This is a genomic window from Actinomyces oris (genome assembly GCF_001553935.1).
In the GTDB taxonomy this organism is placed as follows: domain Bacteria; phylum Actinomycetota; class Actinomycetes; order Actinomycetales; family Actinomycetaceae; genus Actinomyces; species Actinomyces oris_A.
Window position 1 is genome coordinate 57,672 of sequence record NZ_CP014232.1, and the last position, 57,671, is coordinate 115,342.

General features: G+C 69.3%; 47 protein-coding genes and 4 tRNA genes (1 of these 51 only partly in view). 12 read left to right on the plus strand and 39 right to left on the minus strand.

What is annotated here, in order from left to right; translation table 11 throughout:
- A protein-coding gene (leuC, locus tag AXE84_RS00240; protein WP_060956442.1) for a 3-isopropylmalate dehydratase large subunit crosses the window boundary here: on the minus strand, nt 1-1,473 show its 5' portion. The gene continues 21 nt to the left of window position 1, outside the view; 1,473 of the gene's 1,494 nt are visible here — the first part of the coding sequence; the start codon lies at nt 1,471-1,473; its stop codon lies off the left edge, out of view.
- 202 nt (nt 1,474-1,675) lie between these two features.
- On the opposite strand from leuC, the gene AXE84_RS00245 reads away from it, so the two are divergent.
- Nucleotides 1,676-2,425 (plus strand): IclR family transcriptional regulator, encoded by a 750-nt coding sequence (locus tag AXE84_RS00245; protein WP_010614927.1) that lies wholly within the window; start codon nt 1,676-1,678, stop codon nt 2,423-2,425.
- 53 nt (nt 2,426-2,478) lie between these two features.
- Here the strand turns inward: AXE84_RS00245 and AXE84_RS00250 are convergent, their stop codons facing one another.
- The 3 genes from AXE84_RS00250 to AXE84_RS00260 form a co-directional block, all read right to left on the minus strand.
- Nucleotides 2,479-3,621, minus strand: a complete 1,143-nt coding sequence (locus tag AXE84_RS00250; protein WP_060956443.1) for a glycosyltransferase family 4 protein — start codon at nt 3,619-3,621, stop codon at nt 2,479-2,481.
- A gap of 82 nt (nt 3,622-3,703) precedes the next feature.
- The gene (nrdR, locus tag AXE84_RS00255) at nt 3,704-4,159 is read right to left on the minus strand and encodes a transcriptional regulator NrdR (protein ID WP_010614925.1); all 456 of its coding nucleotides are present in this window, start codon (nt 4,157-4,159) and stop codon (nt 3,704-3,706) included.
- Between the two features lie 107 nt (nt 4,160-4,266).
- Entirely contained in the window at nt 4,267-5,016 is a 750-nt protein-coding gene (locus AXE84_RS00260) for a LysM peptidoglycan-binding domain-containing protein (protein ID WP_060956444.1), read from the minus strand.
- A 213-nt stretch (nt 5,017-5,229) separates the two neighbouring features.
- Here AXE84_RS00260 and lexA point away from each other — a divergent pair, with 213 nt between their 5' ends.
- Nucleotides 5,230-6,018 (plus strand): transcriptional repressor LexA, encoded by a 789-nt coding sequence (gene lexA / locus AXE84_RS00265; RefSeq protein ID WP_060956445.1) that lies wholly within the window; start codon nt 5,230-5,232, stop codon nt 6,016-6,018.
- Between the two features lie 73 nt (nt 6,019-6,091).
- Here the strand turns inward: lexA and AXE84_RS00270 are convergent, their stop codons facing one another.
- The 4 genes from AXE84_RS00270 to AXE84_RS00285 all read right to left on the minus strand — a co-directional run bounded on the left by AXE84_RS00270 (nt 6,092) and on the right by AXE84_RS00285 (nt 12,442).
- Nucleotides 6,092-7,093 carry an L-lactate dehydrogenase gene (locus AXE84_RS00270; protein ID WP_004565208.1) on the minus strand — a complete coding sequence of 334 codons (1,002 nt, stop codon included), beginning with the start codon at nt 7,091-7,093 and terminating at the stop codon, nt 6,092-6,094.
- Nucleotides 7,094-7,211: 118 nt separating this feature from the next.
- The gene (locus tag AXE84_RS00275; protein ID WP_060956446.1) at nt 7,212-9,272 is read right to left on the minus strand and encodes an ATP-dependent DNA helicase; all 2,061 of its coding nucleotides are present in this window, start codon (nt 9,270-9,272) and stop codon (nt 7,212-7,214) included.
- A gap of 8 nt (nt 9,273-9,280) precedes the next feature.
- Nucleotides 9,281-10,921, minus strand: coding sequence for a GTPase HflX (hflX, locus tag AXE84_RS00280; RefSeq protein ID WP_420480484.1), 1,641 nt, complete (start codon nt 10,919-10,921; stop codon nt 9,281-9,283).
- 147 nt (nt 10,922-11,068) lie between these two features.
- Nucleotides 11,069-12,442: an MFS transporter gene (locus AXE84_RS00285; RefSeq protein WP_060956447.1), complete on the minus strand. Its 1,374-nt coding sequence runs from the start codon at nt 12,440-12,442 to the stop codon at nt 11,069-11,071.
- 32 nt (nt 12,443-12,474) lie between these two features.
- Between AXE84_RS00285 and AXE84_RS00290 the strand changes: the two genes are divergently transcribed.
- A complete protein-coding gene (locus tag AXE84_RS00290) occupies nt 12,475-13,092 on the plus strand; it encodes a class I SAM-dependent methyltransferase (protein WP_060956448.1) in 618 nt (205 codons plus the stop codon).
- Nucleotides 13,093-13,129: 37 nt separating this feature from the next.
- Here AXE84_RS00290 and AXE84_RS00295 read toward each other — a convergent pair whose 3' ends face one another.
- The 9 genes from AXE84_RS00295 to miaB all read right to left on the minus strand — a co-directional run bounded on the left by AXE84_RS00295 (nt 13,130) and on the right by miaB (nt 23,081).
- Nucleotides 13,130-14,641, minus strand: a complete 1,512-nt coding sequence (locus AXE84_RS00295; protein WP_060956449.1) for an MFS transporter — start codon at nt 14,639-14,641, stop codon at nt 13,130-13,132.
- 47 nt (nt 14,642-14,688) lie between these two features.
- Nucleotides 14,689-16,092 carry a branched-chain amino acid transport system II carrier protein gene (brnQ, locus tag AXE84_RS00300; RefSeq protein ID WP_060956450.1) on the minus strand — a complete coding sequence of 468 codons (1,404 nt, stop codon included), beginning with the start codon at nt 16,090-16,092 and terminating at the stop codon, nt 14,689-14,691.
- An 82-nt stretch (nt 16,093-16,174) separates the two neighbouring features.
- On the minus strand, nt 16,175-17,125 hold the full coding sequence (locus AXE84_RS00305) for a diaminopimelate epimerase (RefSeq protein ID WP_060956451.1): 951 nt from the start codon (nt 17,123-17,125) through the stop codon (nt 16,175-16,177).
- A gap of 10 nt (nt 17,126-17,135) precedes the next feature.
- On the minus strand, nt 17,136-18,131 hold the full coding sequence (gene miaA, locus AXE84_RS00310) for a tRNA (adenosine(37)-N6)-dimethylallyltransferase MiaA (protein ID WP_060956452.1): 996 nt from the start codon (nt 18,129-18,131) through the stop codon (nt 17,136-17,138).
- A 5-nt stretch (nt 18,132-18,136) separates the two neighbouring features.
- Complete coding sequence (locus AXE84_RS00315) at nt 18,137-18,925, minus strand: YbjN domain-containing protein (RefSeq protein ID WP_060956453.1); 789 nt, start codon at nt 18,923-18,925, stop codon at nt 18,137-18,139.
- Nucleotides 18,925-19,395: a YbjN domain-containing protein gene (locus AXE84_RS00320; protein ID WP_004565218.1), complete on the minus strand. Its 471-nt coding sequence runs from the start codon at nt 19,393-19,395 to the stop codon at nt 18,925-18,927. Before AXE84_RS00320 ends, AXE84_RS00315 begins: the two co-directional genes overlap by 1 nt.
- A gap of 199 nt (nt 19,396-19,594) precedes the next feature.
- Nucleotides 19,595-20,599 (minus strand): type I glyceraldehyde-3-phosphate dehydrogenase, encoded by a 1,005-nt coding sequence (gene gap / locus AXE84_RS00325; protein ID WP_060956454.1) that lies wholly within the window; start codon nt 20,597-20,599, stop codon nt 19,595-19,597.
- A gap of 58 nt (nt 20,600-20,657) precedes the next feature.
- Nucleotides 20,658-21,278: a TetR/AcrR family transcriptional regulator gene (locus AXE84_RS00330; protein WP_060956455.1), complete on the minus strand. Its 621-nt coding sequence runs from the start codon at nt 21,276-21,278 to the stop codon at nt 20,658-20,660.
- Between the two features lie 141 nt (nt 21,279-21,419).
- The gene (gene miaB / locus AXE84_RS00335) at nt 21,420-23,081 is read right to left on the minus strand and encodes a tRNA (N6-isopentenyl adenosine(37)-C2)-methylthiotransferase MiaB (RefSeq protein WP_060956456.1); all 1,662 of its coding nucleotides are present in this window, start codon (nt 23,079-23,081) and stop codon (nt 21,420-21,422) included.
- A 175-nt stretch (nt 23,082-23,256) separates the two neighbouring features.
- Between miaB and gcvP the strand changes: the two genes are divergently transcribed.
- From gcvP to gcvH, 4 genes are read left to right on the plus strand one after another with little or no spacing between them, the layout of a single operon-like run.
- On the plus strand, nt 23,257-26,178 hold the full coding sequence (gene gcvP, locus AXE84_RS00340; RefSeq protein ID WP_060956457.1) for an aminomethyl-transferring glycine dehydrogenase: 2,922 nt from the start codon (nt 23,257-23,259) through the stop codon (nt 26,176-26,178).
- Nucleotides 26,179-26,208: 30 nt separating this feature from the next.
- Entirely contained in the window at nt 26,209-26,496 is a 288-nt protein-coding gene (locus AXE84_RS13360) for a hypothetical protein (protein WP_250636957.1), read from the plus strand.
- Nucleotides 26,466-27,473 (plus strand): glycine cleavage T C-terminal barrel domain-containing protein, encoded by a 1,008-nt coding sequence (locus AXE84_RS13365; RefSeq protein ID WP_250636958.1) that lies wholly within the window; start codon nt 26,466-26,468, stop codon nt 27,471-27,473. The genes AXE84_RS13360 and AXE84_RS13365 overlap by 31 nt, the downstream gene beginning before the upstream one ends.
- A 45-nt stretch (nt 27,474-27,518) precedes the next feature.
- The gene (gcvH, locus tag AXE84_RS00350) at nt 27,519-27,905 is read left to right on the plus strand and encodes a glycine cleavage system protein GcvH (RefSeq protein WP_060956458.1); all 387 of its coding nucleotides are present in this window, start codon (nt 27,519-27,521) and stop codon (nt 27,903-27,905) included.
- 4 nt (nt 27,906-27,909) lie between these two features.
- On the opposite strand, the gene AXE84_RS00355 is transcribed toward gcvH, so the two are convergent.
- The 8 genes from AXE84_RS00355 to pgsA form a co-directional block, all read right to left on the minus strand.
- On the minus strand, nt 27,910-29,433 hold the full coding sequence (locus tag AXE84_RS00355) for an NAD(P)/FAD-dependent oxidoreductase (protein WP_060956459.1): 1,524 nt from the start codon (nt 29,431-29,433) through the stop codon (nt 27,910-27,912).
- A gap of 98 nt (nt 29,434-29,531) precedes the next feature.
- A complete protein-coding gene (locus AXE84_RS00360) occupies nt 29,532-31,259 on the minus strand; it encodes a formate--tetrahydrofolate ligase (protein WP_060956460.1) in 1,728 nt (575 codons plus the stop codon).
- 65 nt (nt 31,260-31,324) lie between these two features.
- Entirely contained in the window at nt 31,325-31,822 is a 498-nt protein-coding gene (locus tag AXE84_RS00365; RefSeq protein ID WP_060956461.1) for a regulatory protein RecX, read from the minus strand.
- Complete coding sequence (gene recA / locus AXE84_RS00370) at nt 31,822-33,063, minus strand: recombinase RecA (protein WP_060956462.1); 1,242 nt, start codon at nt 33,061-33,063, stop codon at nt 31,822-31,824. Before recA ends, AXE84_RS00365 begins: the two co-directional genes overlap by 1 nt.
- A 267-nt stretch (nt 33,064-33,330) precedes the next feature.
- Nucleotides 33,331-33,549: a DUF3046 domain-containing protein gene (locus tag AXE84_RS00375; RefSeq protein WP_010614898.1), complete on the minus strand. Its 219-nt coding sequence runs from the start codon at nt 33,547-33,549 to the stop codon at nt 33,331-33,333.
- A gap of 129 nt (nt 33,550-33,678) precedes the next feature.
- On the minus strand, nt 33,679-34,089 hold the full coding sequence (locus AXE84_RS00380) for a helix-turn-helix domain-containing protein (protein ID WP_004565236.1): 411 nt from the start codon (nt 34,087-34,089) through the stop codon (nt 33,679-33,681).
- Nucleotides 34,090-34,250: 161 nt separating this feature from the next.
- The gene (locus AXE84_RS00385; protein ID WP_060956463.1) at nt 34,251-34,772 is read right to left on the minus strand and encodes a CinA family protein; all 522 of its coding nucleotides are present in this window, start codon (nt 34,770-34,772) and stop codon (nt 34,251-34,253) included.
- A gap of 22 nt (nt 34,773-34,794) precedes the next feature.
- Nucleotides 34,795-35,418, minus strand: a complete 624-nt coding sequence (pgsA, locus tag AXE84_RS00390; protein WP_150116228.1) for a CDP-diacylglycerol--glycerol-3-phosphate 3-phosphatidyltransferase — start codon at nt 35,416-35,418, stop codon at nt 34,795-34,797.
- A 240-nt stretch (nt 35,419-35,658) separates the two neighbouring features.
- On the opposite strand from pgsA, the gene AXE84_RS00395 reads away from it, so the two are divergent.
- Nucleotides 35,659-37,002 (plus strand): CapA family protein, encoded by a 1,344-nt coding sequence (locus tag AXE84_RS00395; protein WP_060956464.1) that lies wholly within the window; start codon nt 35,659-35,661, stop codon nt 37,000-37,002.
- Here AXE84_RS00395 and AXE84_RS00400 read toward each other — a convergent pair.
- The 3 genes from AXE84_RS00400 to AXE84_RS00410 all read right to left on the minus strand — a co-directional run bounded on the left by AXE84_RS00400 (nt 36,991) and on the right by AXE84_RS00410 (nt 42,652).
- Nucleotides 36,991-39,906 (minus strand): FtsK/SpoIIIE family DNA translocase, encoded by a 2,916-nt coding sequence (locus AXE84_RS00400; protein ID WP_060956465.1) that lies wholly within the window; start codon nt 39,904-39,906, stop codon nt 36,991-36,993. The genes AXE84_RS00395 and AXE84_RS00400 overlap by 12 nt on opposite strands.
- A 157-nt stretch (nt 39,907-40,063) precedes the next feature.
- The gene (locus tag AXE84_RS00405; RefSeq protein ID WP_060956466.1) at nt 40,064-40,999 is read right to left on the minus strand and encodes a PfkB family carbohydrate kinase; all 936 of its coding nucleotides are present in this window, start codon (nt 40,997-40,999) and stop codon (nt 40,064-40,066) included.
- Between the two features lie 18 nt (nt 41,000-41,017).
- Entirely contained in the window at nt 41,018-42,652 is a 1,635-nt protein-coding gene (locus tag AXE84_RS00410) for a ribonuclease J (protein ID WP_060958087.1), read from the minus strand.
- 431 nt (nt 42,653-43,083) lie between these two features.
- Between AXE84_RS00410 and AXE84_RS00415 the strand changes: the two genes are divergently transcribed.
- Nucleotides 43,084-43,668 (plus strand): polysaccharide deacetylase family protein, encoded by a 585-nt coding sequence (locus AXE84_RS00415; protein WP_236750075.1) that lies wholly within the window; start codon nt 43,084-43,086, stop codon nt 43,666-43,668.
- 139 nt (nt 43,669-43,807) lie between these two features.
- Here AXE84_RS00415 and AXE84_RS00420 read toward each other — a convergent pair.
- From AXE84_RS00420 to AXE84_RS00435, 4 genes are all read right to left on the minus strand, one after another.
- Nucleotides 43,808-43,880: transfer RNA gene (locus tag AXE84_RS00420), tRNA-Glu, on the minus strand.
- A gap of 48 nt (nt 43,881-43,928) precedes the next feature.
- Nucleotides 43,929-44,001 (minus strand) — tRNA-Glu (locus AXE84_RS00425).
- A 41-nt stretch (nt 44,002-44,042) separates the two neighbouring features.
- A tRNA-Glu gene (locus AXE84_RS00430) sits at nt 44,043-44,115 on the minus strand.
- 18 nt (nt 44,116-44,133) lie between these two features.
- A tRNA-Gln gene (locus AXE84_RS00435) sits at nt 44,134-44,205 on the minus strand.
- A gap of 270 nt (nt 44,206-44,475) precedes the next feature.
- On the opposite strand from AXE84_RS00435, the gene AXE84_RS00440 reads away from it, so the two are divergent.
- Both AXE84_RS00440 and AXE84_RS00445 read left to right on the plus strand, forming a co-directional pair.
- Entirely contained in the window at nt 44,476-45,231 is a 756-nt protein-coding gene (locus AXE84_RS00440) for a hypothetical protein (RefSeq protein ID WP_060956468.1), read from the plus strand.
- A 93-nt stretch (nt 45,232-45,324) separates the two neighbouring features.
- The gene (locus AXE84_RS00445; protein ID WP_010614889.1) at nt 45,325-46,071 is read left to right on the plus strand and encodes a hypothetical protein; all 747 of its coding nucleotides are present in this window, start codon (nt 45,325-45,327) and stop codon (nt 46,069-46,071) included.
- A gap of 100 nt (nt 46,072-46,171) precedes the next feature.
- Here AXE84_RS00445 and gltX read toward each other — a convergent pair whose 3' ends face one another.
- Entirely contained in the window at nt 46,172-47,788 is a 1,617-nt protein-coding gene (gltX, locus tag AXE84_RS00450; RefSeq protein WP_060956469.1) for a glutamate--tRNA ligase, read from the minus strand.
- 401 nt (nt 47,789-48,189) lie between these two features.
- Between gltX and AXE84_RS00455 the strand changes: the two genes are divergently transcribed.
- On the plus strand, nt 48,190-49,032 hold the full coding sequence (locus AXE84_RS00455) for a hypothetical protein (protein ID WP_236750076.1): 843 nt from the start codon (nt 48,190-48,192) through the stop codon (nt 49,030-49,032).
- 142 nt (nt 49,033-49,174) lie between these two features.
- Here the strand turns inward: AXE84_RS00455 and AXE84_RS00460 are convergent, their stop codons facing one another.
- From AXE84_RS00460 to AXE84_RS00485, 6 genes are all read right to left on the minus strand, one after another.
- Complete coding sequence (locus AXE84_RS00460; protein ID WP_060956470.1) at nt 49,175-49,999, minus strand: fumarylacetoacetate hydrolase family protein; 825 nt, start codon at nt 49,997-49,999, stop codon at nt 49,175-49,177.
- A gap of 25 nt (nt 50,000-50,024) precedes the next feature.
- Nucleotides 50,025-51,620 (minus strand): alanine/glycine:cation symporter family protein, encoded by a 1,596-nt coding sequence (locus AXE84_RS00465; RefSeq protein ID WP_060956471.1) that lies wholly within the window; start codon nt 51,618-51,620, stop codon nt 50,025-50,027.
- Between the two features lie 234 nt (nt 51,621-51,854).
- Nucleotides 51,855-53,330 carry an alanine/glycine:cation symporter family protein gene (locus tag AXE84_RS00470; protein WP_081093003.1) on the minus strand — a complete coding sequence of 492 codons (1,476 nt, stop codon included), beginning with the start codon at nt 53,328-53,330 and terminating at the stop codon, nt 51,855-51,857.
- Between the two features lie 5 nt (nt 53,331-53,335).
- Complete coding sequence (locus AXE84_RS00475) at nt 53,336-54,790, minus strand: alanine/glycine:cation symporter family protein (protein WP_060956472.1); 1,455 nt, start codon at nt 54,788-54,790, stop codon at nt 53,336-53,338.
- Complete coding sequence (locus AXE84_RS00480) at nt 54,787-56,334, minus strand: alanine/glycine:cation symporter family protein (RefSeq protein ID WP_060956473.1); 1,548 nt, start codon at nt 56,332-56,334, stop codon at nt 54,787-54,789. The genes AXE84_RS00475 and AXE84_RS00480 overlap by 4 nt, the downstream gene beginning before the upstream one ends.
- 123 nt (nt 56,335-56,457) lie before the next feature.
- A complete protein-coding gene (locus tag AXE84_RS00485) occupies nt 56,458-57,654 on the minus strand; it encodes a hypothetical protein (RefSeq protein WP_060956474.1) in 1,197 nt (398 codons plus the stop codon).
- Nucleotides 57,655-57,671 lie beyond the last annotated feature (17 nt).

Here is a 57,671-nt window from a genome sequence, read left to right on the forward strand (position 1 = left end):
CGCGGCGGAGACCGGCGCAATCGCCGGGACCGTCGGGATATCACCCGAGTTCTGCGCGGCCTCCGGACGCGGCGGCAGGTCCCCCGGGGCCGACAGTGCCCCGCGCACGGCGGTGGCCGCGGCGACGACGGGCGAGACGAGGTGGGTCCGTCCGCCCTTTCCTTGACGCCCCTCGAAGTTGCGGTTGGAGGTGGAGGCCGCACGCTCCCCGGAGGAGAGCTTGTCGGGGTTCATGGCCAGGCACATGGAGCAGCCGGCGTTGCGCCACTCGGCACCGAAGCTCGTGAAGACCCGGTCCAGGCCCTCAGCCTCGGCCTGCAAACGCACTCGGGCCGAGGCCGGCACCACGAGCATGCGCAGCCCCTCAGCCTTCTTGCGCCCACGCACCACCTCGGCGGCGGCCCGCAGGTCCTCGATACGGCCGTTGGTGCACGAACCGATGAAGACGGTGTCGACCTTGATGTCGCGCAGGGGCGTTCCCGGTACGAGGTCCATGTACTCCAGGGCCCGTTCGGCGGCCAGCCGCTCGGTGGCGTCGGCGATGTCCTCGGGGTCGGGGACCCGCGCGGACAGCGGCAGGCCCTGCCCGGGATTGGTGCCCCAGGTGACGAAGGGCTCGATGTCCTCGGCCTGGAGAACCACCTCGGTGTCGAAGACGGCGTCGGGATCGGTGCGCAGGCTGGACCAGTACTCCACGGCGGCGTCCCAGTCCTCGCCGGCGGGGGCGTGAGGACGGCCCTTGAGGTAGTCGAAGGTGGTCTGGTCCGGGGCGATCATGCCGGCCCGGGCCCCGCCCTCGATGCTCATATTGCAGATCGTCATTCGGGCCTCCATCGAGAGCTGCTCGATGGCCCGTCCACGGTACTCGATGACGTGCCCCTGGGCCCCGTTGGTGCCGATCTTGGCGATGATGGCCAGGATGATGTCCTTGGCCCCGCTGCCCGAGGGCAGGTCCCCGTCAATGGTGACGCTCATCGTCTTGAAGGGGGCGATGGGCAGGGTCTGGGTGGCCAGGACGTGCTCGACCTGGGAGGTGCCAATACCGAAGGCGAGGGCCCCGAAGGCGCCGTGAGTGGAGGTGTGGGAGTCGCCGCAGACCACCGTCATGCCGGGCTGGGTCAGCCCCAGCTGCGGACCGACGGCGTGGACGATCCCCTGGTCGGCGTCGCCCAGGGAGTGCAGCCGCACCCCGAACTCGGCGCAGTTGGCACGCAGGGTCTCGATCTGAGCGCGGCTGGTGACATCGGCGATCGGCAGGTCGATGTCCACAGTGGGCGTGTTGTGGTCCTCGGTGGCGATCGTCAGGTCGGGGCGACGCACCGGGCGTCCGGCCAGACGCAGCCCCTCGAAGGCCTGGGGGCTGGTGACCTCGTGGACCAGGTGAAGGTCGATGTACAGCAGGTCGGGGGCGCCGTCGCTACCCTTGGACACCACATGATCGCGCCAGACCTTCTCGGCGAGAGTCATTCCCATCGACTTCATCCTCTCAGCAACAGTGTTCCCGATCCGCCCGCGCTCAGCAGCACCCGACGACGCCACTGACCCGCGCAGACCGCACGAGGCGGCCGCGCCACATCCGAGGCCATAGCCTTGACCTGAAGGATGCTGACACTGCGCCGCCTCCCTGGCGGACCCTAACTTGAAATCTCATACCTTGAAATGCCAGTATCAGATTATGGACAGCCCCTCAGAGAACTCCCCGGAGAACGACAGCAGCGGCGTCGGCGTCATCGACAAGGCCGCCCTGGTGATGAGTGCACTGGAGTCGGGGCCGGCAACCCTGGCCCAGCTCGTGTCCACCACGCACCTGGCCCGCCCCACGGCTCACCGCATCGCGGTCGCCCTGGAGTTCCACCGCCTGGTCACCCGTGACTCCCAGGGACGCTTCATCCTGGGCCCCAGGCTCACCGAGCTGGCCAGCGCCGCGGGCGAGGACCATCTCCTGTCCGCCGCCGGGCCGGTGCTGGCGGCCCTGCGCGACAAAACCCACGAGTCGGCGCAGCTCTACCGCCGCCAGGGGGACGTGCGCATCTGCGTGGCCAATGCCGAGCGCCCGATCGGGCTGCGTGACTCCATTCCCGTGGGCGCCACGATGTCCATGCAGGGCGGGTCGGCCGCCCAGGTGCTTCTCGCCTGGGAGGAGCCCGACCGTCTGCACCGCGGCCTGGTGGGGGCCCGTTTCACCGCCACCATGCTCTCGGCGGTCCGACGTCGGGGGTGGGCTCAGTCAGTTGGGGAGCGCGAGCCCGGGGTCGCCTCCGTGTCGGCGCCGGTACGCGGCCCCGGGGGCAAGGTCGTGGCCGCCATCTCGATCTCCGGTCCTATTGAGCGCATGGGTCGTCAGCCCGGTCGGGTTCACGGGCACGTGGTCATGGCTGCGGCGCGTCGGCTCTCCGAGGTGCTCACCGACATCACCACCGCCTGACGGAATCCGATAACGCCCTCACCTCCGCAACGACTCGCATATCCAGACGCTCCTCAGGCACCCGCCAGGTCGATGGCACGCCGGTAGGTATCGACGTGCATCTGCACCACAGTGCCCCACTCGGGCAAGGGGGCGTTCTCATAGTTGTGGGTCTTGATGCGCTCAAGGAGCTCGTCGTCCCCCAGGAGAGTGGCGAGCTTGCGACCCAGACCGGCGTCGTCGTCAGCGAGGAGGCCATCGACACCGTCGGTGATGAAGTCGCGCACTCCGCTGGAGCGCAGAGCGACGACGGCCAGCCCGGCGCTGCGGGCCTCCAGGGTGGAGATACCGAAGGACTCGGCGGGCGAGGTCTGCAGGTAGATGTCTGCGTGCGTGAAGGCCTGAGCGAGCTCAGTGCGTTCGACACGACCCACGAGCTCGATGCGGTCGGCCAGGCCGGACTCGGCAACCTCCCGGGTGAGTCGCTCACGCAGCGGACCATCCCCATAGATCTTGAGGAGCGCATCGGTGCCGGGAACGCTCCTGACGGCCTCAGCGAAGGCGCGCACGACCTGCAGGGGCCGCTTGCGCTCAACCCATCGCAGGGAGGCCACGACCGTGACCGGCCGGTGAGGCCGTCGCTCCTGGGGACCAGGGCGCTCCAGACGCCAGTTCTCAACGGTGATGCCGTTGGGCAGAACGGTGACAGGGTCGTCAGCCCCGGCACGATGAACGTCGGCAGCGAGCATGGAAGACACGGCCGTCAGGTCGGCGCCGCCGCGCTGCCACATCCGCACAGGACTGCCCGGCCCCAGTGCTCCGGCCACACGCGCCCAGGGTCCCAGGACGCAGTGGAAGGTGACGGCCAGCGGGAGCCGCGCTCGCCGGGCGGCAGCAATGCCGGACCAGGCGAAGGGTGAGACGACGCCGACGTGAGCGTGAACGACGTCGGGACGCAGGCGGGACAGGAGGTCATCGAGCTCGCGGCCGGCTCGAGGATGAACGGGCAGCTCACTGGGCAGATGCGCGGTGGTGCGGTAGACGGGGAAACCATCGACCCTTTCGACGCTGCGGCCACGACCGTCACCGACCGGCGTGGCGGTGACGACGGCGGGCTCGTGGCCGGCCAGCCTCAGGTTGCGGGCGAGATCCCGCACCTGAGTCTCGATGCCGCCCAGCCTGGGCGCATAGCAGTCGGAGACGATGAGGACGCGCATTGCCCCAGTCTGCCACGTCCTGCTTGGGCGCATGCCCCTGACAGAACCCTCACACCGCGCAGACCCTCGTCGGCTGGTGACGTCAGCAGGCCGCCTCGGCGCTGCGCAGCCCGGCGATGGCCTTCTCGAAGTCCTCCAGGGAGTCGAAGGAGGAGTAGACCGAGGCGAAGCGCAGATAGGCGATCTGATCCAGCTCACGCAGGGGGCCCAGGATCGCCAGCCCGACATCGTGGGAGTCGACGAGCGCCTGGCCTCCGGCGCGGATGGCCTCCTCAACCTGGTGCGCCAGAAGCGCGAGCTGATCGTCAGAGACGGGACGTCCCTGGCAGGCGCGCCTAACCCCGACCACGACCTTGTCCCGGCTGAAGGGCTCGACGACGCCGGAGCGCTTGCGGACCGACAGGCTGGCGGTCTCCAATGTGGTGAACCGACGCCCGCACTGCTGACACTCACGACGACGACGGATGGAGGTGCCGTCCTCAGCGGTCCGGGAGTCGACAACGCGCGAGCCGTCATGACGGCAGAAGGGGCAGTGCACGCCTACAACCTCCGAACTCACTGGACTACGTATCAGTCCATCGGAGAGTAAACGCCCGGCGGGCCGCCCCGCAAGCCCGCCTCAAGGTGCGATCCGTGCACGAGTTCTCACGCCGCAGGGATCTCCAGCGTCTGCCCGGCACGGATGGTCGTTCCCTTCAGGTCGTTGAGCTCGGCGATCCGGGCCACCATCCCCGGGACGTCCGCGGTCCCGCTCGCCTCGGCGATGTCCCACAGGGACTGACCGGGACGAACCACCGCGGTGGTGGTATCCGCCTGCACCTGCGCAACCGCCGTAGCGGGGGCCGCCCAGGCCATGCCCGCCAGGGCCCCGATGGCCAGTCCGCTGCATGCGAGCACGAGGGCCGCAGCGATGACCGCAAGACCGCCACGAAGAAGCCGCAGTCCACCTGGGGAGCGCACCTCCGTCCCCACCGCCTTCCGCGGGCGGGACGGGACGGACTCCCCCTGGCCGGGACGCTGAGCGGCGCCACCTCTCCGGCCCTCCTCCTGCAGGGCGCCACGTCGCAGCCCAGCGGCCCGCACCGCCGGGTGCTGCGGGGCCAGCCTCTCCAACTCCGAGCGACGGCCCCGCAGTGCAGCGGGCGCCGCGGGGCGACGCATTGGCGGCGCTGCCGGCAGCGCTGGGACACGACCGGATGCGACCCCGGGGTGCTGCGCGCCCTCGACACTACGCCGAACAGGAGCCTCGGGGACGAAGTCGTCAGTGACCAGCCTCAACCGAGGCCGACGGGAGGACTGCCCGCCAGCCCGGCCACTGGCCGGCCCGACGACGGGCTCATCACTCCGAGCCCGAGAAGCCTGACGGGACGGGAGCGGGATGGCGATGGCACTCACGGCAACCTCCTGAACACATGTTCGACGAACGCTTGTTCGATACATTAGCGCCTGAGAGGCAACACGTCCAGCACATCTTCGAACATGTGTTTGAATCGTGGTCGCGTCGCCGGTAGGCTGGTCATGTCCAAGACGATCACGGACCACCGACATCTATTCCGTGCCCTTGACGCCCCCGGGCCTGAGGGCCGTCCGGCAGGGAGGGCCAGGACTATGAGCACCACAGCACGCCAGGGCGACTCATCGACCCCGATGCCGCACGGCGGAGCCGGCGGTGCTGAGCAGATCAGCGCAGCAGCGGTCGCGGAGGTCATCAACGACCTCGACAAGCGCGCCCGCGCGGTCTATGAGGCCGTCCGCGCGGCCATCGCCACCCACGGCTACCCGCCCTCACTGCGTGAGATCGGCGAGCAGGTGGGCCTGACCAGCCCCTCCTCCGTCAAGCACCAGCTGGACAAGCTCGAGCGCCTGGGCCTGGTGCGCCGAGACCCGAATCGTCCTCGGGCGATGGAGGTCGTCTGCGCCGACAGCGCACCGAGCGGCCGCGCGGCCACCCCCGGCAGCGCTCACGTCTCCTCTCTTGACTCCCCCAGCGTCCCCGGCGTCGAGGACGGGGAGGCGGTCGCCGTTCCGCTGGTGGGACGCATCGCCGCCGGGGCCCCGATCCTGGCCGAGCAGGAGGTCACCGATGTCATGGCCCTGCCCCGCCGCCTGACCGGCGAGGGCGAGCTCTTCATGCTGGAGGTGCACGGGGACTCGATGATCGAAGCCGCCATCTGTGACGGCGACTGGGTGGTGGTGCGCTCCCAGCCCGACGCGGCCAACGGCGAGATCGTGGCGGCCATGATCGAGGACGTCGACGGCGCCTCGGCCACGGTCAAGGTGCTCTCGCGACGCGACGGCCACCAGTGGCTGCTTCCCCGCAACTCCAGCTACGCCCCGATCGACGGAGACCGGGCCACGATCATGGGCAAGGTGGTCACGGTGCTGCGCGCCCTGTAGGCACGCCAGGCCCGCATGACGGAAGGACCGCCCCGTTGACCGGGGCGGTCCTTCCGTGTTTCAGACCGGTGGCTCAGTAGCCCAGGCCGCGTGCGACCTCGCGCAGGTGGTCGGCTGAGGCGGTCAGGCGCTCCTTCTCCTCGGGGGTCAGGGGCAGCTCGAGGCGGCGCCCGGCGCCCTCACGTCCCACGATCGTGGGGACGGCCATGCACACGTCGGAGATGCCGTGCCAGTTGTCCAGCAGCGGGGAGATGGTGAGCACCCGCTGCTCGTCGTTGAGGACGGCGCCGATAATGCGCTGCACGGCCAGGCCGACGGCGTAGTTGGTGGCGCCCTTGCCCTCGATGATGCGGTAGGCGGAGCGGACGACGTCGTGGGCGATGCGCTCACGCTTGGACTCGTCGAACACGCCGCCGTCGAGGGTGGTACCCCACTGGGTGATCGGCACACCGCCGATCTCGGTGGAGGACCACAGGGGCACCTCGGAGTCGCCGTGCTCACCGGCGATGTAGCCGTGGATGTTCTGGACGGCCGTGCCGGTCTCCAGGGAGATGAGGTACCGCATCCGGGCGGTGTCCAGCACCGTGCCGGAGCCGAAGACCTGGTTCTCGGGCAGACCGGTGATCTTCTTGGCGCAGTAGGTCACCACGTCCACCGGGTTGGCCACGAGGACGAAGATGGCGTTGGGAGCGACCTCGACCAGCTTGGGGAGGATCTTCTCCATGATGCCGACGGTGGCGCCGGCCAGCTCGAGGCGGGACTGGCCGGGCTTCTGCTTGGCGCCGGCGGTGATGGCGATGACGTCCGCGTCGCGGCAGATCTCGGGGTCGTCGGAGCCGGAGACGGAGCCGGCGGAGGTGAACTGGATTCCCTGGGCGATGTCGAGGGCCTCGGCCTCGACCTTCTCCTTGACGATGTCCTGCAGCACGACCTCGCGGGCAACGCCCTTGGTCACGCAGGCGTAGGCGAGGGTGGAGCCGACGGCCCCGGCACCGATGACAGCGACTTTGGAGGGGCGGCCGGAACGGTTGGTGGGGTAGGAGCCTTCAGCGGTAGTGGTGATGTGGTCTGACACGTTCTTCTCCTCGATGGGATCTGCTGGGCAGGACCGCAGGGGCGCGAGCACCCGCTCGCGCCAAGCCTACGTGCATATCCTCCCGAGGGGCACATACCCAAAGGCCCAGCCGACGGGTTCACTCCTCCCCCGGGGCATCGGAACGGAGAGCAAGACGCCTCAGAGCGGCACGGACCACATCGGGCTTCGTCGTCGGCCACAGGGCGGGCATGGAGCGGGTGAGAAATCCCCCGTAGCGTGCCGTGCGCAGACGCGAGTCCAGGACGGCGACGACGCCGCGGTCCTGGCTGCGGCGGATGAGGCGCCCCGCCCCCTGGGCCAGGAGCAGGGCCGCGTGGGTGGCCGATACGCTCATGAAGCCATTGCCGCCGGAGGCCACGACGGCGTCGGTGCGGGCCTGGGCGACCGGGTCGTCAGGCCGGGGGAAGGGGATGCGGTCGATGACGACGAGGCGGCAGGTGCGCCCGGGCACGTCCACGCCCTGCCACAGCGAGAGGGTGCCCACCAGGCAGGCCGCCTCGTCCTCGGCGAAGGCCCGTACCAGGGTGGGCAGCTGGTCGTCGCCCTGGGCGTAGATGGGCAGGTCGGTGGCTCCGCGCAGCACCTCGGCGGCCTCCTGGGCCGCGCGCCGAGAGGAGAACAGGCCCAGCATGCCGCCCTCGGAGGCCTCGACCAGGGCGAGCATCTCATCCAGGGCGGCCTCGGAGATGCCGGCACCGGGGCGGGGCAGGTGGGCGGCCACGTAGAGGATGCCCTGACGGGGGTAGTCGAAGGGGGAGCCGACGTCGAGACCTCTCCAGGGCTGCTCGGCCAGGGTCAGTCCCAGGGAGCGGGCCATAGGGTCGAAGCTGTCCCCCAGGGCGAGGGTCGCCGACGTCATGACGCTGGCGCGGCCGTTGAGCAGGTGGCCGGCCACCGATCCGGCGACCTCGATGGGGGCCAGTAGGAGGCGCGGGGGCTCGGCACCCATGCGGGGGCGCTCGATCCAGGCCACGTCGCGTCCCTGGGCCACCGAGTCCGAGGTCATGCGGTCCAGGGCGTCGACCAGGTCCGCGACAGCGGTGCGGGCGACCGCCAAGCCCCCGGCGGCCTCGCTGGAACGGTCGCGCCCCAGGGCGCGGGCCTGGTCGCGCACGTCGGAGGCGACCTGGCGGGCGGCGCCGTCCAGGAGCACGAGCGCATCGTGCAGGGCGGTGGGCAGGGGCGCCTCCAGGCGGCCGTCGGGCAGCTCGGCCAGCGCGAGCTGGAGGGTCTGGCCCGCGGACTCCAGCTCGCTGACCAGCACGGAGGCGTGCTTGCGGGCGGTGGCTGCGGTGCGCGCCACGGCGGCCGCCGACAGGGCGATGGTGCCCTGGGAACGGATGCGGTCGGCCAGCTCGTGGGCCTCGTCGACAATGAGGACCTGGTGGTCGGGCAGGACCCCGGGGTTACCGGCCACGACCACGCCGAGCATGGCGTGGTTGGTCACCACGAGATCGGCCCGGGAGGCGGCGGCGCGCGCCAACTCGGGGAAGCACTCGGACTTCAGGGGGCAGGACTGCCCCAGGCACTCGGCCCGGGAGACGGAGACCTGGGCCCAGGCGCGCTGGGAGACGCCGGGGACAAGGTCATCGCGGTCACCGGTGTCCGTCCTGGCCGCCCACTCGCGCAGGCGGACCACCTGCTCGCCCAGGCTCGCGTCGCTCCCGTGCCCGGCGGCCGGCTGGGCGATGGCGTCCCCGACGCCGAAGAGCGCGGCCTCGTCCTCCTCCGGCGGGTAGCCGCCGTCCAGGCGGTGGCGGCACAGGTAGTTCTGCCAGCCCTTGAGCAGGGCAACTTCGGGGCGGGTGCCGGTGACCTGCTCGACGGCGTCGGCGGCCAGAGGCGCGTCCTTGGTGAGGATCTGCCGTTGCAGGGCCAGGGTGGCGGTGGAGACCACGACCCGGGCACCGGCCTGCACGGCGTGGACCATGGCGGGCACCAGGTAGCCCAATGACTTCCCCGTCCCGGTGCCGGCCTGCACCAGGAGGTGGGTGCCGTCGGCCAGGGTCTGGGCGACCTCCCGGGCCATGGTGGTCTGCCCCTGGCGGGGGCTGCCGCCCATGGTGCGCACCGCGGTATCCAGGACGTCCAGGACCCTGCGGTCGCCGGCGCCGTCAGTGTCAGGCCGGTCCGTGCGGCTCGGCTCGCTCGGGGTCACGGCGCCTCTCAGTCGACGGTGACGCCTGCGGCGGCGCCCTCGATCTCCGCCGCCAGGGCGGCACCGACGCGCGCGACGACGTGAGTGCCCGCCTCGACGTAGTCGACCGTGTCGATCTCCCCCTCGGCGTGGACCCGGGAGACGAGATCCCCACGGGAGTAGGGCACCACGACGTCGATGCTCACCTGCGGGTGGGGCAGCATCTGCTCGATGCGGGCGCGCAGCTCCTCGATCCCCTCCCCGGTGCGGGCCGAGACCGCGACCGCCCCGGGCAGGCCGGTGCGCAGCGCAGCCAGGGTGACGGCATCGGCGAGGTCGGTCTTGTTCAGGACGATGAGCTCGGGCACGTCCAGGGCGCCGGGGATCTCGGACAGGACGGTGCGCACGGCGGCCACCTGGCTGAGGGGATCGGGGTGGGCAGCATCGACGACGTGCAGCACGAGGTCGGCCCCGGCCACCTCCTCCAGGGTGGAGCGGAAGGCCTCAATGAGCTCGTGGGGCAGGTTGCGCACGAAACCGACGGTGTCAGTGAGGGTGTAGGTGCGTCCTTCGGAGGTCTCGGCCCGCCGGACGGTGGGGTCGAGGGTGGCGAACAGGGCGTCCTCAACCATGATGCCGGCCTCGGTGAGGCGGTTCATGAGGGAGGACTTGCCGGCGTTGGTGTAGCCGGCAATCGCCACCGAGGGGATGGCCCCGCGTCGGCGCGAGCCCCGTTTGGTCTCGCGTGAGGGCGCCATGGCCTGGATCTCGCGGCGCAGGCGGGCCATACGCTGGCGGATGCGGCGCCGGTCGAGCTCGATCTTGGTCTCTCCGGGGCCGCGTGAGCCGATGCCCTGACCGGCGGCCACGCGGCCTCCGGCCTGTCGGGACATGGACTCGCCCCATCCGCGCAGGCGCGGCAGGAGGTACTCGAGCTGGGCGAGCTCGACCTGGGCCTTGCCCTCTCGGGACTTGGCGTGCTGGGCGAAGATGTCCAGGATGAGGGCGGTGCGGTCGACGACCTTGACGCCGACGACGTCCTCCAGGGCTCGGCGCTGGGAGGGGGCGAGCTCGCCGTCGACGATGACCGTGTCGGCGCCGGCCGCGGCCACGACGTCGGCCAGTTCACGCGCCTTGCCGCTGCCCAGGTAGGTGGCGGGATCGGGGTGGTCGCGCTTCTGGATGAGGGCGTCGAGGACCTCGCTGCCGGCGGTCTGGGCCAGGGCGGCCAGCTCGCGCAGGGAGGTGTTGGCGTCCTGGGTGTCGCGCACCTGGCCGCTTACGCCCGGTGCGCCGGTGGCCGGGCCGTGGGGCCGGGGCAGCTCCAGGCCGACCAGGACGACCTTCTCCAGGCGGACCTGGCGGTACTCGACCTCGCTGACGTCCTCCAGCTCGGTGGACAGTCCGGCCACACGGCGGCGGGCGGCGCGGGCCTCCCGCTCCAGGGCGCCGTCGTCGAGGCCGTCGGCGTAGCCATCGGCGTGCTCGTGCTGGGCGGCGGTGGAGGCCAGGGCGGTTCCGGTTCGGGACAGGACCCGGGCCACAACGTCATGGACATCGTGAACGTCCTGAACGTCACGGACGTCGCGGTCCTCATGAGCGTGACGGATGTCTGCTGCGTCCTCAGGGGTGGAGGGGATGCTGGGGGTCGTGGAGTGGTGATGGGTCACAAATTGTCCTTCGTCGTATGCCTGCGCCCCTCCGATGGGGCGCGTTGGTTCTGGCGGGGAGCGGCGCCGGCCGCCGTTTCAGCGCATACGAAGGATCCACATGGGGGCGATGGTACTGCCCGCGGGCGCGTGGGGCCACCTGCGCGCTCAAGCGGCGCGTCGGGCCAGCAGCGGGGTGAGGAGGAGCCCCACGGCGAGCATGACGAGCGTCGGCCACAGCCGGTCCGTCTCGACACCGGCTGCCGTGGGGGCAACGAAGGCCGCGGCGGCCGTCCCCAGGACGGCACCGCCGGCCGCACCGGCGATCGTCACGGCGGTGGCGGCCTGGGCGTGGGTGATGCCGTCGGGCCGGGCGGGATCGGTGACGATTCGGTTCATGGTGTCCAGGTGGGTCAGGCCCATGCCGATGCTGGCCACGCCGTATCCCACGGGCAGCCCCCACCAGTGCGGTCGGCCCAGGACCGTGATCACCATGAGCGTGGCTCCGACCACGAAGAAGACCGCGGCCAGCGTGGTGCGGCGTCGGTAGGCCTCCGGTTCTCGCGCCGGGCGGGCCCCGCAGGCGATCGCGACGACCGACCAGCCGACGCCGCCGGCGGTCAGCGCCCAGCCGGTCTGGGTCGGGGTCATGCCCAGGACGTCGTGGGCGCTGGGGGCCACCAGGAAGTCCAGGGTCAGGAAGAAGGCGCACACCCACAGCAAGGTGGCGATGCCCGCGCGCCGGCCGGGTACCAGGCGCAGGGTCCCGGCCGGCAGGACGCGTGAGCAGGACCAGAGCACCAGGGCGGTGCCGATGGCGACGCCGGGCCAGAACCAGGGGTTGGAGGCGCGCAGCGCACCGATGAGCGCCACGCCCGCGGCCATAGCCAGGGCGGGCAGCCATGGCACCGCCTCGTCGCGCCCCGTCTCCTCATCCAGGCTGAGGTCGCGGATCTGGGTGGCCATGACGGCCCGGGCCGCGACGAGCACGGGCAGGTAGGCCACGAGGGCCCAGCGCCAGCCCCAGGAGGCGCTGACGCCGGAGGCGTAGACGGGGCCGGCCAGGGCCGCCACGACCCACATGCCCGAGCCCGCCGCCAGGCACAGTCGTCTCCAGGCGTCGGGCAGGCCGGCAACCATGACCCCCATGGTCGCGGTCGCCAGGGCCCCGGCTGCCAGCCCCCGCAGGATCTCCCCGAGGACGTACACCCCCACGTTCGGGGCGAGGGCTCCGACGACGGCGCCGACCACCAGCAGGACGGTGAGCGCGGTCATGAGGCGGGCCGGCCGCCACCGGGTGAGCATGGCCCCGCCCAGCGGCATCGTGAGGAAGGCGGGGACCTGGGCCGCGGCGGTCACCAGACCGTAGGTGTTGCGGGCGCCCATCTCGGTGGCCAGCAGCGGCAGAACCGTCTGGTTGAGGTAGACCTGCATGCCCGCCAGCAGCTCGACGACGAGCACCGCCATCGCCAGGTGCCCCACCCGCGAGCCCAGGAGCGCCCCGATCGACGGACTGCTCGAGGAGCTGGGCGGGGCGGTCATGCCCGTCAGAGTACGCGGGTAGCCTGGCGGGTGTGAGCGAGCACTACTTCACCGCCTCCCCCGCCGTCGAGCCCGAGGAGCGCACCCACCGCTTCTCGATCCGCGGCGTCGAGCACACGGTGGTCACGGCCTCGGGCGTCTTCAGCGCCGACCGCCTCGACAAGGGCACCCAGGTCCTCCTCGACCACGTCCCCGATCCGGCCCAGACCGGCACGTTCCTCGACCTGGGCTGCGGATGGGGGCCGATCACGCTGGCCCTGGCCGGCGCCGCTCCGCAGGCGCGGGTCCTGGCCACCGATGTCAACGAGCGCTCCCTGGCCCTGACCGCACGCAACGCCACTGCCGCAGGCCTGGACAACGTGCGGACCGCCCCGGCCGACGCACTGCTGGCCGAGCTGCGCCAGAGCTCGACGCCGGTGGATCTCATCTGGTCCAACCCTCCGGTGCGCATCGGCAAGGAGGCCCTGCACACCCTGCTACTGGACTGGCTGGCGCTGCTGTCCGACGACGGCGAGGCCTGGCTGGTGGTGCTCAAGAACCTGGGAGCCGACTCCCTGGCGACCTGGCTGAGTAACCAGGGCTGGGACGTGAATCGAATGGCCTCCTCGAAGGGCTTCAGAGTCCTGCGAGTGCGCCGCCGGCACGGCTGACACGCCGCCGGGCCGTGCCCGGACGGGGCCCGCCCGACTACCGGCGTCGTCGCCTCGCCAGGCGCAGGTCGATGACGGCGACCCCGGCGGCAACGGCGATGGTGGCCACGACAGCCAGCAGGCCGGCTTGGGCGGCGGCCTCCCAGCCCGAGGAGTGCGAGACGCGGAAGGTCAGGCCCGTGATGACGGCGATGCCGATGGAGGCGCCGATGCGCTCACCGGTCTGGAGGATGCCGCCCGCGGCCCCGGCGTACTCCAGGGGGACGTCGGCCAGGGAGAGGGTCTGGTTCGGGGAGACCACGAGACCCTGCCCCACTCCGAGCACCAGCAGCGTGAGGGTCAGCCACCAGGGGCTCCAGCCCGCGCGCGCGTGCATGTGCATGATGCCGATGCTCCCCAGCAGCCCGACCATGCCCAGCACCATGCCACCGAGCACCATGGCCCGCCCCACCCGGATCACCCGGCGGCCGGCGACGGCGGCGGCGATCGATCCCGCCAGGGCGGCCGGGACTCCGATGAGGCCGCTGACCAGCGCGGTGGATCCCAAGCCGGCCTGGACGTACTGGGCCACGATGATCCACACGCTGGTGTAGCCCAGGAAGTACACGGCGATGGCCAGGCTGCCGTAGGCGAAGGAGGGGATGGCCAGCAGGCTGAGGTCGACCATGGGGGCGCCGCCCCTGGCCCGGTAGCGCTTCTCCCAGGCCACCCAGGCGCCGATGACGCCGATGCCGGCGGCCTCCAGGCCCCAGATCCAGGCGCCGGCCGAGGCCTCCATGAAGGGGATCATGATGAGCAGCGTGCCGACGGCGAGCATCCCCATCCCCACCGGGTCGAGATCGACCCCGCCGCGGTGGGCGGCCCCGGCGGCGCCGGCACTCCCAGCGGCGTCGCTGTCGGGGCTGTCCGCCTGTTCCGTCTGAGGCGTGTCGCTGCCCCGGCGCCAGGCGGAGGCCGGCAGGTAGCGGCGCGCGGCCCACACGCCGACCAGGGTGAGGGGGACGTTGACGAGGAAGGAGGCGCGCCAGCCCCAGTCGTCCCCGAGCCAGCCGATGAACCCGCCGCTGAGCACGGGCCCCAGCGCCACCGAGACCCCGATGACGGCGCCGAAGAGCCCGAAGGCGCGTCCTCGGGCCTCACCGGAGTAGTACTGCTGGATCATGCCGGTCACCTGCGGGTTGAGCAGCCCTGAGCCGATTCCCATGACGACTCGGGCCAGGTTGAGGGTGACGACGTCAGGGGCGAGCCCGGAGGCCAATGAGCCGACCCCGAACAGGATCATGCCGATGACGAAGATCCGGCCTCTGCCCATGACATCACCGGCGCGACCGGCCGGGACGAGGACGACGCCGAAGACGAGGGAGTAGCCGGAGACGACGAGCTGCAGCCCGGCGGTGCCCGCACTCAGGTCCTGGGAGACGGCCGGGAGGATGACGTTGACCGAGGAGACGGCCAGCAGTGTGACGAAGGCGGGGATGAGCAGTGTCGGCAGGAGCCGCTGGTGCTCGGGCGCAGTCACATCGCGGGCCGGGGGTGGTGAGCTGGGCACCCTCAGAGGCTACCGCGCGCAGTGTCGCTCAGAGCCGCACAGGCCCCTCAGAGCTGTGAGGCCGCCGCGTGCTCGACGTCGTGCTGGACCTGGCTGGGCGGTTCCCCAGGCACAGGCGTGGACCACGCGCCTGAGCGCACGTCGAGGGCGATTCCGATGCCCAGGGCGATGAGCGCCGGCAGGATCCAGCCGGTGGAGTCGCTCCACAGGCCGGTGCGCGCGAGCAGCCTGCTGGGGCCGTCCCAACCGGCGGCGGTGATCGCGGAGACGGATCCGAAGATCCCGGCCGTGATGACGCACCACTGGTAGGCGGCCCGGAGCCGCCCGGGGGCCAGAGCGTCGACGAGCGTGACGGCGACCAGGGCGATGGCGAAGGGATAGAGCAGGTTCAGCAGCGGCCCCGCGATCTTGAGGATGGCGCTCAGTCCCAGGTTGGCCAGGGTGAAGGAGACGATGGCGCAGGCGGCGAGCTGCCGGTTGAAGGAGACCGCCGGCCAGGCGGTGTAGGCGTAGCCGGCCCAGGAGGCCAGCAGGCCCACCGCGGTGGTCAGGCAGGCCAGGATGACGATGGCGGCGAAGATGACGACGCCGGAGGTCCCCAGAGTCGAGGCGGCCGCGTTGCGCAGCAGCTCGGTACCGTCCTTGGTGTCGGTGGTGATCTGCCCGCGGGTGCGGGTGCCCAGCACGGCCAGGCCGATGTAGACCAGCCCCAGCAGCGCCGCGGCGATGCCTCCGGACAGGATGGTGCCGCGTACCAGTCTCCTGGGCGAGGTCAGGCCACGTTCGCGCAGGGAGGTGATGACCACGATGCCGAAGACGCTGGCCGCCAGGACGTCCATGGTGAGGTAGCCCTGGGTCAGCCCGGTGGTCAGGGGCGCACTCGCGTAGGGCTCGATGGCCTCCCGCTCCACCCCGGGGGCCATCACCAGGGTGACCCCGCACAGCAGGGCCAGCAGGGCCAGCAGGGCGGGAGTGAGCCAGCGCCCGACGCGGTCGGCCAGGCGGCTCGGGCTGAGGGCGATGCTGAAGGACACCCCCATGAACACCGTCACGTGCACCAGCAGGGCCAGGCGGGAGTCCTGAATCCCCAGCAGCTCGAGCACCGGGCGGGTCGCCAGCTCGTAGGCGACCGTGGTCACGCGGGCGATGGCGTACAGCGGGCCGATCGCCAGGTAGACCGCCAGCGGCATGACGGTGCCGAATCGGGGTCCCACTCTGCGAGCCAGGCCCAGGATCCCCTCACCGGAGGTGGAGACGGCGACAACGGTGATGAGCGGCATGAGCACACCGGTGGCGAGGAAGCCCACCATGACCGGAATGAAGGACCTGCCCGAGGCGGCGCCCAGCAGGGGCGGGAAGATGAGGTTGCCTGCCCCGAAGAACAGGGCGAAGAGCATCAGGCCGGTCGGCAGGACGGCGCCGACGGCGGAGCGTGTGGATGGCTGGCTCATAGTGGTGGTCGGTTTCTCTTCTCGGATGTGGCGTCGGTGCGACGTCCGGGAGCAGTGCGGATGGCGGCGGGGCTGAAGGTCCTCAGGCGACGGTGATCCGCCCGGTGATCGTCGCCGGGCCGGTCAGCAGCACGCTGCTGTCCGCACCCAGGGGGTCGGAGCCCACGTGGACCCCGATCTCTCCGCCGGGAACGAGCAGTCGGTAGTCCTCGGGAGCGCCCGGACCGGTCCAGGCGTGCAGGGCGACGGCGACGGCGCAGCACCCCGCTCCGTAGGAGAGGGACTCCCCCACGCCGCGCTCCAGGACACGCATACGGGCGACACCCACCGATGACTGGGTGTCGGGGTCGGTCTCCTCCCCCAGCGGCACGACGAGCTCGAGGTTGGTGCCGACCTCGGGGGCGGGCTCGTAGGCGACCGGGTCCGCGGAGTCGGTGAGCCCGGCGAAGGCAGCCGCCTCGAGCTCGCCCTCCTCCCCCAGGGCGACGACGGTGTGGGGGCCGGCGATCTCCACGCTCAGGGCGGCCCGCGGCCCGTCCAGGCCGGGGACGACGACGGCCGTGTCCCAGCCCTCGTCCTCGGCCTCCTCGGGGCTGGCCAGGCGGGCCGGCCCCATGTCCACGGTCCACAGCTCCCCCAGGCGGGTGATGGTGCGGGCCCCGCCGCGTGTGCCGATGGTGACGGACTCGCCGTCGGCGATGGGGCACAGGCCCTCACGGTCCAGGACGTGGGCGAACAGGCGTGCGGCGTTGCCGCACATCTCGGCCACGGTTCCGTCGGCGCGGTAGTAGTCCATGAACCACTCGGCCTCGGGCACGGAGGCGGCGAAGGCTCCGCCGCCGGGCAGGGCAGTGGTCCGTACGACGCGCACAAAGCCGTCGGCGCCGATGCCGCGGTGGCGGTCGCAGACCGCTGCGATGTCGGCGCCGCTGATGGCGACCTCGCAGCCGGGGTCGACCAGCATGAGGAAGTCGTTGAGGGTCGCGTGGCCCTTGATGAGCTCACGACCGCGAAGGCCTGTCGAGTGCGGCATGGCCCCTAGCCTAAGCGACGCCGCGATGCTCGCTGACGAACTCCCATGCCCGCCGGGTGAGCCGGGAGCGCTCGGAGTCGGTGCACTGCCCGGTCTCGGTGAGGGCGACGTCGATCCAGTGCAGCCGTGGGTCACGCCGGAACCACTTGATCTGGCGGGAGGCGAGCTGGCGGGTGGCCAGAGCGGTGGAGTCGACCGCCTCGGGCACGCTCATGGTCCCGTCGATGACCGCGAGCGCCTGGGCGTAGCCGATGGCGCGCGGGGCGGTCTCCCCCTCCCGGAAGCCCTGGTCGATGAGGGCCTCCACCTCCTCGACCAGGCCGCCGTCGAACATGGCGCGGGCCCGCTCGTTGATGCGCTTGTCCAGGAGCCGGCGCTCGCAGCGCAGGGCGATGTGGACGGTGGGGGCGATGTCCTCGTAGCGGGGCAGGGAGGCGGAGAAGGGACGGCCGGTGATCTCGATGACCTCGAGGGCCCGCACGATCCTGCGGGTGTTGGAGGCCTCCACGCGCTCGGCGGCGACCGGGTCGAGGCGGGCCAGCTCGGCGTGGAGGGCGGCGGCTCCCTCCCGCTCGGCGCGCTCGCTCAGGCGGCTGCGCACGGCCGGGTCGGTGCCGGGGAAGTCGAGGTCGTCGGTCAGGGCCCGCACGTACAGGCCGGAGCCTCCGGCGATGATCGGCAGGTGGCCCCGTGACTCGACGGCGTCGATGTCGCCGCGGGCGCTGCGCTGGAAGGCTGCCACGGATGCCCTGTCCCTGACGGTGAGGACGTCGATCTGGTGGTGGGGGACGCGGGCCCGCTCGGCGGGGCTGGGTTTGGCGGTGCCGATGTCCATGCCGCGGTAGAGCAGGGAGGCGTCGGCGTTGATGATCTCGGCGCGGATCGCCGGCTCGTCGGTCTGTATCTTCTCGGCGAGGTCGAGGGCGAGGGCGGACTTGCCGGTGGCCGTGGGGCCTACGACGACGACTCTGGGCAGACGGGGGGCGCGCGGGGACCCTGGGCTCATGGGGCTCAGATCTCCGGCAGGAGGGGGCCCACGAGGCTGAGCGCCTGGGTGCAGGCGGACAGCGCCGTGTCGAGGTGGAGGCGCAGCTGGGCGTCGGTGGCCCCGGCGGACAGGTCGGTGAGGTAGGTGGCGCGCACCAGCGGACCGATGGGGGTGTCGACGACGCCGACGGTGGGGAAGAACTTGTCCCGGTTCCAGTCGTTGACGCTGGCGGCGATCTCGTCCCTCTGGGAGGCGGGGGCGGCCTCCTCCCAGTCCCCCGAGACCAGGAGCCAACCCTCATGCCCCTCAGGAATCTCGATGACGAAGGGGAAGGAGTCCCAGGTGCCCAGGAGGCAGGGGTGCTCGCGGTCCTCGGTCAGCTGGACGTTGTACTCCATGGGGCCGGTGAGCATGGACTCGATCCGGGCCAGGGTCAGCTCCTGGGGCTCCTCGTCGGCCGGCTCCAGGTCCGACGAGTGATTGGTGCCCCGTCCTTCCACTGCCGGCTCCTCCTCCGGTCGGCCCGATGTGCTCGACCAGCTGCGTGAGGCGTCCAGGGTCTGCGCCGAGGCGGTTGTCCTGGCCGGCTCCGATGGACCGCTGGAGTCGGTCGGAGTGGTTGAGTCGGCTGATTCCCCTGAGGCTGAGGGTTCCACGTGACCTGTGACGTACGGCGAGATGGTCGGGGGCTCGTCGGATCGGCTCTGGGAGTCAACCGGCCCGCTGCTGCGCCGGTGGTCCAGCGCCCGCACATCCCACTCCTTGCCCAGGAGACGTGCGATGAAGTCGGTGAGGCGTTGCAGTCTGGGCATCACGGCTCCAGGCTTCCGCGCAGCTCGTCGGGGAACTGCTCCTCGGCCTCGTGCATGAGGGCGACGATGAGCCGGCAACCGCCGAAGACGAAGTCCTCGAGCTGTCGGTCCGTCATTCCCGCCTCGAGGGGGTAGGTGTACTCACCGTGAAGACGCACGACTCCGCCGTCGGCGACGGTGAGGTAGGCCTTGGGGCCGATGCGGGTGGTGTTCCAGTCCTCGACCAGGGCGCGCAGCTGGGTCAGGTGCTCGGTGTCGGCGATGCGGTGCCAGATTCCGCGCATCTGGACGGCCCTGGTGTCCTGGAAGATGGCGTGGACGGTGACGTAGCGCCAGGGGATGCCGATGTCGCCCTCGTCGTCGATGAAGTAGCGCAGTCCCAGTCGTTTGACGCACTCGTGGATACGGTCGACGTCCACGGGCCTGGGGACCGTGGCGGCGGCAGCAGAGCTGGCGTCGAAGCTGGGCATGCCTCCCAGCCTAGCGGGGCCTGCGGGCTGCTCCCCAGCCCAGCCCGGCCCGCTCCACCGTCAGCGCAAAACAGACGGAATTCTCAGGCGGCTCCCCGTCCCGTTTCCCATCGCTCGCCGTCGGACGCGGAGGGTGCGGGCTGTGCGACCGGAATCGGCACTGAGCCCGCACCGCACCGCATCCAAGGCGCAGCACGAGTCAGAGCTGTTCACCGATCCTCTGGGAGAACTCCACGAGGCGGTTGGAGAAGCCCCACTCGTTGTCGTACCACCCGAAGACCTTGACCTGACCGTCGATCACCTCGGTAAGAGGCGCATCGAAGATCGAGGAGTGCGGGTTGCCAACGATGTCGTGGGAGACAATCGGCGCCTGGGAGTACTGCAGGTATCCGGCCAGTGGTCCGTGATCGGCAGCCTCACGGAAGGCCGCGTTGACGTCCTCGACCGTTACCGGGCGGGAGGTGACCACGGTGAGGTCGGTGATCGAGCCGACCGGGACCGGAACCCTCAGGGAAGCACCGGTCAGACGCCCGTCGAGCTCGGGGATGACCAGACCGATAGCCCGAGCGGCCCCTGAGGAGGTGGGAACGATGGAGGCGGCGGCAGCGCGCGCCCGACGCAGGTCCTTGTGAGGCGCGTCGTGAAGCCGCTGGTCCCCGGTGTAGGCGTGGATCGTCGTCATGAGACCGCTCTCGATCCCGAAGGCGTCGTGGAGGACCCTGGCAAGCGGGGCCAGGGAGTTGGTGGTGCACGATCCGTTGGAGAACACGTCGGCGGCGGAGACATCCAGCTGACTGTCGTTGACCCCCAGGACGAAGGTGGGGACGTCGCCCTTGGCTGGTGCGGAGATGATGACCTTCTTGGCGCCTCCCTTGAGGTGCTGGGCGGCCTTGTCCCGGTCGACGAAGAATCCGGTGGACTCGATGACGACGTCGGCCCCGACCTCACCCCAGGGAATCTTGGCCGGGTCCGGTTCGGAGAAGACCTTGATGATCCGCCCTGCGACTTCGAGGTCCTCGCCGTCGGCGGCAACGCCGTCGAGGTGCCCGGCCACTGAGTCCCACTCCAAGAGCGTGGCCAGCGTGCCTGCGTCGGTCAAGTCGTTGACGGCAACGACCTCGACGTCCGCTGCGCCGGCCAGCGCAGCACGCAGGTAGGTGCGTCCGATACGTCCGAAGCCGTTGATACCGATACGAATAGTCATGATCCTTCTCCTTCGGTGAATGGTGGCGCCGGCGGACACCGACGCCGACTTGTCAGGATCAGGAGGAGGCGGACCCGTCGCCGCCAGGGGCCGCGCCGATGGTCCCGGCCGCTACGCGGAGCAGCTCGAGGGCACCTTGACAGGCCGCGTCATACGGGGCCCTGTCCTGCTCGGCCATGGCCAGGACGTAACCGCCCTGAACGACGGCGACCATCGTGCGAGCCAGGTGGTCCGGCTCAAGGTCTGCCGGCAGACGCCCCTGCGACCTGGCCATGCGAATGACAGCGGCCAGCATCTCGCGAAGCCGGGCGAAGGCCTCGGCGACCGGCTGACGAAGACCGTCATCAGCCACTACCGCCTTGTCCTGCGCCATCCGACCGACTCGGCAGCCTTTGAGCGGATCACGCGGGAGGGTGAGGTAGGCAGTGAGGATCTCGAGCGGGTCCTCAAGATCCTTGAGCGCGGCCTTCCAGGAATCCAGCTGGATCTGGCAGTTGTGATTCAGAGCTGCCAGCCCGAGATCCCGCTTGGTCGGGAAGTAGTGATACATGCTCCCCTGACCGACGCCGGAGAGCTCGCGAACCGCTCGCGGGCTCGTGGCGCTGTAACCACGCTCCCACATCAGCTCTGCCATCGCCTCAACCAGCTTCTCTCTCGAGTCCACGCCAGAACTGTACATACCTCACCATGACATACCCCCGGGAGGCACGGCGGCCACCCGAGTCTGCTCCCTCCTGAAAATGACACCAGAACTGTACATACCTCTAGGTACAGAATACAAGGGCAGTCATCCACTGAGAATTGCTCACGCGAGTTTCAGTCAGACCGGTGCGCCCACGCGCAGGGTGGGCAGACCCAGGCTCACCGGAGCGGTGTCGGGCTCGGGAGTGGCGCAGGCCTCAGCCTGGCGGCGTTCCCAGGCGTCCCCGGCTCGGGTGCGTCGCACCTGGAACAGGGCGGGGCCGTCGTCGAGCCAGAGGCGGTCACCGGGCTTGAGGGCCTCGTTGGCGGCCGCGGCGCGCGGGTCCAGCTCGCGCCCGCAGCGGGCGGAGTCGGCGATGAGGTTGTGGGGGGCGCCGTGGGTGACGCGCACGGCGACCATGTCGCCGGGGCGCGGGGCCCCGCCGGCGTAGTCGTCCTCGGCCAGGCCCTCGGGCAGGGCGACGTGGACGAGGCGGTTGTCGGCGGCGCGCCCGGAGATGCGGGCGGTGACCGAGTCGCGGCGCCCCTCGCCCTCGGCGACGAGCACCTCCACGACGCGTCCCTCCTGGCGCTCGTTCTCCTCGTGGGCGATGCGGCGCACGAGCGCGTCGAGCCGCCGGTAGCGGTCCTTGACGACCTCGGTGGGGACCTGGTCGTCGCGGTCGGCGGCGGGGGTGCCCGGGCGCGGAGAGTACTCGAAGGTGTAGGCCGAGGCGAAGCGGGCCTGCTCGACGACGTCGAGGGTAGCCTGGAAGTCCTCCTCGGTCTCGCCGGGGAAGCCGACGATGATGTCGGTGGTGATGGCGGCCTCGGGCATGACGTCGCGGACCTTGTCCAGGATGCCCAGGAAGCGCTGAGTGCGGTAGGAGCGGCGCATGGCGCGCAGCACCCGGTCGGACCCGGACTGCAGGGGCATGTGCAGGCTGGGCATGACGGCCTCGGTGGTGGCCATGGCCTCGATGACGTCGTCGGTGAAGGCGGCGGGGTGGGGGCTGGTGAAGCGCACGCGCTCGATGCCCTCGACTGAGCCGGTCGCCCGCAGCAGCTTGGCGAAGGCGCCGCGGTCCCCGAAGCCGACCCCGTAGGAGTTAACGTTCTGCCCCAGGAGGGTCACCTCGATGGCGCCCTGCGCGGCGACGGCCTCGACCTCGGCCAGGACGTCACCGGGGCGGCGGTCGCGCTGCTTGCCGCGCAGGGAGGGCACGATGCAGAAGGTGCAGGTGTTGTTGCAGCCCACGGCGATGGAGACCCAGGCGGCGTAGGAGGACTCGCGGCGGGTGGGCAGGGTGGAGGGGAAGACCTTGAGGGACTCCTCGAGCTCGACGGCGGCCGCGGAGTTGTGCCGGGCGCGCTCGAGCAGGGCGGGCAGGACGTCGAGGTTGTGGGTGCCGAAGACGACGTCGACCCAGGGGGCCCGCTCGACGATCCCCTCCCCCATCTGCTGGGCCAGGCAGCCGGCCACGGCGATCTGCATGCCGGGGCGCTCACGCTTGACGGCGGCGAGCTGGCCCAGGTTTCCGAAGAGCCGGGTGGCGGCGTTCTCACGCACCGAGCAGGTGTTGATGATGACGACATCGGCCCCGCCGTCGCCGGCGTCGGTGGCGCGGGCGGCGGCCTCGGGCACGTCCTCGACGCGCAGGTAGCCGGCTCTCTCCAGCAGTCCCGCCATGTGCTCGGAGTCGTGGACGTTCATCTGGCAGCCGAGCGTGCGCACGTGGTAGGTGCGCGGCAGGCCGCCTCGGGCGTCGAGAACGGGGGCGGAGGTGGTCAGCGTGGTCATCGCCGAGCAGTGTAGGTGGCGGCGGGGCCCCGCCCCAGCCCTGGCGCAGCGTCGTGACCAGATGCACGGCTGATGGTCCTCGACCTGGGCCTCACGGAGCGCCGCTTCCATTCTGCTGCGCGGATGCGGGCTCCTTCACTAGGATGTGACGCGCCACACGATGAGAGGGAGGGTTATGACGGCGCCCCACACACCTACGCGCTTCCTGGACCGGCACCTGGGCACGACGGGAGCGGACCTGGACACGGTCCTGACCAGCATCGGTGCTCGGAGCCTGGAGGACCTGGCCGTCCGGGTGGTCCCCACCACCCTGCCCGTCCTGGATCCCCCGCAGCAGCCCGAGCGCCCCGATGCCGTCGTCGGCGGGCTGAGCGAGGACGAGGCCGTCAGCGCGCTCAGGTCCCTGGCCGCCCTCAACGACCCACACACCGAGATGATCGGGTGCGGTTACCACCCCACCATCACCCCCGCCATCATCGTGCGCGACGTCCTGTCCAATCCCGCTTGGACCACCGCCTACACCCCCTACCAGGCGGAGATCAGCCAGGGGCGACTGGAGGCCCAGCTGCTGTTCCAGACCGTCGTGGCCGATCTCACCGGCCTGCCGGTGGCCTGCACCTCCCTGCTGGATGAGGCCACGGCCGTGGCCGAGGCCGTCCTGCTCATGACGCGCGCGCACCGCGGCCCCGGCGCCCCCGTGCTCCTCGACTCCGGCCTGCACCCCCAGCTCATCGAGGTGGCCTCGGCCCGGGCCGAGGCCCTGGGCATCGACGTCGAGGTCGTCTGCATCTCCACGATCACCGAAGACGGCGCTCCCCTGACCGGGGCGGTCCTCGCCCACACCACCAGCCGCGGACTCGTCCAGGACCTCGCCGGTGCCGTCGCGGCCGTCCACGCCCGCGGCGGCCTGGTGGCAGTCGATGCCGACCCGCTGGCCCTGACGCTGCTGACCGAGCCGGGCGCCGTCGGCGCGGATATCGCCGTCGGCACCGCACAGCGCCTGGGGGTGCCCCTGTTCTTCGGCGGCCCCCACCCGGGCTTCATGTCCGTCACCGAGGCGCTGCGGCGCCAGCTGCCGGGACGCGTGGTCGGCGTCTCCCGGGACACCGAGGGCCGTGAGGCCTACCGCCTGGCCCTGCAGACCCGCGAGCAGCACATTCGCCGGGAGAAGGCTACCTCGAATATCTGCACCGCGCAGGCCCTGCTGGCGGTCGTCGCGGCCTTCTACGCGGTCTACCACGGTCCCGAGGGCCTGGTGTCCATCGCCGAGCACGTGCACCGCCGGGCCGAGCACCTGGCCGTCGGCGCCTGCGCGCTCGGGCTCGCCCTCGAGCACGAGGAGTTCTTCGACACGGTGAGCGTGCGGCTGCCCGGCGCCGCCCGCCGGGCCATCGAGCGCGCTGAGGCGCTGGGCTACAACCTGCGCCTGCTCGATGCCGACCACGTGGGCGTGAGCGTCAACGAGACCACCACCGATGACGACGTCACCACGGTCCTGCGAGCGCTCGCCGACTCCAACCCCCACGCCGCGCAGGATCCCGCCCCGGGCACCGACGGCGTCACCCGGTTCCCCCTGCCCACCTCGCTGGCGCGCACGAGCACCTTCCTGACCCACCCGAGCTTCCACCGCCACCGCAGCGAGACCGCCCTCGTGCGCTACATCCGGCGGCTGGCGGACCGCGACCTCGCCCTCGACCGGACGATGATCCCGCTGGGCTCGTGCACCCTCAAGCTCAACGCGGCCGCGCAGTCAGCCGTGTGGCTCAGCCCAGGGCTCGCCGGCATCCACCCCTACGCCCCCGCGACCCAGACGCGCGGCTGGCGCCTGCTGCTGGACGGTCTCGCCGACCGGCTGGCGCAGCTGACCGGCTACGACCGGTGCAGCCTGCAGCCGGCCTCCGGCGCCCAGGGCGAGCTCGCCGGCCTGCTGGCGGTGCGCGGCTACCTCCGGGCCACCGGGCAGCAGCAACGCGACCTCGTCCTGGTACCCGCCAGCGCCCACGGCACGAACGCCGCCTCGGCCGCCGGCGCCGGCTTCAGCGTCACGGTGGTCGCCACCGCCGAGGACGGCTCCATCGACGTCGACCACCTGCGCGAGCTCCTGGCCGAGTACGGTCAGCGCGTCGCGGCCATCATGCTCACGTACCCCTCCACCCACGGCGTCTTCGAGCCGCAGGTCACTGAGGTCACCGCCCTCGTCCACGACGCCGGCGGCCAGGTCTACATCGACGGCGCCAACCTCAACGCCCTCACGGGGCTGCTGCGCCCGGGTGACCTCGGTGGCGATGTGTCCCACCTCAACCTGCACAAGACCTTCGCCGTCCCTCACGGCGGCGGCGGTCCGGGCGTGGGGCCCGTCGTCGTCAAGGAGCACCTGGCCCCCTACCTTCCGGCCGGCCCCGCCGGATCGGCCCTCCCGACGGACGAGGACCACGACCGGGGCTTCGGCGGAGCAGCGGCCATGGGGGCCCGCTTCGGCTCGGCGGGGGTCATGCCGCTGGCCTGGACGTACCTGGCCACGCTCACCGACGCCGATCTGCGCCGGGTCACCCTCACGGCGCTGGCCCACGCGAGCTATCTCTCGCAGGCGCTCGCCGACGTCTTCCCCACCCTGTACACCCATCGCGGGCACGTGGCACACGAGTGCGTCCTCGACCTGCGTGCACTCACCGCCGCCACCGGCGTGACCGCCGAGGACGTGGCCAAGAGGCTCATCGACTACGGGTTCCACGCGCCGACCCTCTCCTTCCCGGTGGCCGGCACGCTCATGGTCGAGCCCACCGAGTCCGAGCCCCTGGCCGAGCTGGATCGCTTCATCGCGGCCATGCGCTCGATCCGTGCCGAGATCGACGAGGTCGCCTCGGGGGCCGTGGCGCTGGAGGACTCGGTGCTGCGCCGCTCGCCGCACACGCTGGCGGCCGTCACGGCCGAGCCCTGGAAGCGGCCCTACTCGCGCGCCACCGCGGCCTTCCCGCTGGCGGGCATGGAGACGGACAAGTACTTCCCCCCGGTCTCGCGGGTGGACAACGCGTGGGGCGACCGCCACCTGATGTGCACCTGCCCGCCACCCGATGCCTTCGAGGCGCACGAGGCCTGAGCCGAGACCACGTCTGACGAGGAGACAGCGATGAGCGAGCACACCGAGACCGGCGCAGCCGTCCTGCGCACCACGCCCCTGCACCGCGTGCACACGGCCCTGGGCGCGTCCTTCACCGACTTCGGCGGCTGGCAGATGCCGTTGCGCTACACCTCTGACCTGGCCGAGCACCACGCGGTGCGCCGAAGCGCGGGGATCTTCGACCTGTCCCACATGGGTGAGGTCAAGGTCGCCGGCCCCGAGGCGGGCGCCGCCCTGGACCACGCGCTCGTGGGGCCCTGTCGGCCGTGGCGGTGGGGCGCGCCCGCTACACGATGATCGTCTCGCCCTCCGGCGGGGTCATCGACGACCTCATCGTCTACCACGTGGGCGACGAGGAGTACCTCGTGGTGCCCAACGCCGGCAACCGCGAGCGCGTCGCCGCCGAGCTGGTCGCCCGTTGCGCGGGCTTCGACTGCACGGTCGAGGACATCTCTCTGCGCACCTGCCTCATCGCCGTCCAGGGGCCGCGGGCGCAGGAGGTGCTCGTCGGCGTCGTCGAGTCCGGTGCCGCCATGCCCGGCGCCCTCAGGCCCCTTGAGGGCTCGGAGGAGGAAGACTGCGGACCGGACGTGCTGTGCGGTCCCACGCTCTTGGAGCGCCTGCGCTTCTACGCTGCCGTCAGGGCGACGGCGGCGGGGCACTCGGTGCTGCTGGCCCGTACCGGCTACACGGGTGAGGACGGCTTCGAACTGTTCTGCGGCGCGGAGGACGCCGTGGACCTGTGGACGGTCATCACCAGTGCCGCGGCGGCCCTGGAGCCCACCGTCATCGACGGCGAGCCGGTGCCGGCGCTGACCCCCTGTGGGCTGGCGGCGCGCGACTCTCTGCGGCTGGAGGCCGGGATGCCCCTGTACGGGCACGAGCTCCACGAGGGGATGACGCCCTACGACGCCGGCCTGGGCATGGTGGTGCGGCTCAACAAGGGCGACTTCATCGGACGTGACGCCCTGGCCGCCCGGGCCGAGCAGGAGGGCACCGAGGGAACCTCGGTGCTGGTTCCCCTGACCGCTGAGGGTCGACGTGCGGCCCGGGCCGGTGCGCCGGTACTGGGCGACGACGGCGAGGTGCTCGGTACCGTGACCTCCGGCCTGCTGTCACCCACCCTGGGTCACCCCGTGGCCCTGGCGCTCCTGCGTCCCTGGAGTGAGGACGCCCCCGCCTGGCCCGTGGGCACGGTGCTCGTCGCCGACGTGCGCGGCAGGCCGCTGGAGGTCACGGTCGTCGACTCCCCCTTCTACAAGCGGACCCGATAAGGCGTCCCGCACCACCCACCACCACCTGACAGGAAGGACCCCATCATGGCTCAGAGCGTGCGCGCTCACCTGCGCTACAGCATCGACCACGAGTGGCTGGAGGACGGTGAGCCCGCACGCGTGGGCATCACTACCGTCGCCGCCGATGCTCTCGGTGAGGTCGTCTTCGTCGACCTGCCCGAGGTCGGCGCCCAGGTCGAGGCGGGCGAGCCCTGCGGCGAGCTCGAGTCGACCAAGTCCGTCTCGGACCTCGTCTCGCCCGTGAGCGGCACCGTCGTCGCCGTCAACGAGGCGGTCGTCGACGAGCCGGGCACCATCAACGAGGACCCCTACGGTGCCGGCTGGCTGTTCACGGTGACGGTCAGCGCTGAGGGAGATCTGCTCAGCGCCCAGGACTACGCAGACAAGTTCGACGCCGTCGTCGACGGCTGAGCACTCAGGACCCGCTGTCGGCGGCCTTGCGGCGGGCGGCGAGGTCGGCGTCGTGACGGGCCGCCGTGGCGAAGGCCGCGCCGGGCTCGGCGATGGAGCCGAAGGAGGCCAGGTCGCGACGGAAGACGACGGCGGCCAGCCAGTCCATCATGATGCGCACCTTCCGGTTGAGGGTCGGCATCGCGTAGACGTGATAGCCGCGGTGAGCGGTCCAGGCGGTGAAGCCGCGCAGGTCCCGGCCCATGATGCGGGCGACGCCCTTGCCGATGCCCAGGGAGGCCACGGTGCCCAGGTTCGCGTGCGCGTAGGACTTCAGAGGCACACCGTTCTCGTCCCCGGCGGCGAGGACGGCCACGAGGTTGTCGGCCAGCAGCTTGGCCTGACGCACCGCGTGCTGGGCGGTGGGGGCGCAGGTGGCCTCGGGGTCCTCGGAGGTCAGGTCCGGGACGGCGGCGCAGTCGCCGGCGGCCCAGGCTCCCTCGACCGGCGCGCCGTCGCGCGCCACCTGAAGGGTGGGCAGCGCGGTGACCCGGCCGCGGGCGTCGATGGGCAGGTCGGAGGCGGTCTGCAGCACCGGGGCGGCCTTGACGCCGGCGGTCCACACGATGGTGTCGGCGTCGAACTCGGTGCCGTCGGACAGGACGACGTGGCCGTCGACGCAGGAGTTGAGGAAGGTGTTGAGCCGCACGTCGATGCCGCGCTCAAGCAGCTGCTGCAGCCCGTAGCCGGAGAGCTCCTCGGTGAGCTCGGGCAGGATGCGGCGCGAGCCCTCGACGAGGACGAAGCGGACGTCGCGCTGCTCGATGGAAGGGATGGTGCGCACGGTCGCGCGTGCCATGTCCTCCAGCTCGGCGATGGCCTCGACGCCCGCGAAGCCTCCTCCGACGAAGACGAAGGTGAGCAGGCGCCTGCGGCGCTCGGTGTCCCAGGTGGAGGCGGCGTCCTCGATGCGGGTGAGGACCCGGTTGCGCAGGGCGGTGGCCTCCTCGACCTGCTTGAAGCCCATGGCCTGCTCCGCCAGGCCGGGAATCGGCAGGGTGCGGGCCTCGGCGCCCAGGGCGATGACGAGGTGGTCGTAGGTCAGGGTGTAGGGCTCGACCGGCTCGTGCGTGGACTGGGGGGTCGGGGGACGCACGGTGACGGTGCGGCCCGCGTGGTCGATGGCGGTGACGGCGCCGGTGATGATGGTGACGCCGTCGAGGTTACGGCGGTGGGGCGCGACGACGTGGCGTGGCTGGATGGAGCCGGCCGCGACCTCCGGCAGGAAGGGCTGGTAGGTCATGTAGGCGCGCGAGTCGATGATGGCGATCTCGACCTGGTCGAGGTTGAGCTGGGCGCGCAGGGCCCGGGCGACGCAGAAGCCGACGTAGCCGCCACCGGCGATGACGACGCGGGGCGGACGGCGGCTGCCCGTGCCGGCGGCGACGTCGGGGACGTCATGGCGGGCCGGACGTACGGCCAGTGCGAGGGCGGCTCCGGCGGCCAGGAGGCCGGCGGTCGACAGGGCAATGGTGGTGCGACGACTCATGGGCACAATCTAAGGGCACCCTTAGTAAAAGATCACGCTAGGACCTATTTCCTAGACATGGTTCCTGTCACAGTGGGTTCTCGGGGGCCCGTGCGTCGTCAACGCAGCCCCACGATCTGCCCGGTGTCGAGGTCGACGTCGATGCGCTCGGCGGCGGGCCGGCTCGGCAGCCCCGGCATGGTCGACAGGCTGCCGCAGATCGCGTAGACGTAGCCGGCCCCCGCGGCCAGGCGCACCTCGCGCACCGGCAGGCGCCACCCGGTGGGCACGCCCTTGCGGCCAGGTTCAGCGGACAGGGACAGCGGGGTCTTGGCGACGATGACGGGCAGGTGGCCGAAGCCTGCCTGCTCGTAGGCCTCCAGCAGTCTGCTCGCGGCGGGGGTGTAGTCCACGCCGTCGGCGCCGTAGAGGTCGGCGAGCTTGGAGATCTTGGTGCGCAGGTCGTCCTGCGGCTCGTAGGCGGGTCGGCTGCTGGCCGGCTCTCCCGCCTCCTGGCAGGCCTCGACGACGGCTCCGGCCAGGTCGAGGCAGCCCTCGCCTCCCCTGGTGACGGGGTGGCAGACCGCGACCCGGGCTCCGGCGTCGCCGGCGATACGCGTCACCTCCTCGATCTCGGCGTTGTGGTCGGTGGGGAAGGCGTTGACGGCCACGACCGGGGTGATGCCGAAGCCCCGCACGATCTGCAGGTGCTTGAGCAGGTTGGCGGCGCCGTCGCGCACGTCATCGACGTTCTCCTGGAGCATCTCCTCGGGCAGGTCCTTGCCGCTGACGAGGCGGTGGCGTCCGCTGTGGGCCTTGAGCGCCCTGATGGTGACCACGACGACGGCGACGCTCGGGTGCATCCCGGAGACGGCGCACTTGAGGTCGATGAAGCGCTCCAGGCCCATGTCGGATCCGAAGCCGGCCTCGGTGAGGATGTAGCCGCCGTCGCGGGCTCCTGCCGCAGCGACGCGGTCGGCGATGACCGAGGAGCATCCGGTGGCAATGTTGCCGAAGGGACCGGTATGGACCAGGACGGGGGTGCCCTCGCCGGTGCGCAGGAGATTGGGCTCAAGCGCATCGCGCAGGACGGCGCACATGGCTCCGGCCGCCTTGAGATCCTCGGCGCTGATCCACTCCCCACCACGGCTTCGGCCGATGACGATGCGCCCCAGGCGCCTGCGCAGGTCGGACAGGTCCGTGGCCAGCGACATGATGACCATGAGCTCGCTGGCCGGGGTGATGTCGAAGGAGGCCTGCCGGGTGACTCCATCGATCTTGGCCCCCAGGCCGGTGACGATATGGCGCAGGGCGCGGTCGTTGACGTCCAGCACCCGGGGCCAGGTGATGGTGCGCTCGTCAATGTCGAGCTCATTGCCGTGGTGCAGGTGGTTGTCGATCATCGCCGACAGGAGGTTGTGGGCAGCGGTGATGGCATGGAAGTCGCCGGTCAGGTGCAGGTTCATCCGCTCGGCCGGCAGGATGCGGGCGCCTCCGGATCCTCCGGCTCCGCCCTTGATGCCGAAGGTGGGGCCCATGGCCGACTGGCGCAGAGTCAGGACTGTCTGCTGGCCCAGGCGGGTGAGCCCCTGGGCCAGTCCGATGGCCGTGGTGGTCTTGCCCTCCCCGAAAGGCGTCGGCGTGATCGCAGTGACGACGACGTAGTGAGGGCTACTCGCCCCACCGCCGCTCACGTGCTGGCTGGATTCCAGCGCCCGCAGGTCGATCTTGGCCACATCGCGGCCATAGGGAATGACGTACTCGGCGGCTATTCCCGCTGAGGCCGCCAACGCGTGGAGGTCGATCGGAGCGTCGGAGCCGCCAGTGGCCGCAATCACCTGGGTCATGAGCCAAGCCTAGTCGGCCGGCACACAGGCCTCAGGCTCTTGACGCCCCACAAGCAGTCCCGTCCTCATTCCAATTCCTCAGCGTGAGCCGCAGCGATGGCCCGCATGGTCACGTCCCGGCTGTAGCCCTTGCGCCCCAGCACGGCCGCGGTGCGACGCCGGCGCACCTCCCAGGGCAGGTGGCCGGTGGCGGAGAGCTTCTTGCGAGCCAGCGCCAGCGCCGTTGAGTCCTCATCCTCGGCGCTGATCTGATCCAGGGCCTGAGCGACATCCGACTCACCCAGTCCCTTGCGCCGCAGTTCCTCGGCGATGGCCCGCCTGGCCGCCCCCTTCTCCGCGAAGCGGGTGCGCGCGAGGCGGGCCGCGTAGGCGGTGTCGTCAATGACTCCGGCGGCCTCCAGACGGTCAAGGACCTCGGAGGCTACACGGGAGTCCACCTCCTTGCGCTCGAGGAGCTCGGCCAGGGCGGCGCGAGGAGCCGCGCTGCGGTCCAGGCGGCGCAGGACGATCTCCCGCGCCGCCTCGACCGCTTGCGCATGGGCGTCAGGGATGAGCCAGGGCATCAGAACCCGCCGGCCTCCTCACCGAAGATGGTGTCCGGCTCATCCGACGACGCCTCCTTGGGAGTCTTGACACTCTTGGAGGTCTTCGCAGTGGCGGCGGTCTTCTTCCCGCGCCCTCGGGCGCTCTTGACCGCGCTCGTGGCGGCGGTGTCAGCGCTCTCCACCGGGACGGCTGCCGCGGCCACGGCGGCCTCGGCAGCGGCGAGCTCCTCAGCCTCCCGGGCCTTGCGGCCGGGCTCACCAATGCCCAGGGCAGCGAGGATCTTCTCCTCGATCTCGGCAGCCAGCTGCGGGTTGTCCTTGAGGAAGTTGCGGGCATTCTCCTTGCCCTGACCGAGCTGGTCCTCCCCGTAGGTGAACCAGGCCCCCGACTTGCGCACCACGCCGTTGTCCACTCCCAGGTCCAGCAGGCTGCCCTCGCGGGAGATGCCCTGGCCGTAGAGGATGTCGAACTCGGCCTGCTTGAAAGGCGGCGCCATCTTGTTCTTGACGACCTTGACCCGGGTGCGGTTGCCCACGGGCTGGTCCCCGTCCTTGAGGCCGCCGATGCGGCGCACGTCCAGGCGCACGGAGGCGTAGAACTTCAGGGCCTTTCCACCGGTGGTGGTCTCGGGGTTGCCGAAGAACACACCGATCTTCTCGCGCAGCTGGTTGATGAAGATGGCGGTGGTGCCGGTGGAGGACAGCGCACCGGTGATCTTGCGCAGCGCCTGGCTCATGAGGCGGGCCTGGAGACCGACGTGGGAGTCCCCCATCTCCCCCTCGATCTCAGCCTTGGGGACCAGAGCCGCCACGGAGTCGATGACGATGATGTCCAGGCCTCCTGAGCGCACCAGCATGTCGGTGATCTCCAGGGCCTGCTCCCCGGTGTCCGGCTGTGAGACCAGGAGGTTGTCAATGTCGACGCCCAGGGCCTTGGCGTAGACCGGGTCGAGGGCGTGCTCGGCGTCGATGAAGGCCGCGTTCCCGCCGGCCCTCTGCGCGCTGGCCACGGCGTGCAGGGCGACGGTGGTCTTTCCGGAGGACTCCGGCCCGTAGACCTCGACGATGCGTCCCCTCGGGAGTCCTCCGACTCCCAGAGCCACATCGAGGGCGACTGACCCGGTCGGGATGACGGAAACCGGAGGACGGGACTCGTCCCCCAGGCGCATGACGGATCCCTTACCGAAGCTCTTGTCGATCTGGGCGAGGGCTGTGGCCAGGGCCTTGGAACGGTCCTGGGTCTGGCTGGCAGCAGGCATTGTTCTACCTCGGTTCTCAGGGCGGCGCGCAGCCGCGGCGGACATGGCTGGTCAACTTCGGCGAGGTCCCCTCTCCGGGGCTCACCAACGACGGTATGCCTGACCACTGACATCTATCTCGGCCCCACATCAGCCCTGTGGACTCACGTGGCGTCGTCGTCGTTCGTGGAGAACAGTACCCGAACACCTGTTCGATCGTGACATCATCGTCACGCGCGTGTCGGCGGCTCCACACCTGTCTCCCGCATCCGCCCTCGTCACCTGGGCTCAGCGACGCGGATCCGAGCGGAAGATCCACCGCTCGGCATCCGAGCGCTCGGTCTCCTCACACAGAAGACCCCAGACCCGCTCCGGTGCCACTCCGTCGTCGAGCGCCTGCACGCAGGTCACCCCCAGCCCCGGAAGAACCAGATCCTGAGCCAGGGACCGGCCGTAGGCCGGACCGAAGACCGCCTCGACGGCGCTCCAGAACTCCGAGTGCTTCACCACTCCCCCTTTGTCAACAGGCAACCCGGCGGCGAGTCCACTCATTGTGGCCCCACCGCCGGGAAGGTCGGCTCACTGGTAACGATCTGCGCGCCACAAGAGCAGCGCACGCGGAGCGTCAGCGGATGGTCACCGCAGGGCGACCCCCTGCTGACGCACGAGCTCATCGGGAACCGTGTCCGGAATCATGACGCCCTCGGTCAGGGCGATGCGGTCGGAGACCTCACGCAGCACCATGGACAGGGGGGCGTCAAGCGCCTGGCAGATGGAGGCGAGCAGCTCGGAGGAGGCCTCCTTCTGACCGCGCTCGACCTCGGAGAGGTACCCCAGGGAGACACGGGCCTGCGAGGAGACCTCGCGCAGCGTGCGTCCCTGGTGCTGTCGGACGCCGCGCAGGACTTCTCCGATCTCGCGGCGCAGGACGACATTCTCGTGCTTCGGGGTGTCCACGGACACACCGTACCCTGCCCCGGGTCCCTGGCGCATCGGCATCCGGTTGTTGATCGGGCGAGTGGTGCGGGGGTGAGTCGTGTTGTTCATCGTCTAGCACAACCATTCACGTCGTGGATTCATTCCCGCCACGCGGGGCCAGTTCTCCGGCTCCGGTGACGTTGAGAACCACTCTACCGGCATTCCTGAGAGAAATCTGAAATACGTCTTAGTCTGCGGTCTGTAGTTGGTCAGTCGTCATTGAGAAGCAATCAGGGCTGCGGCCCACACTCGTCCTTCTGTAGGAAGCCGATGGCCAGCTCACACACCTCCATCACGGTGGCGCATCGGATCTGCGAGCGATCACCGCCCAGGTGCAGCTCGCGGTGCCTCTGTCCCCAAGGAGCGACGACGGCGACATGGACCGTTCCCGCCGGATGACCGTCTGCCGGCCCCGGCCCGGCCACCCCTGTGGTGGCCAACCCCACATCGGCCCCGAGGAGCCGGCGTACTCCATCCGCCATCTGTAGGGCGACATCACGGTCCACCGGCCCGGTCCGCTCCAGGTGCGCAGCATCGACCCCGAGGAGCTGCGCCTTGATCCGGGTGGCATAGGCCACGACCGTTCCCACGAGCACACGGGAGGCACCGGGGACCTCCACCAGACTGGAGGAGACCTGCCCGCCCGTCAGCGACTCGGCGATCGCCAGAGTCACTCCGTGGTCCGCAGCGGCCTGCAGCAGAGCCGTCGCCACGCGGATACGGTCCTGGGCGCCCTGCGCATCCACGATCACAGCGGCATCCGCCTTGGGAGGGTCACTGGCCGCTCCGTCCGCTCTGACGGCTCAGCCGCATCGCCTCGCGAACATAGTCCAGGCCAGTGACCACCGTGACGATGAGTGCCGCAGCCACAATGACGTAGGCCGTCTTAGTCAGGAACGCGGCCGGGCCCGCGGGAAGCAGGAGCATGGACCACGGCGTGAGCAGCCCGACCAGCCCCACCATCTGCAGCGTCGTCTTGATCTTGCCGCCGCGCGAGGCCGCCATGACGGCACGGCGCAGCATGAAGAAGCGCATAACCGTGATGCCGAGCTCGCGCACGACGATGAGGATGGTGACCCACCACCACAGTCGTTGGTTGACGCTCAGCAGAACGAAGGCGGACAGGGTCAGCGCCTTGTCCGCGATCGGGTCGGCGATCTTGCCGAAGGAGGTCACCAGCCCCCACGAGCGCGCCAGCTGGCCGTCAAGGCGGTCCGTGAAGGCCGCCACGACGAAGACCACGACTGCGGCGAGCCTGGCCCGGTCCCCGGGCAGCAGGGCGAGCCAGATGAAGACGGGCACGAGCAGCAGGCGCAGCACCGTCAGGACGTTGGCGATGTTGAGTAGCGGCGCCTGCTCTGACGGCGCGGCGCCATCCGGGGCGGTCGGGGCGTTCATCAAGACCAGCCTAGTCGCGGACGACCTCCCACCGACGCAGAAACCTCGATCCATCTTCTCAACGGCCTCGCATCCGAGCGGCTGCACCGTACGCGTCATGCTCCATCGCAGACGACACGCGACATAGGATCTGTTTTCACCCACGGTTCACGCTGCCATCCACATGCATCCGCCTGGCACTGGTGAAGCCAGCACGAACTGTGCACACACCTTGAAGGTTCGCTTCTTACATTCATCACCATGCACTCCTCCACCTCTCTACCATCACCTTCACCAGGCTCCGCATGTCTCACCCGCAGGTCACGAGGACCGGCCCTGCTGACCGCCGTCGTTCTCACCGCATCCGTCGCCATGAACGGTTGCTCGACGAGTTCCGATCAGGCTGTGCCGGCTCAATCGCCGACTCCGTCCGCCTCCGCCAGCGTCGGCGGCTCGCAGGACGTCCACTTCACCGTGGGTTACGCCGGGGACGTCCTCATGCACATGCCGGTAATGGAATCCACTCCGGCAGGCTCAGGGGATATCACCGCCAACATCGCCGCTGAGACCCCCTGGGTCGAGGGCCTGGATCTGGCCCTGTGCGGGATGGAGGTACCTGTCGCTCCGGACGGGGTCTACTCGGGCTACCCCGCCTTCGGCACCTCTACCGAGGTCGTGGCCGCCTTGGCGAGATCCGGATGGGACGGCTGCGCGACCGCCTCCAACCACGCTGCGGACCGGGGGGAGTCCGGCGTCGTGGCCACCTTGGACGCCCTGGACGCTCACGGGATGGGCCACGCAGGCACCTACCGGAGCCGACAGGACGCCTCGGTCCCCTTCGCGCTCTACGAGCTTGAGCGGGGTGGGCGCACCGTGACCGTCGCCCAGATCTCCACGACCATGGACCTCAACGGCCTGGAGGATCCCACCGGCTACTCGGTGGCACTCAACGACGTCGGCGCCATCACGAAGGCGGCAACGTCGGCCCGTGCGGCGGGCGCCGACCTCGTCGTCGTCCAATCCCAGCTCGGTGAAGAGTACGAGACCACGCCCAACGACGCGCAGGTCTCCTATGCCCAGGCCCTGGCAGACAGCGGGCAGATCGACATCCTCTTCGGCGCTCACCCTCATGTGCCTCAGCCCGCCGAGAAGCTCTCCGGAGGAGTCGAGGGCAAGGGGATGTGGGTGTCGTACTCGGCCGGCAACTACATCTCGAACCAGGATGAGGAGTGCTGCGCCCCGCTGTCCGACGTCGGTCAGCTGGTCTGGGCCGACGTCACCTCCCACGCCGACGGCTCAGTGAGCGTGGACAAGCTGAACTGGCACCCGTTCACCATGGATCTCGCCGGTGGCTACAAGATCCGGGACCTGGCGGCGCTTCACAACGGTGAACGCTCTGCCGACCTGGGCCTGAGCACGGAGGAGATCGACCGGCGCTGGAACCTGCTGACCTCTCAGGTCAAGGACGCCTCGACCGTGTCCACCACACCGCCCAAGGCCACCGGACCGGCTCCGACGATTCCCAGCCGGGACGAGGTCATCACACGGGCAGGGGCCCACCCGGGCCCGCAGGGCACGGCATCGGCCTCCCCCTCACCACGATGAGCCGCGGCCAGTGAGCGACCAGGCGTCCTCGGAGTCCTCATCGGCGGACGTATCGTCCCAGGACTCCGACTCCGGCAGGCTCGAGGCGACCTCCAACGGATCCGTGCTGTAGCGGTTCGACGGCATGACCGCAGTACGGGGCTCATTCGCGGCAGGAGCCGACGGGGCCTCGGAATCGGGCTCGCCTTGAGAGGCGTCAGGGGCTTCGGGACTCTCAGCGCTTCCCGGCGCACCGCCCTCGCCCTTGATCCAGGCCAGGGTCTCCTCGAGCTGCTCGGGCTGGACGAGGACGTCGCGGGCCTTGGAACCCTCCGAGGGGCCGACGACCTCACGCGACTCGAGCAGGTCCATGAGGCGTCCGGCCTTGGCGAAGCCGACGCGCAGCTTGCGCTGGAGCATGGAGGTGGAGCCGAACTGACTGGAGATGATGAGCTCGGCGGCCTGCAGTAGCAGGTCCATGTCATCACCGATCTCCTCATCGATCTGCTTCTTGACCTCCGGGACGACGACGTCCTCGCGGTACTCGGGCGTCAGCTGGGACTTGACGTGCTCGACGACGGAGCGGATCTCGGACTCGGTGACCCACGAGCCCTGGATACGCACTGGCGTGGAGGCGCCCGGGCCCAGGTAGAGGGCGTCACCCTGGCCGGTAAGCGTCTCGGCCCCGTTCTGGTCGAGGATGACCCGGGAGTCCAGCTGGGAGGCCGTGGCGAAGGCCAGGCGCGAGGGGACGTTGGACTTGATGAGGCCGGTGACCACCTGGGCGACGGGACGCTGGGTGGCCAGCACCAGGTGGATCCCGGCAGCGCGGGCCAGCTGGGTGATGCGCTGGATGGAGGCCTCCACGTCCTTGGGGGCGGTCATCATGAGGTCGGCGAGCTCGTCGACGACGACCAGGAGGTAGGGGTAGGGGCTCAGCTCTCGCTGGGATCCCGGCAGGGGCTGGACCTCGCCTGCGCGCACCGCCTTGTTGAAGTCGTCAATGTGCTTGAAGCCGAAGGAGGCCAGGTCGTCGTAGCGGGCGTCCATCTCGCGCACCACCCACTCCAGGGCCTCGGCCGCCTTCTTCGGGGAGGTGATGATCGGGGTGATGAGGTGGGGGATGCCCTCGTAGATGGTCAGCTCCACCCGCTTGGGGTCCACCAGCACCATGCGCACCTCCTCGGGGGTGGCACGCATCATGATCGAGGTAATCATCGAGTTGACGAAGGAGGACTTACCCGAACCGGTCTGCCCGGCCACCAGAAGGTGCGGGGTCTTGGCCAGGTTGGTGACGACGTAGTCGCCCTCAACGTTCTTGCCCAACCCGACCACCAGAGGGTGCGCCTGCTTGCGCGCGGCCTGGGAGCGCAGGACGTCGCCGAGCTTGACCATCTCCCGGTCGCTGTTGGGGATCTCGATGCCGATGGCGCTCTTTCCCGGAATGGGGGTGAGCAGACGGATCTCGTCGGAGGCCACCGCGTAGGCGATGTTCTTCTCCAGCCCCGTGATGCGAGAGACGTTGACCCCCCGACCCCGGTGGACCTCGTAGCGGGTGACCTGAGGACCGCGCGTGTAGCCGGTGACCGTGGCGTCCACGTTGAACTCGGCGAAGACATTCTGCAGAGCCTCGACGATGGCGTCGTTAGCGGGGGTGCGGGTGGAGTGTCCCGGCCCTGGACCAAGCAGCGCGTCCTCGGGCAGGGTGTAGGTCGAGCCGTCAGGCAACGACATGTTGCCCATGGCGATCTGGTCGGCGAGATCGGGCTCCTCGAGCACGACCTCGGGGGTCTCCTCGGTGACGGCGTCGAAACCGGACGGTGTCTGAGGGGCAGGCTTCGTAGCCGTGCGCTTGGCGGATGAGGGTTTGCGCTGTCCCCCTGAGACCGGGCCGGAGGCCGCGGGTCCACCTGTCGAGCCAGTGGGCCTGCTCCGAGCAGGAGAGGAGGCTGAGGGCGCCGGGGAGGCGATGACGTCGGTCTCCTCGCCCACGTCCGGGATGACGAAGTCCTCGCTGCCGGAGTGAGCACCGTGATCGCCGCCCGGCTCGACGAGCTCGGTGATCGTCGTCTGCTGGGCCTGCCGGTCGGCCGAGCGCTTGCGCCGGCCGCTGCCCCGCTTACGAGAAGCCGACTCCTCCACCTCCAAGGCGGAGCGGAAGGGCTCGTCACCGTCGTAGGAGTCCAGGAGCGCCGTCTGATCCGGGTCCTCACCCGAGGCGGCGGCTCGCCCAGCGTTTCCACGCGCGCGTCCGAGCAGGCGCCGAGCCAGGGAGTCACCGATGCCACCGGCGCCCTGGGCGGGGCCATCACCCTCTGAGGCCCGGCGCTGCTCCAACAGCTCACGGATCTCGGCAACAGTCTTGCCGGACAGGACCAGTGCGGAGAACGCGGTCAGGAGGATGAACAGGATGAAGGCCCCCACGGAGGAGAACAGCGCCGCCAGGGGGTAGCCCACCAGCCATCCCAGCAGCCCCCCAGCTGCTTCCAGTCCGCCGAGGTTGTTCTTGAGGACCGGGTTGCCGCTGCCGACCTGGATCATTCCGGTCAGAGCCGTCAGCAGCCCCAGGCAGCCCACGGAGACCCGCGCGTGCACCGCCCCCAGGTTGTGGACCCGCAGCATGGCGACGCCCAGCGCCGCCAGGAGCGGGGGCACGAAGATGCCCAGGACACCCACAGGGCCCGCGGCGATGTGGTGCAGGAGATCGCCTGCGGCGCCGGAGATCCCGAACCACTCGCGCAGCGCCAGCACCGCTGCGAGGGCCAGAATGAGAAAGGCCCAGCCGGTGCGGCGGTAGCGTCCGCCAGAGGGCCCGGTTCCAGGCGCAGAGAAGGGAGCGGCCCCTGGAGCGGAGCCACCTCGATTACGTCCTCTGCCGGTTCCTGATGAAGACGCAGCTGTTCTCGTGGTGCGACGATTGGCCATGATGCTCTAGAAACTATCGGATTCTCGGTGTCATTGGCCTTGCCACGCCGCCTGCGCCGGCCGGAGACACGTCACCTTCTCAGTGCCGCGGCCGGGTACTGGGACTCACCTCCTGGGTGGCAGAGGCAGGCGCAACCCCAGAACCCTTCAGGGGCTCTCAGAGCCTCTCATCGCATACCCGGAGGAACTCATCGATCTCCTCGCGCAGCGGGGCCTGGGCCGGGCCGCTGCAGGCGACGGCGTGGGCCGCGGCCGCGTTGGCACGCCTGGCCGCCTCAACGACATCGAGTCCATCAAGAAGGCCGGCGACCAGAACACCGGTATGCGTGTCTCCCGCCCCCGTGGTGTCCACGACCTCGCGCACGAAACCAGGAACCTCGATCGCCGCCTCACCCACCGGATGGAGGACACAGCCGTGGACACCGGTACGGTGGACGATCAGTGCCTGCGGACACGCCTGCCGGATGGCCCTCATGCCACCGAGGCGTTCCTCGAGCCGGCTCATCTCCAAGTCATTGCCGGTCAGCATCGTCGCTCGACCCAGCAGCGGTAGGAGCACCTGGTCCGGGATGTCGGGCTGGACCGGACCGAGGTCGATCACCAGCCCGACGCCGTCGGGGATCGACAGCAGCCAGTCGGCCAGGATGCCGCGGCTCGTGTAGTGGGCCAGGTCGTAGCCCGTGGCGTAGACCCAGTCCCCGGCCCTCAGGTCGAGACTCTCGAGATCCTCACGCTGAGGCTCACCCTCTACGCCCGCGGTGGTGATGAAGGTGCGTCGGCCGGAGGGCTCGATGAGCGTGGTGCAGGTGCCGATGTCCCCGACGAGCTCCTCGACGAGCAGCTCGACCCGGTCCAGCCGCATCGACTCACGCACCCGCGCGGAGTTGGGGCCGGTTCCCAGGGTGGCAGCCAGAGCAGTGGGAACGCCCTGCCGGGCTGCGGCCGAGACCACGGTGTACCCGCCACCGACGACCGGACCCGACGACGCACCGGTGATCGCCCCTCCCGGCGTCGGCACACGGCTGACGTGGAGGGGGATGTCAATGAGGATGGATCCGGTGGATATGAAGCACGCGGGCCGGAAGAGAGTCATGCAGTAAGCGCCCTCCCGCTATGCCTCGATGACGACCGGGACGATCATGGGACGGCGCCTGAGGCGGCGCCCGATCCAGCGCCCCAGGGTGCGGCGCATGACCTGCTGGAGGGAGTAGGCGTCCGCCTTCCCGGTCTCCAGCGCAGCCGACAGGGCCTCGGTCACATCGGGAAGAATCTCCTCGAAGACCGAGTCGTCCTCCGCCACGCCCCGCGCCTGGATGTGGGGGCCGGCCAGGATCGTGCCGGTCGTGGTCTCCACCACGGCGTAGACCGAGACGAAGCCCTCCTCCGCCAGGATGCGGCGGTCCTTGAGCTCGGCCTCGTCGATCTCCCCCACCGAGGAGCCGTCGACGTAGATGTAGCCGCAGGGCACCTGGCCGGCGATACGGGCCACTCCACCCTCCAGGTCGACGGCCACGCCGTCCTCGCACAGCATGACCCGTTCCGGGGCGATTCCCGTCTTGACGGCGAGCCCACCATTAGCCACCAGATGACGAATCTCACCGTGAATGGGCATGACGTTGCGGGGCTGGACGATGTTGTAGACGTGGAGCAGCTCCTCGGAGGAGGCGTGCCCGGAGACGTGGACCTTGGCGTTGCCCTGGTGGACCACGCGTGCCCCCAGCCTCATGAGCTGGTTGATGACCCGGAAGACGGAGTTCTCGTTGCCGGGGATGAGGGAGGAGGCGAAGATGACGGTGTCCCCGGGCTCGATGGTGACGCTGCGGTGCTCGGAGTGGGCCATCCGGGACAGGGCCGCCATGGGCTCTCCCTGAGAGCCGGTGACCATGAGGACTCTCTCGTGCGGGGGCAGCGAGGTGATGTCCCGGGCATCGATGAGGACACCTGCGGGGACCTTGAGGTAGCCGCGCTCGGCGGCGATCCCCATGTTGCGCACCATGGAGCGCCCCACGAGGGCGACCCGCCTGTCGTGCAGGGCGGCGGCGTCGAGGACCTGCTGGACACGGTGGACGTGGCTGGCGAAGGAGGCCACGACGATCTGCCCGTCGGAGTCGGCGAAGACGTTGTCCAAGACCTGGCCGATCTCGCCCTCGTGGCCCACCATGCCCGGGACCTCGGCGTTGGTGGAGTCCACGCAGAACAGGTCCACGCCCTCCTCACCGAAACGGGCGAAGGAGCGCAGGTCCGTGATGCGCCCGTCGATGGGCAGGGAGTCCATCTTGAAGTCACCGGTGGCCAGCACGTTGCCGGCATCGGTGCGGATCATGACGGCCATGGCGTCGGGGATGGAGTGGTTGACGGCCACGAACTCCAGGTCGAAGGGGCCGTAGGAGACCTCCTCGTGCTCGACGACCTGACGCAGCACCGGACGGATACGGTGCTCCTTGAGCTTGGCCTCCACGAAGGCCAGCGTGAGCTCGCTTCCCACCAAGGGGATGTCCTCACGCAGGCGCAGCAGATAGGGCACACCCCCGATGTGGTCCTCGTGCCCGTGAGTCAGGACCAGGGCGACGACGTCGTCGATGCGGTGCTCGATGGAGGAGAAGTCAGGAAGGATGAGGTCGACACCCGGCTGGTCCTCCTCGGGGAAGAGCACACCGCAGTCGACGATAAGCAGCTTGCCGTCCAGCTCGAAGACGGTCATGTTGCGGCCGACCTCGCCCAGGCCCCCCAGGGGAGTGATGCGCATGGCGCCATCAGCGAGGGGGCCGGGGGTCTTCAGCGCGGGAAAGTTCGTCACGCGGGCATCCTACCGAGGATGCCGCGATTATCGATTGACACGGTTCGATCCAGTTGGATTCTGTCGCACTTCCGCAACGTTCCGACGCGAAGTTCAGGCGCCTGCCAGGTTCGCTCTACGATATCCCGGTGACGACCACGAGCCTGCCGGATGACGGAGCTAGGGACAGCGCTCCCTCTTCGTCAACCGAGTCACAGCCGAGTCCCGCTCCTCGTGAGAGCCGGCGAGGCCTCCTGGGAAGAGCCGCCCTGGCAACGACTGCAGGTCTCCTCGGTGCGGGCGCCGGCGCAGGAGCCGCCCACTGGCGGGACACCCACCTCTCCCCCACGGCAAGAACCGCCCCTCGCCCCGCGGGTCCCGGCGACCCGCTCGGAACGCGAGTGGTCTTCCAGACCGACGGGAAGTCCGGAAAGCTGGCGTTGACCTTCGACGACGGCCCGGACCCCCGTTGGACTCCACGGGTGCTTGACATGCTGGCGAGGTTGCACGTGCAGGCCACCTTCTTCGTCCTGGGCTCCGCGGTGCAGGCCCACCCCGAGCTGATCGCGCGAGAGGTCGCCGAGGGGCACGAGGTCGCCGTTCATAACTGGGTGCACACGGATGTCTACGGCGTGAGCTTCTCCGAGCTGAGCGACTCAGTGGAACGGACACGTGAGGCGATCATGGCCGCCGGCGCCCCATCTCCACGCCTGTGGCGGCCTCCCTACGGCCGGGTTGACGCGCCGGCCATGATGGTCGCCTCACTCAAGAAGATGGACCTGTTGCTGTGGAGCGTTCACACGCCCACTGCGGCGAAGGCCGCCGCCATCAAGGATGCTGCCGGCGCCGGGTCGGTGGTGCTGTGTCACGACGGGCGCACGCAGCCCTCCGAGGCCCTGTTCACCGCCTTGGAAGGAGGCGTGCGCTCGCTGCTGGAGCGAGGGCTTGCCGTGACGACGGGAAGTGACCTGCTGGCGCCCGCCTGACGAATGAACCAGGGCCCCTTGCCACACGAGCCGGGCCGGCCGCAGAGGCCATCACCATGACACGCACATGCCTCAGAACCGGAAAGACACGACAGAGGTGCCTGCTCCACTGTGCAGTGAAGCAGGCACCTGATCCTCGTACCCCCAGCCGGATTCGAACCGGCGCCGCCGCCGTGAGAGGGCGGTGTCCTAGGCCACTAAACGATGGGGGCAGGCTATGGAGTTGTGAACCAGCAGACCTGATCGGGCTGCTTGATCCGTACCCCCAGCCGGATTCGAACCGGCGCCGCCGCCGTGAGAGGGCGGTGTCCTAGGCCACTAAACGATGGGGGCATATGACAGTCCGAGCGCCGAAACCGACAACCGGACCCTCGTACCCCCAGCCGGATTCGAACCGGCGCCGCCGCCGTGAGAGGGCGGTGTCCTAGGCCACTAAACGATGGGGGCCACAGATCATGAGATCCGCTGGGGTACCAGGACTCGAACCTAGAATAACTGAACCAGAATCAGTCGTGTTGCCAATTACACCATACCCCAAAGGGCTTCACCTCGAAACGGAGCACGTCCGAGGCAGCGGGCAGTAATCTACACGCCCACCCCCACCCCATCAAATCGCCAGGAGGTGAAGACCGACACACAACAGGAGCCTCACACACCTTCCCCCTCCGTCCCCCCAATCACCGCCACACACACCCCCTGGCAACGAGCACCAGCTCCCTCCAGAGCACTCACAACCGAGCGGACCCCCAGAGGCATCCCCTACACTCCCATCTAGTTCCTGCTCACCCCACTCTCCTGGGAGGCAATATGCCCACCCGCCTGCGGCACCGTCACCGCGCAGGTCACGGCCCCTGCCGCACTCGCCTCCTCACCCTTGGACTGACCCTGATCGCAGCTCTCCCCCTTGGCGCCTGCGGCCCCGCACACAATGGACAGCTGACCGTCGAACCCGCCGGCGCCTCCTCCACGGCCACCTCCTCCAGCTCGGATGCGCCGTCCGCGACCCCGACGCCGTCGGCAACATCGTCCGCAACAGCCTGGACGGCCCCGAACGTCACGATCTCCAACGACACCACGGGTACCTGGCACCGGCAGGACGACATACTCGAGCATCCGGTCGAGACACCATCAAAAATCAGCCAGGCCTACAAGTTCGACGCAGGAGGCTGCCTAGCCATCATCTTCTACGACGCAAGCCAAACAATTCACGACGAAGGAAGAAGGGGTGGAGACAACCTCTCCTCCTCCACAAAGGTGCAGGAGACGATGTCCAACCACAGTTCCTTTGTGGTGGCCTCAGGTCCGACCTCCGTCAACGCCGTACGAGACGACAATGGGACGCTTCCCGGATACGAGATCGCATACACAGCCACTGTCACATATGCCAACGGCTCGACCGGTGACGTAGCGGGATATCGGTTCTTCCGGCAGATCAGCGATCCGGGTGTCACACTCGAAATCTTCCTCGAGTGCGCCCCGGACAATCTTGCCCCCTCCGACACATGGCACCAGTTCTTGTTCTCGACACGAGTGGAGGGACTCGATGCTGGGGCCATGGGATAGATGAGTCCCAGTACCGAGCCACAACACCTTCCCTCCTCCTTCCTCACCACCAGGAGAGCCGCATTGCCTCATTCAGCACAGCACCATCGCCAGATGTTCCTCACCCGCACCCCCTCCAGAGCTCGTCACCTCGCCCTGGTGGGGCTGGGCCTCGCAGCCAGTCTGGCGCTGAGCGCCTGCGGCCCCGCCCATAAGGGGCAGCTCACCGTCGAGCCCGCCGAAGCCTCCGCCGAGGCCAGCGAATCCAGTTCCCCCTCGCCGTCCCCAACACCGAGCCCGACCGCCTCACCGTCGACGCCTTCACCCTCGGCGACGACATGGACGGCACCGAGTGTCACGATCTCCAGCGAGGACTCGTCGGTCTGGACGCACGACGACGAGCGCATCAAGAAGGACTCGGCCGGCCCTAACGGGACTATTGACGGCTACACGGTCAACGCCAACCCCGCCTGCTTCGGTTTTGTCTCCAGCGAAGCCGAGGAGAGGTTCTACACCCTCCGAGGAGTCGGAGACGACATTCAGTCCAAAGCGGCCCTCAAGAGTCAGCAGACGATCTTCTCCAATTATCAGACGACACAAGGGCCAAACCTCGTGGAGGCCGTCCGGGACGACAGCGGGACCTTCCCGGGCTATGAGGAGACCTTCTCCGTGACCGCCAACTTCTCCGACTCCCCCAACACGCCCATGGATGGATATCGTTTCGACAGGCGAGTGGGAGAGAAGGGGTTCACTTTCGAGGTCATGCTGCTGTGCCCTCAAGGCTCCCTCATCGGACTGGATCAGTGGCACACGATCCTGGGGGGCATCCGGATCCAGGGAATCGACGCCGGAGCCATGTAGTTGGCCAGCGCGGCCCTGCACTCACTGGCCGGTGGGGCCGGGACGCATGCACTTGATGCTGCGTCCCAGCCCCACCGGCTCAGTTGATTCTGCAGTCACGTCACCCGAGCCGGGCCCGAAGAGTCTTCAGCCTGGTCAGGGTGGAACTGCTTCCAAGGATCTCCATGGACTCGAACAAGGGCGGAGAGACCTGCCGCCCGGTCACCGCGACGCGCAACGGACCGTATGCCAGACGCGGTTTGATCCCCTCGCCGTCGGGCATGCCCCGCCCCTCGACGATGGCGGTCTTGAGCACGTCCTCCAGATGGTCCTTGTCCCACTGCTCAGGGCTGAGCCCCTCCAGGGCGCTGATACCCGCATCCAGCACGTCTCCGGCCGAGGACTTGAGCTTGGCCAGGGCCTTGTCGTCGACGACGAGAGCGTCGTCGGACACGAACAGGAAGCCGAGCATGTCGCGGCTCTCACGCAGAAGCTGGATCCGCGTCTGGATGAGAGGGGCCGCCTCGTTGAGGATCTCCTGCTCCCGCGCAGTGAGCTTGTCGAAGGAGTCGGCTGAGACCAGCGGCACCTGAGCGGTCTCTCCGGTCGGGTCGGGGTAGGCGTCGGCCAGGTAGGGCACGAGCCGGTCCCGGAAGTCGGTCTCCCCCAGCGCACGCACCTGCTCGGCATTGATGGCCTCGCACTTCTTGGGGTCGAAGCGGGCCGGGTTGGGGTTGACGTCGTGGACGTCGAAGGCCTCGATCATCTCAGCGGCGGAGAAGACGTCGCGGTCCGCGCTCAGTGACCATCCCAGGAGGGCCAGGTAGTTGAGGAGGCCCTCGGGGATCATGCCGCGGTAGCGGTGGATGAGGAGGTTGGACTGCGGGTCTCGCTTGGACAGCTTCCGATTGCCCTCCCCCATGACGTAGGGCAGGTGGCCGAACTCGGGAACAACCTGAGCCCGACCGATGTCCATGAGGGCCCGGTAGAGGACCACTTGCCGCGGAGTGGAGGACAGCAGGTCCTCACCTCGCAGAACATGGGTGATGCCCATCGCGGCATCGTCAACAGGGTTGACCAGGGTGTAGAGGGGCTCACCACCTGCGCGCACGACGACGTAGTCCGGAACGCTACCGGCCTTGAAGGTGATGGGGCCGCGGACCAGGTCGGTGAAGGTGATGTCCTCCTCCGGCATCCGCATCCGCAGGACGGGCAGGCGCCCTTCGGCGCGGAAGGCGTCCTTCTGCTCCTGGGTCAGATCGCGGTCGAAACCGTCGTAACCCAGCTTGGGGTCCTCACCGCGCTCACGGTGACGGGCCTCGATCTCCTCGGGGGTGGAGAACGACTCGTACAGGTAGCCCGCCGCCAGCAGCTCAGCGGCGACCTCCTTGTACAGGTCCATGCGCTGGGACTGGCGATAGGGCTCATGAGGGCCGCCCTTCCCCACGCCCTCGTCCCAGTCCAGGCCCAACCAGGTCAGGGAGTCCAGAATGGCGTCGAAGGACTCCTCGGAGTCACGAGCGGCGTCGGTGTCCTCGATCCGGAAGACGAAGGTGCCACCGATATGGCGGGCGTAGGCCCAGTTGAACAGGCAGGTGCGCACCATGCCCACGTGAGGGGTTCCCGTGGGTGAGGGGCAGAAACGTACGCGCACGGACGATGAGCCCTGCTCCGGGACACCGGAGGCGGAGGCAGGCTCAGGACGGAAGGCGGATAAGTGATCACTGAGTTCAGGCATGATGGGGCCAGGATAGTCCCCTCCTGTGCCGCTCAGGGAACAGGTCAGGAACCCCCTCGAGCGGCCCCCGCCACGCCGGCCGCCGACGCAGGCACAGAGACGCTATGAGGAGATCAATCTCCTCTCCATCGAGGTCACCTCTCTTCGGCATGACCACCCACATCCTTAAGCGGAATTACCGCATAGACGCCCCCATTATCTGGGTCTCTCACCTGAAGTATTCGCCCTCGACTCCGCGAGATGGGGATCTCGCCCCATCGCACTGCGCATACGGAGGAATTAGGGTGCCATCCGTGAGATCATGATGTCGCCGCCATGAAGTCCTCGCGGCTCCCACCAGAGGTGATGACATCCCTAGTCCGTTCGGGAAGACTCCCGACTCATCGTTCCTTGGAGGCCTCATGTCCCCGTCCCTACATCCGGCGGCAGGTTCCACCAACCGCCGCCGATCTGCCCTCAGACTCCCCGTTGTTGCCGGCCTCAGCCTCGCTTTGGCCGTTCCGGCTCTCGCTGCGTGCCAGGACGAGTCCGGCCCCGCACGCCCCAGTGCCTCCAGCAGTGCGTCATCATCCGCTAAAAAGTCGGACAAGAGTGCAGAACCATCGGAAAAGCCCTCCAAGGAGAGCAAGAACAGCAACGTCGAGTACGTTCCTTCATGGGAGTTCCCGCAGTCCCACTCCGGTTGGAACGTGACCGTCTACGACGTCGACGGTAAGAACAAGATGGATAAGCAGAACGGCTGCGTGTTCACCGCGACGCAGAATCTGTACGCCCAGACCACGAAGGACGATCAGGCGGAGTCGGGCTATCAGGCAGATGCCGTCATCGACGCCTATCAGAAGTCGTCGGACTTCACGAACGTCTCCTTCGAGCCCACCAAGGACGATTCCACCCTGGTCAAGGACACCGACGGTCACGCCATCGAGACCAAGCGCCTGGACTTCACATACACCGGAGCTGACCACAAGGACTACAAGCTCACCAGGGTCGTCCGTGTCTTCAGCACGGTGGGTAGGCCCGTCATGCTCCAGGGGATGTACGCCTGCCCCGTCAACGTCTACTCCTCCAGTGAGATGGAGGAACTGTTCAAGGCCACCCCGATCTCCAATCCTGGCCCGGCCGACATGGACGAGGGCAGCTCCAGCGATGGTGCCGGCAAGGACGGCAACGACGGCAAGAAGAGCGAGTCCGAGGACAAGAAGAGCGATGAGAAGAGCTCAGGAAGTTCTCCCAAGGACACCTGATCGGCCCCTCGGCTCCCCATGAGCCGAAGAGCAGTACCGGCACTCACGAGTATGGGTGGGGCTCTCGGGGCGTACCACGAGAACCCCACCCATCGTCGTCTTCAGGCGAGGATTCCCACTCCTGGGCACCAGTCGCATGGACTCAGCGACGGACCACCGGGTTGGAGAAGGAGCCGATGCCCTCGACCTCGACCTCGACGCGCTGACCGGCTCGGATCTCGCCGACTCCGGCCGGTGTGCCGGTGAGAATGACGTCACCGGGCAGGAGGGTGAAGATCGTCGATATGTAGGCGACCAGCTCGGGAATCGAGCGGATCATGTCAGCGGTCCGTCCCTCCTGGACGAGGCGGCCATCGACCCGGGCGCGCACCACCGCGTCGCCGGGTGAGAAGAGCGGCTCGCGGCCGGGCTCGGGAACCTCGATCCATGGCCCCAGGGGGCAGGAGGTGTCGAAGGCCTTGGCCCGCACCCACTGCGGCTCGGCGCGCTGGCGGTCGCGGGCCGAGACGTCGTTGGCGACCGTGTACCCCAGGATGACGTCGTCGGCGTGCTCCACGGGGACGTCCTTGGCGAGGGTCTTGATGACGACGGCGAGCTCGGCCTCGTAGTGAACCTCCTCGCTCCAGGCGGGCAGGACGATGGGAGCGTCGGGGCCGATGACGGAGGTGTTGGGCTTGAGGAAGACCACCGGGTCGCGCGGCGGCTCGTCCTCCCCCATCTCGGCGATGTGGCCCCCGTAGTTCTTACCGATCCCCACGACCTTGGAGCGCGGGATGACCGGCGACAGGAGCCGGACCTCGCCCAGCTCGACGACCTCCCCGGTGGCCTCGGGCAGAGAGTAGAGGGGGTCTCCCTTGAGGACCAGGAGGTGCCCCTCGGACTCGCCCGAGGCGACCTCATGCTCGGGCAGGCCCTGGACGATGCCGTAGCGGGGCTCGTCACCGGTGGAGAAGCGCGCGATCTTCATGGGCCTCAGCCTAGCGCTGTTGGGCTCAGCTGCCCGAGGCCTCCTCGAGCGCGGCGCGACGCTCCGTGATGGCGGCGTGGGCAGCGCCGTCAGCCGCCCAGATGTCTCCGGGGAGCGTGCCGGGCAGGTAGGGGTTGTCGGTGGCGATGAAGCGGATCTCGTCCTTCTCGCCGGCCTCGACGGCGCGGCGCTGGGCCTCCCAGTCGCGCAGGGCCCCGAAGGCCCAGCCTCCCAGGGCGAGGATGGAGACCATGTTGATGACGGTCATGGCCCCCATGACAAGGTCGGACAGGCTCCATACGAAGGTGAGGGTGGACAGGGAGCCGACGGCGGTGGCCACGATAATCATGGCCCGCAGGGCGTAGTGCTTGTGCTGCTTGCCCTGGAGGTAGTCCATGTTGACCTGGGCGTAGGTGTAGTTGCCCAGGAGCGAGGAGTAGGCGAAGACGAAGATGATGACGGCCATGAGGTACTGCGCCCAGCCACCGAGGACGTTGGTGACCGATGCCGAGGTCAGGGTGTTGGCGGCGCCATTGGCAACCTCTGGGGCGGATTGAGCGGCCACCGGGTCGTAGACCCCGGAGAGCAGGACGATGAGGGCGGTGACGGTACACACCACGATCGTGTCGACGAAGACGCCCAGGGACTGCACGAATCCCTGCTGGACCGGGTGGGGGACGGTGGCGGTGGCTGCGATGTTGGGGACCGATCCCTCGCCGGCCTCGTTGGAGAACAGGCCTCGTCGGGTGCCGTTGAGAAGTGCGGCGGTGAATCCCCCGGCGGTCCCGGCGAAGGCCTGGTTGAGCCCGAAGGCGCCCTCGAGGATGGAGAGGATCGCTCCCGGGATCGCGCTGGCGTGCAGCACCAGGATGGTCACGGCGATGAGCGCGTAGACCACGGTCATGATCGGCACGAGCCACTCCGAGACGGCAGCGACCGACTTGATGCCCTTGAAGATGATCGGCGTGGTGATGAGAACCAGTGCAACGGCGGTCATCCACGGCTCGACGTGGAAGGTGCTCTCCATCGTGGCGGCGATGGTGTTGGCCTGGGTGGCCTCGTAGGCGAAGCCGAAGACGAAGGTGATGACGACGGCGAAGAGCTTGGCGGCGGGCTTGGAACCCAGGCCGCGCTGGATGTAGTAGGCCGGGCCGCCGCGGAAGGTGCCGTCGGGGTGGGTGACCTTGTAGAGCTGGGCGAGGGTGGCCTCGATGAATCCGGTGGCCATGCCCACCAGCGCCACGATCCACATCCAGAACACGGCGCCGGGGCCACCCATGGTGATGGCGATGGCCACACCCACGATGTTGCCGGTGCCCACGCGGGAGGCCAGCCCGACGGCGAAGGCCTGGAAGGAGGAGATTCCGCCCTCCTTGCTGTCACGGGAGGAGGTGATGGCCCGCACCATGTAGGGGAAGAGCCGCAGCTGTACGAATCCGGTCCGCACGGTGAAGTACAGGCCTCCCAGCACGAGCAGCCAGGCGAGCAGGTAGAGGAACAGGTACCCGGCGGCGTCATCGAGGATCTTGGCGCCATCGTTGAAGAAGCGTTCCAAGGATGCGGTCCAGTTGTTGCCTGCGCTGGATGCCGCACTGTTCAGGGAAGCCAGAACCGGTTGCACGTGAGATCCTCCGTAGGGGTGGGACGACGGCGCGGGCGGGGTGGGCGTCGGGCGCGCGAACCAGCACGGGAGCGGTCCGGGATACACGTCCTGCCCACGTCCCCCTCCTTCGGGAGGGAGGGCACCGTATTCGCGAAGGCTACGGTTACAGTGTTTCGATTCGGTGACGGCCCTGTGGCGTCGCTGCCGCACGTGCGCGAGGCGGCGTGGTGCGTTGTGCGCGACGCCGCCCATCTACCGGTCGTCTGCCCGCTCCCAGGCGCCTTCCGGCAGGGGTGCTGGAAGATACTCGGAGTCCCCGCGGAAGACCGACTGGTCGCCCTCCGCAGTTGACATGCCCCGCCTGGCCTCCCAGTCCCTGAGCGCACCGACGACCCACCGGCTCAGGAGCACGAGCGCCACGAGGTTGATGATGGCGCCCAGACCCAGGAGCACATCCGCCAGGGTCCACACGGTGGTCAGCTGCTGCACGCTGCCGACGCCGGCGCAGACGACGGCGCCGATCTGGAGCGCGCGCGAGACCCCGGGGCGGTCGGTGAGGTAGTCGAGGCAGACCTGGGCGTAGGAGAAGGCTCCGATGATGGTGGTGTAGGCCAGGACGACGACGAGCAGCGCCATGGGCCAGCGGCTCCACTCCCCCACGAGGTGGGCGATGGCGTCCTGGGTCAGGGTTCCCGCACTCTCCTTGGCGCTCACCCCGGGATGGAGGACGTCTGCTCCGGCGACCAGAATCGCCAGCGCCGTCGCCGTGCAGACGAACAGGGTGTCCACCACGACCCCGAAGGCCTGAATGAATCCCTGCTGGACGGGGTGGCTCACGGTGGCTGAGCCCGCGGCGCAGGCGGCTCCTCCCAGTCCCGCCTCATTGGAGAACAGGCCGCGGCGCACGCCGTTGAGCAGCGCCGCGGTCATCCCGCCGGCCAGGCCGCCCAGCCCCTGGCGCAGGCCGAAGGCGCCCTCGATGATGGAGGTCAGCGCCTCGAGGGCCTGGACGGGGTGGGTCAGGAGGATGGCCAGAACGAGCACCAGGTAGGCCAGCGCCATGAACGGGGCCAGGTACTCCGCCACGCGGGCCATGGCGCGCAGGCCTCCCAGGAGGACCGGCGCGGTCAGGGCCACGACGAGGACGGCTCCCAGACTCGGTGAGAGCCCTCCGGCCCCCTGTAAGGACGCGGTGATGGCGTTGGCCTGCACCATGGGCATGACCAGGCCGTTGGCGATGAGGAAGACGACGGCGAAGACCCCGCCCAGGATCGGCAGCCCCAGTCCTCGCGAGATGTAGTAGGCGGGACCGCCGCGGAAGGTGCCGTCGGGGCGACGCACCTTGAACAGCTGGGCGAGCGTGGCCTCGCTGAAGGCGGTGGCGGTTCCCAGGATCGCCACGAGCCACATCCACAGCACGGCTCCGGGCCCGCCCAGGATGAGCGCCAGGGCGACCCCGACGATATTGCCGGTCCCCACCCGGCAGGCCAGTCCGACGGCGAAGGCCTGGAAGGAGGTGATGCCGCCGTGGCTGCCGTCGCGGGAGCCGATCACTGAGGCGGCGATCGCGTCGGTGTGCCGCACTTGGACGCCCCGGGTCCTGACGGTGAAGAAGATGCCCGCCCCGATGAGGAGCCACATGAGGCCCCAGGAGTAGAGCATGTCGGAGACGGAGGCCAGGACGGCGTCGACCTGGCCCATCCATGCGATGCGCCCCAGAGGTGCCATGAGAATCAGCCCCGCTTCACCACGTCGTCGGGCTCCCAGATGCCGGGGACCACGTCTCCGGGCAGGAGGGAGTTGCCGTGGCCTACGAAGGCGGGCTCAGTGATGCCCCGGGCACGCTGGGACTCGAAGTCCCGCAGGGCTCCGATAACCCAGGGGGCCAGACGGACGATGACGACGAGGTTGAGCACGCCCAGGAGCCCCAGGGCGATGTCGGACAGAGCCCAGACGACGGGCAGAGTCAGGACGGTGCCACCGAAGGCCGCAGCAGTCAGGAGGATCCCGAAGATCTGCTCGGCCCGTCGTTCTCCGCCCAGGAAGTTGACGTTGACCTGCGCGTAGGAGTAGCAGCCCAGCACCGTGGAGAAGACCAGGACGAAGATGAGCACCACCATGGGCCAGGTGGTCCAGGGCCCCAGGTGCTCGGCAACGGCCTGCTGGGTGAGGATCGCTCCGACCAGGGAGCCGTCGCCGGGGTGGTAGGTCTTGGTGGTCAGCAGGATGAGCAGGCCGGTGGCCGTGCACACGAGGATCGTGTCGACGAAGACGCCGAAGGACTGGATGAGGCCCTGGCGCACAGGGTGGGCGACGGTCGCGGTGCCGGCGGCATTGGGGACGGTTCCCAGCCCGGCCTCGTTGGAGAACAGGCCGCGACGCACGCCGTTGAGCAGCGCCGCGAGGACTCCTCCGGCGGTGCCGAACAGCGCCTGATTGAGACCGAATGCCCCTTCGAAGACGCTCACCAGGACCTCCGGGAGCCTGCCAATGTTGAGGATGATGACCACCAAGGCCATGAGCACGTAGGCCAGCGCCATGATAGGGGCCAGCCACTCCGCGACGCGGGCCACGAGCCGGACACCACCCAGGACCACGGGTGCGGTCAGCAGGACGAGGAAGACCCCGACCATCCAGGCCGAGACGCTGGGGACGGTGGCGGTGATGACTTGGGCCAGTGAGTTCGTCTGCACCATGACCACCGTCACGCCGACTGAGACGATGCAGATGGCGGCGAAGATCTTGCCCCACAGGGGCGAGCCCAGGCCGTTCTTGATGTAGTAGGCCGGGCCCCCGCGGAAGGTGAAGTCCCGGCCGCGCTCCTTGAAGATCTGGGCGAGTGTGGACTCCACGAAGCTGGTGGCCATGCCGATGAGGGCGACGACCCACATCCAGAGCAGGGCGCCGGGGCCGCCGACCACAATGGCCAGGGCGACTCCGGCGATGTTGCCGATGCCGACGCGCGCGGCCAGTCCTACGGCGAAGGCCTGGAAGGAGGAGATACCGCCCTGCGCGCCGGATCGGGATCCGGACAGCGAGTTGACCATGGTGCCGAAGTGGCGCAGCTGAACCAGGCGGCTACGTGCGGTCAGGTAGATGCCGGCCAGGATGAGCAGGGCGGTCAGAAGATAGGTGTAGAAGAAGTCGTCGACGGAGTTGAGCAGGTTCTCGATACTGGTGAGGTTCATGCGTCGGCTCCTGTCGAGGCGGCGGGCTGGCTGCTGGCCGGGGTTGCTGCGGGAACGACGTCGTCGGCGGTGCTGTCCGCCTCGGCCAGGTGGGTCCTCTCGCCGGTCCAGACGTCACCGGGGAGGTCGCCGGGCAGGTAGGGGTTGCCCACGCCGTTGAACAGGGGGGCGACTCGTCCCGCCGCTCGCTGGGCGTCCCAGTCCCTGAGTGCCCCCACGCCCCAGCGGGCGAGCCAGATGAGGGCGACCAGGTTGGTCAGGGTCATGACGGCCATGGTGATGTCGACGGTGTTCCACACGACGGTCAGAGTGGCAAGGGCTCCCAGCCCGGTGGAGGCCACCGAGACGAGCCGGGGCAGCCAGCGCCACTCGGGCCGCTCGGAGATGAAGGTCATGGAGACCTCGGAGTAGGTGGCCGCGGCGATGATGGAGGAGAAGGCCAGGACGAAGATGACGATGGCCATGGGAATGGCCGTCCAGCTGCCGAGGGTGGCGGCGACGGCGTCGGAGGTCAAGGTTGCCGCGGCGTTGGGGGTCAGCCTGCCGGCCTCGACGAGGGCGGGGCTGTAGACCCCGGAGACCAGGATGATGAAGGCGGTTGCGGTGCACACGATGATGGTGTCGACGAACACGCCGAGGGACTGGATGAGGCCCTGCTGGACGGGGTGGGCCACGGTGGCAGTGGCGGCGGCGAAGGGAGCGGTGCCCTGTCCGGCCTCGTTGGAGAACAGGCCGCGGCGGGTCCCGTTGGTCAGGGCGGCGATGATGCCACCGGTCACCCCTCCGGCGAAGGGCACCGGGCCGAAGGCCGAGGAGATGATCGTGACCATAATCCCCGGGAGCTGGGTGATGTGGAGGGCGACGATGACAACGGCCATGACGACGTAGACCAGGGCCATGATCGGCGCCATCCACTCGGTGACGCGGGCGACCCGGCGCACTCCGCCCAGGATGACCAGGGCGGACAGCCCCACCAGCACCGCGGCGGCGGCGCTCGGGCGCAGGTGCAGCGGGGAATCCGGGCCGATCACCCCGGCGACGGCGTTGGACTGGACCATGATGATGGAGAAGCCGCAGGTGAAGATCGTCAGTCCCGCGAAGGCAACCCCCAGGGGGCGGCTGCGCATCCCGCGCGCCATGTAGTAGGCGGGCCCGCCGCGGAAGGAGCCGTCGGAGTGACGGACCTTGAACATCTGGGCCAGGGTCGCCTCGAAGAAAGCGGTGGCCATGCCGACCAGGGCGACCACCCACATCCAGAAGATCGCACCGGGGCCGCCCAAGATGAGGGCGGCAGCCACTCCGAAGACATTACCGATGCCCACGCGGGCGGCCAGGGAGATCGTGAAGGCCTGGAAGGAGGAGATGCCTCCTTGAGCCCCGGAACGCGATCCGGCCACCTGGCGGAACATGTCCGGCAGGCGGCGGAGCTGCACGAAGCCGGTGCGGGCGGTCAGCAGGATCCCGGTACCGACGAGCACCCACATGGTGATGTGGAGCGTGATCCAGTCCGAGACCGCCGCGAGCTGAACGGCGAGGGCATCCATGGGATATTCAGCCTTTCACGGTGTCGCGACAGGTGGGGACGGCCCGCATGCTCTCATGAATCACCGCCCGGAACATAGTGCGGCCGTTCCTCAGGACATGGGCGAGGGCCGACGCCACACAGTTCAGGCCCCGGTCGTGGCCTCGGGCGGGTCGGCGGGCGCCCAGAGCTCCTGGTGGTCGAGCACCAGCTGAACGGGCCGGTCATCCTCATCCAGCCCCCAGTAGGCCTGGGCGACGCCGTACTGCCGGCCGGAATAGGTCGAGGCCCCGATGGGCCCCGATCCCGGATCCATGAGGAAGGCCCGTTCCACCTGACGCCCCACCCTGGAGTACTGCCGGTGGGTCATGCCGAAGTAGGCGTCGGCGTCAGCGATGGTGCCGTTACCCGACCTGGTGTCCACCTCATGCCACGAACTGACGTCCGTGGAGCGCGCCGATGCCGTCATGACGATCGCGTGCTTCCACTGCAACGGCTCGCGGTCCGCGAGGATGACGCGCAGCGCGGCCACGCACCGCTCGCCACCCAGCGTGGTGAGCAGGGCCTGAGCCCGCGCCACACCGGGCTCGACCTTGAGGGCGCACAGGCACATCTCTCCGAAGGGGTCTCCCGCCGCCAGGTAGCTGCCGTGCGGGAACTGACCGATCTCCTGAATCTCAACCGGTCCAACCTCAGCATTGCGGTACATCTCAGCGATGGCCCTGGCTCGCACAGCGGCGTAGGTCTCCGGGTCGTTCCTATCCCCGTCCTCCTCTCGCCACTCCAAGGTGTCGCTGAGGAAGACCTCAAAATAGTCCTCATTGAGCGCCTCGCAGGCCCAGGAGGCGGAGAACACGGCCGCGGGGTCGGGCATGTCCTCCTTGTGCTGGGCCTCCATCGGCTCCGTCTTATCGGCGGCGGCCTTCCAGGCCTCGAGCACGTCCTTGTCCACCAGTGGGGAGCTCGGCTCCTCGCGGTAGCCGTCAATGGTGTCGATGCGCCAGTCGTCACCGACGTGAACCAGCATCATCTCGATGATGGGGCGCCCATAGGAACGGATTTCTCGTGTGAGCCTCGCCCTGGCCATGTTGCCGTAGACCTCGATCTTCTCGATCCCGACAGTATCCGGGCTGAAGTCAGGAGAACTACCAAAGCTGAGGGCGTACTGGCGGTAGAACTCGCCATTCCTGTGCGCGACGTCGATCTCACGCAGCTTCTCCCTCCAGGCATCGAAAGCAGCAAGTGACGTCCCCTTCTCCTTGTTGTCGAAGAGCGGCTTGACCTCGGCATGGGCAGCGGCGTAGCCGGCGAGGAAGGCCTCGATGCGGGCACGGGGGTCCATCGTTCTCCTACGGCAGA

Bases quoted from the DNA above. Each gene is read 5' to 3' on its own strand.
- AXE84_RS00245 (WP_010614927.1), top strand. From the start codon at position 1,676: ATGGACAGCCCCTCAGAGAACTCCCCGGAGAACGACAGCAGCGGCGTC.
- AXE84_RS00250 (WP_060956443.1), bottom strand. From the start codon at position 3,621: ATGCGCGTCCTCATCGTCTCCGACTGCTATGCGCCCAGGCTGGGCGGC.
- lexA (WP_060956445.1), top strand. From the start codon at position 5,230: ATGAGCACCACAGCACGCCAGGGCGACTCATCGACCCCGATGCCGCAC.
- AXE84_RS00285 (WP_060956447.1), bottom strand. From the start codon at position 12,442: ATGACCGCCCCGCCCAGCTCCTCGAGCAGTCCGTCGATCGGGGCGCTC.
- brnQ (WP_060956450.1), bottom strand. From the start codon at position 16,092: ATGAGCCAGCCATCCACACGCTCCGCCGTCGGCGCCGTCCTGCCGACC.
- AXE84_RS00305 (WP_060956451.1), bottom strand. From the start codon at position 17,125: ATGCCGCACTCGACAGGCCTTCGCGGTCGTGAGCTCATCAAGGGCCAC.
- miaA (WP_060956452.1), bottom strand. From the start codon at position 18,131: ATGAGCCCAGGGTCCCCGCGCGCCCCCCGTCTGCCCAGAGTCGTCGTC.
- AXE84_RS00315 (WP_060956453.1), bottom strand. From the start codon at position 18,925: ATGCCCAGACTGCAACGCCTCACCGACTTCATCGCACGTCTCCTGGGC.
- AXE84_RS00320 (WP_004565218.1), bottom strand. From the start codon at position 19,395: ATGCCCAGCTTCGACGCCAGCTCTGCTGCCGCCGCCACGGTCCCCAGG.
- gap (WP_060956454.1), bottom strand. From the start codon at position 20,599: ATGACTATTCGTATCGGTATCAACGGCTTCGGACGTATCGGACGCACC.
- AXE84_RS00330 (WP_060956455.1), bottom strand. From the start codon at position 21,278: ATGTACAGTTCTGGCGTGGACTCGAGAGAGAAGCTGGTTGAGGCGATG.
- miaB (WP_060956456.1), bottom strand. From the start codon at position 23,081: ATGACCACGCTGACCACCTCCGCCCCCGTTCTCGACGCCCGAGGCGGC.
- gcvP (WP_060956457.1), top strand. From the start codon at position 23,257: ATGACGGCGCCCCACACACCTACGCGCTTCCTGGACCGGCACCTGGGC.
- AXE84_RS13360 (WP_250636957.1), top strand. From the start codon at position 26,209: ATGAGCGAGCACACCGAGACCGGCGCAGCCGTCCTGCGCACCACGCCC.
- gcvH (WP_060956458.1), top strand. From the start codon at position 27,519: ATGGCTCAGAGCGTGCGCGCTCACCTGCGCTACAGCATCGACCACGAG.
- AXE84_RS00355 (WP_060956459.1), bottom strand. From the start codon at position 29,433: ATGAGTCGTCGCACCACCATTGCCCTGTCGACCGCCGGCCTCCTGGCC.
- AXE84_RS00360 (WP_060956460.1), bottom strand. From the start codon at position 31,259: ATGACCCAGGTGATTGCGGCCACTGGCGGCTCCGACGCTCCGATCGAC.
- AXE84_RS00365 (WP_060956461.1), bottom strand. From the start codon at position 31,822: ATGCCCTGGCTCATCCCTGACGCCCATGCGCAAGCGGTCGAGGCGGCG.
- recA (WP_060956462.1), bottom strand. From the start codon at position 33,063: ATGCCTGCTGCCAGCCAGACCCAGGACCGTTCCAAGGCCCTGGCCACA.
- AXE84_RS00380 (WP_004565236.1), bottom strand. From the start codon at position 34,089: ATGAACAACACGACTCACCCCCGCACCACTCGCCCGATCAACAACCGG.
- pgsA (WP_150116228.1), bottom strand. From the start codon at position 35,418: ATGAACGCCCCGACCGCCCCGGATGGCGCCGCGCCGTCAGAGCAGGCG.
- AXE84_RS00395 (WP_060956464.1), top strand. From the start codon at position 35,659: ATGCACTCCTCCACCTCTCTACCATCACCTTCACCAGGCTCCGCATGT.
- AXE84_RS00400 (WP_060956465.1), bottom strand. From the start codon at position 39,906: ATGGCCAATCGTCGCACCACGAGAACAGCTGCGTCTTCATCAGGAACC.
- AXE84_RS00405 (WP_060956466.1), bottom strand. From the start codon at position 40,999: ATGACTCTCTTCCGGCCCGCGTGCTTCATATCCACCGGATCCATCCTC.
- AXE84_RS00410 (WP_060958087.1), bottom strand. From the start codon at position 42,652: ATGCGCATCACTCCCCTGGGGGGCCTGGGCGAGGTCGGCCGCAACATG.
- AXE84_RS00440 (WP_060956468.1), top strand. From the start codon at position 44,476: ATGCCCACCCGCCTGCGGCACCGTCACCGCGCAGGTCACGGCCCCTGC.
- AXE84_RS00445 (WP_010614889.1), top strand. From the start codon at position 45,325: ATGTTCCTCACCCGCACCCCCTCCAGAGCTCGTCACCTCGCCCTGGTG.
- gltX (WP_060956469.1), bottom strand. From the start codon at position 47,788: ATGCCTGAACTCAGTGATCACTTATCCGCCTTCCGTCCTGAGCCTGCC.
- AXE84_RS00455 (WP_236750076.1), top strand. From the start codon at position 48,190: ATGTCCCCGTCCCTACATCCGGCGGCAGGTTCCACCAACCGCCGCCGA.
- AXE84_RS00460 (WP_060956470.1), bottom strand. From the start codon at position 49,999: ATGAAGATCGCGCGCTTCTCCACCGGTGACGAGCCCCGCTACGGCATC.
- AXE84_RS00470 (WP_081093003.1), bottom strand. From the start codon at position 53,330: ATGGCACCTCTGGGGCGCATCGCATGGATGGGCCAGGTCGACGCCGTC.
- AXE84_RS00475 (WP_060956472.1), bottom strand. From the start codon at position 54,790: ATGAACCTCACCAGTATCGAGAACCTGCTCAACTCCGTCGACGACTTC.
- AXE84_RS00480 (WP_060956473.1), bottom strand. From the start codon at position 56,334: ATGGATGCCCTCGCCGTTCAGCTCGCGGCGGTCTCGGACTGGATCACG.
- AXE84_RS00485 (WP_060956474.1), bottom strand. From the start codon at position 57,654: ATGGACCCCCGTGCCCGCATCGAGGCCTTCCTCGCCGGCTACGCCGCT.